Source organism: Parapedobacter lycopersici (assembly GCF_040395035.1).
Lineage (GTDB): Bacteria > Bacteroidota > Bacteroidia > Sphingobacteriales > Sphingobacteriaceae > Parapedobacter > Parapedobacter lycopersici_A.
Window position 1 is genome coordinate 1 of the sequence record NZ_JBEBRB010000010.1, and the last position, 55,220, is coordinate 55,220.

A 55,220-nucleotide genomic window follows, 5' to 3' on the forward strand; every position below is an offset into this window, starting at 1 on the left:
TTCTCATCGTGATGTTTGTGCTGTTGATGCTATTTTTGTTCAAATATATTGACGACCTGATCGGTAAGGGATTTGAGTGGTATGTCATTCTGAAGCTGCTCGCCTATCAATCGGCTGTTCAGATTTCCATGGCAATGCCATTGTCGATGCTGCTCTCCTCCATCATGACATTTGGCAATCTGGGCGAAAGCTATGAATTAGTCGCCATAAAAGCGGCAGGTATATCGCTCCGGAAAGCGATGATGCCGCTGTTTATTCTGGTATCGCTTTTCAGCGGCGGCGCCTTTCTATTCAGTGATTACATTCTTCCCATTGTAAATCTTAAAATGGGCGCATTGCTTTATGATGTCCGCATTAAACAGGCCGACTTTCTGATTAAGCCAGGTATATTTAACAATACTATACCTGGTTATTCCATTCGCGCAAAAGGCAAAAGCCGGGATGGTAAAATGCTGTACGACCTCATGATTTACGATCATAACACCAGCAATACGGCAAATGCGGTACTCCTTGCGAAAGAAGGGTACATCTATAACTCGCCTGACAATAATACCATGATATTGAAACTCAGGGATGGTGTGCGCTATGAAGATAGCCGGGCACGCAATGCCCGTGTATATAATCCCCGCCAGCAATTTACCCGGTTTTACTTCGATGAAACCGAGCAAAAGTTTGACATGTCGGTCTTTCAAATGAAGCGTACAGACGAAAGCCTGTTTAAAAGTCATCATGCCATGCTCAATCTCAAGCAGCTCCGGTATTATACAGATTCAAATGCCATGCAAATGGATAGCCTGCGTACAACGATACTGCCCGAAATCCAGTCACATTACTATTATTTCAGCACCTATTACAATAATGCGGACAATACGGGAACAATGAGGCCGGTCAGCTATCGCCAGCAATTTCTGGAAGCCATACCGGAAGAAAACCGTAACATGGCGATAAGCAGTGCCCAAAGCCAGATTCGGTATATTAAAGATATTCTCAACGTCAAAACCAACGAAGACGCATTCTATAGGGATAAAGACATACGGTATAACATTGAATATCAACGCAAATTTACGTTGGCCGTATCGTGTCTCCTGCTTTTTTGCATTGGTGCTCCATTGGGTGCGATCATACGAAAAGGAGGACTTGGCCTGCCGGTCGTTATGGCGATTATCTTCTTCCTTATCTATCATATTATCGCGACGGTAAGTGAAAAATCAGCTAAAGAAGGCAGTATTGATCCCTTTTGGGGAATGTGGATGGCTATTTTCATCTTATCGCCACTTGCTATTTTTCTGGCCTATAAGGCGGCGACAGACTCCGCCCTGTTCGACGTTGAACAGTATCGGATAAAAGCGGAAAAGGCATGGGCATGGATGAAACTTCGGTTCAACAGGCGGTCGAAAGCGGCCGTTAACCCCCAAAATTCTTGACATAGTAATTATAGATTCTCAAACGAAGTAACGTATCTTTGTGTATTTTCAGGGCATCATAAATGGACATCAGATTAAACACGATTGAAGAAGCAATCGAAGAAATAAAACGCGGGAAAGTAGTAATTGTCGTGGATGACGAAGACCGCGAAAACGAAGGCGATTTTATCACCGCCGCACATAATGCCACTCCCGAGGTGGTTAATTTTATGGCTACGCACGGGCGGGGGCTGGTATGTGTACCACTGACCGAGGAACGCTGTAAAGAATTGGATCTGGACTTAATGGTGGGTCGGAACACGGCAGTTTACGAAACCAATTTTACGGTATCTGTCGATCTACAAGGTTACGGCTGCACTACCGGAATATCTGCTTCGGATCGCTCAAAGACAATCCGGGCGTTAATTAATCCGGCGATAAAACCCGAAGAATTCGGCCGCCCGGGACATATTTTCCCCCTTATTGCGAAAGATGGTGGCGTACTCCGCCGTTCAGGGCACACGGAAGCAGCAATCGACCTTGCCCGTCTTGCCGGCTTTGAACCAGCTGGTGTATTGGTGGAGATACTCAAGGATGATGGCGAAATGGCTAGGTTACCGGACCTCATGCACGTTGCGAAACATTTTAACCTGAAGATCATTTCGATTAAAGACCTTATCGAATACCGACTCACCAAGGACTCCCTGATTACGCGGGAAGTTTCTGTGAATTTACCCACGACTTGGGGACAGTTTAATCTCATGGCCTATACCCAGAAAAATACAGGCGAACAGCACATTGCCATTTACAAAGGTAAATGGGAACCAGAAGAACCCATTCTGGTTCGGGTGCACAGTTCCTGTCTTACCGGTGATATTTTCGGCTCCTGCCGATGCGACTGCGGACCGCAGCTCCACCGTGCCCTGCAAATGATAGAGGCTGAGGGCAAAGGTGTAGTGGTATACATGAATCAGGAAGGCCGGGGTATCGGGCTCATTAATAAACTCCATGCCTATAATCTGCAGGAAAGTGGTCTAGATACTGTAGATGCCAATGTCCAGTTAGGTTTCAAACCCGACCATCGCGATTACGGTGTAGGTGCCCAGATCCTTCGCGATCTTGGCGTTACCAAAATGCGCTTGATGAGCAATAACCCAACGAAAAGAGCGGGTCTTATTGGATATGGATTGGAGATTATTGAGAATGTACCAATCGAGATTGAGTCGAATCCCTATAACGAAAAATACCTTCGCGCAAAGCGAGATCGCATGGGCCACACCATTATGAAGGAAAATCTTTAGGTTATTGTATATAGAAGAACTGCGGCCAGTAGGCGTAACATTGCTTACGCTTCCATGATCCGCCGATACAGGAATTTTCCCAACAATCCTAATCCGATAAAGACCCCACCGAGGAAACCGCCAAGAATAATACCCTTGGCTTTTCCTATCTTGTCATTTTTCAGTGGCAGAATGGGTTGGTCCAATGTTTGGATAATTGGCTTTTCATTACGTAATGTGATTTTCGCCAACTCTTGATTGGCTACCAACTCCTTCAATATTTCTGTATTGGCTTGCACATCTACCGTCCGTAGCTGGGAAGCCACACGTAAACTCTGAAATGCACGGTTGGGGTTGGGGTTCGCATCAGTGGCGGCTGCGACTCCGCGAATTGCCGAATTCAGTTCCTGTCGAACCGAATCCACCTGAAAAGTCAGCACATCAAGATTTTCCTGGGCACGTTTAGTACGCGTCCGGATATAAAAATCAGACGCATTGGCAATCAATTTCTCTACAAAGACCTTCGAGAACAGTTCGTCCGGACTTTCCAAACTTACCTCAATAATGTTTAATCTTTTATCCGGCTTTCTAACATTAAGGTGATCCTTGGTAATCGTTTTGTAGAACATCGCCATTAGGCTATCTTGTAGGTAAATACCGGTTGTATCCTGGAATTGGATGCCTGCAATCCGATTATTGCTTTTCCATTTCTTTCTTAGCCCCTTAAAATCAACATAACGATCAACCAATCGCTCTGATTTCCCATTGATGATTGCCATCGATAATAAAGTCTCATCGATCATGGAACGCGATTTCAGAAACTCGATGATATTGTCATCCTGGAAAAATCCGGCCGATTGACCCATTGCTCCCAAATTGATCCCAAATTGTGCCGCTATGCTTGCTGCTGCCCCCATTGATCCGCCCCCCGATTGTTCTTCCAGTACAAAGCTTAATGACGCGGTATACTGAGTCCGTTTAAACAATGCTACTCCCAAGCCAAGGAGGGCACCGATGATCACAAAAGTCAGAACCAGCCGCCATTTTTTCAATGAATAAAACAAAAAGGCATTAAAATTCAATAGCAATACCTTTAGGCTCACTTCCTGGTCATTTCCTTTTCCAATGTGCTTATCGTTGTCTGGCATGTTCAGGCATGTTGTTTTCTTGTATATGATCGGATTACCTTACAATTGTTACGATAATCGCCACCAGCGATGCCAAGCCCGTACTGAAACCCAGCCATTGCTGCGGCCCCATTCGTAAACGCTCTGGCGCCTGGGGTACAAATATCTCTGCTCCGGGTTTTACCGGTGGATAATTGTTAAAAAACAAGAATCGGTTTGTGCTTTTTACCGAGCCATTGGCATAAATGATATATGCGTTTTTCCGCAGTGCGCGCTGCGAAAACCCACCTGCCTGATTGATATATTGTTTAAATCCTTTGTTCGGTGCATAAATTGCCGTAGAAGGAGCCAATACTTCTCCCGAGACTTCCACTGTTTGAAGCTCTTTGGGTACACGGATGACGTCTCCGTCCTCCAAGATGAGATCACCTCTCGTTCCGGGCTTCTGGATAATCCGTTCCAAGTTGATTCCCACAAAATCATTGTTTAGATTACGGCTGAGATGAAGTTCATTAATGCTATTTGTATTTTGCTGGAGGTAACGTAACGCTACCATGCGCTCATATTCATCCTGTTGTTTCAATGTTTTTTCACTGCGCTCCCGTTCTGTTTCAGCCATTTTCTGTGTGATATTTCCCGCTCTTTTCAGTGAAGCCCCTTCAATATATGCAAACGGCGTAAAACCGCCAGCACGTTTGACAAGGTCCGAAATACGTTCATTCTTTTTTGTGATCGTATAACGCCCAGGATATAGCACCTCTCCCTCGATCTGTACGGTCTTTTGTGTTTCATACCCCGCTTCTGTACGGACGACGACGATATCAAATGGCATGAGTTCAAAATTCGCCTCGTCATCAAGCGTTCTATTAATATTGACCTGGAATATTTCTGCCGTTTGCGCAGCGATAGACAGTGCATCTGCATTCTTCATACGCCGGGATACTTCTATCCGTTTCGTAGAGGCGCTTTCCCGGAATCCACCGGCCTGCATAATAAGGTCTTGCAATGTCATTCCCGCTGCGTAATCAAAGATTCCCGGATTCCGTACCTCGCCGTCGATCCGTACCGAAAATTCTTCTTTCAGATCAAAGATCGACGAAATACGGATGACGTCCTCCCTTTTAAGTTCGACATCAGGTTCGGTGCCCGCTAAAATTGCTGCCACATTAAAAGCGATTTGTTCTGTCTGCAGGTCGTCCTGCAACCGGAGAATGTACCCCCGGTTTAGAAAAGCATCCTCTTTTACCCCTTCCGCTTTTTTAATCAACATTGACAATGTTAGACCGCTGCTCAATTCATACACACCCGGACGAAAAACAGCACCATTTATTGTTACCCGGTTGGCATAACGATCGAGGATTCTTCCCACAATGTATTGATCACCTGATTGAGGCTCAAATTGTCCCATTTGACTGGCCAGCAGATCCTCAATACGTTTTTCAGTTGCTGTATTGCGTGTTACCTTCACCCGTTCACGGTACGCTTCCTCGGTAAATCCACCAGCGTATCGCAAAAGGTCTTCAAACGTTTCAGTTGGTTTTAGCTCAAAGATGGCTGGCCGTTTCACCTCTCCCCGCAACTCAACCCGGCGCTGATACGGCGGCACCATCAGAATATCCTGGTCACGCAATCCCACGTTATCAGCGAACGCGCCGTTCATCAGTACATCATAGATATCAAGTGTGGCTATTTCTTTTCCCCCCCGTATCAAGCGGATATCCCTGAACGAACCCCGTGCTGTGGGGCCGCCGGAAAGGTACAGCGCATTGAAGACTGTTGCTACGGAAGGTAACGAGTAGGTTCCGGGGGTTTTCACTTCACCGGTAATCACAATTTTAATAGTCCTGACATTTCCTAAACTCACTAATATACGGGTATCGCCCGTTTTGATCGCCGGATATACCATGGCCATACGTTGTTCAATACGCGCTGCTGCTGCCTCCATAGTTAGGCCATTTACAGCGACTACTCCTACATAAGGAATAACAATATTGCCTTCGGGGGTCACCGTCAGGTTATGAAACGCTTCCGATTTTCCATAAATATCAATCAAGACCTGGTCATCCGGACCGATAACATAGTTGCTTGGTGTTGCCATGCGTAGGTTCGGCTCAAACCGCGCCGTCTGGCCCTCAAATAGACTGCTTCCGAATATCTCCAGTGAACCAGCGGAGATGGAATCGTCAGGTAGCGAATCAGTTGCAACTTTATTTGTTAACGACGACGAATCACTCACTTCCCGGTTCACCACCGGACGGTCAATGGGTGCAGGAGGTTGGTTAGAAGTAGAACCTTGTCCGCCCTGGATACGCTCAATACGTTTACGCAGTTTTTCTACTTCTTCAACAGGCATACCCCGCTGTAACGCCATTTGCTCCATTTCAGCCTCCGACAGTCCAGAGGCCTGAGCCTGCTGTAAGTACGTCTGGATTTGCGCATCGGATAACTCGTCGACACGCACAGTGGAAAGATCATCAGGATTAATGGTCTGTGCCCACACGGACGGCAAACCGAGCCCCACGACAAATACCACAATCAATCCAATAAAACGCAGCCCCATAGTTGAAAACATTAGATGATGCACCTGTTTTTAAACATCATTGATTTAGCAGGTGTAAAAGTAGTGTGTTTTTCCGTTTTATCCGGTTAAGATAGTAGAAAAACATTAAAAACGATACATGACCCCTAATTTCATTAAAAAGTTAGACTTATCCTGCGGCGTGAATCCCCAATACCCAACGGTGTTCTGGAAGTCAAATCCGTATTGATAATTGTAGGCATGGATATATTGTACAGCCAGGCTCCCGAGCCAACGCTGGTAATCCCAAACCGCGTAGCCTTCAAAACTGAGATCTACCCAATTGCGTCGAAAGTCAGGTCGATTAATATAAAAATTCGCAAAATCCTCATCATGTGTAAACCGTTCTACCCGTAGCCCCGCCTGTTTCATTCCTTTGACCCAGCCAAGGTCAAGCGATTGCAGGTTACTTCCAGGACCAATACCGGCACCCAGCACCTGTCCACGGTGTGTATAGCCATGATGACCATGTACATACCACGGTCCCGCAGCACGTATCCGACGGGTGTTTGTCACCCCCATTTGGGTAATTTCAGCAGCAATCTGCAAGTAGGTCTCTCGCACCTCATTCAATGGGACGAGCTTTCGCAATCCGAAAATATAAGCCCTGGTATGATCCAGTTGTACAATACCATCCCGACCATCCCAGGCATGGTCATTACGTCCGTATTCGCCATATAACTCAAAATGGGCCGCAGGTAATGCCCATCGGACGAACAGCGAAATTACCTGATCGCTGGGTAGATCTTCACTACCGTCGTTATTGGTGACACTATTTTTAGACACCCCGCCAAAAATAGGGAAATAGGCGCCAAAGGAATTATTCATATCGTCGCGGTAAATGGTAAATGCTCTCGCAAAACCCAGGCTGAAGCCGGGTACCCACTTCGGTTGGTAGCTAAGCACCATCCCTGAAAAATACCGCCAGTCGCCCCTGCGTTCACGCTGGTAAGCCGAATGGATGCTCGTATCACCCAGCAGGGATGCCGGATAACCCGATGCTTCCAGTCGCCCCCCTACGATTTGCCCCTCAAATGAACCAATTATTGTGTTTATGGGTTTGGTTGTGTTCAATGTTACATGACGGAACCCCGGCGCGTTGTTGCTCATGATAATGGCATTGCGCCGGCCCGGTCCCCACCAGATATTCTCCGTGGAAAAGCCCAGCGACGCTCCCTTATAGGTCAGTCGGACACTGCTTTGGCCCGGATATACTTTTGAATAACTACCGTTACCAAACAATTCCGGCGCATCAAATCGATTTCCTATCCTACTATACCAATTGCGATCCGGTCCTGCCGCCCCGCCATATCCCTCGTACCGGCGGTTCTGTGCATAAACAAATTCCGGGTTCAGTTGTACGCTGATGAATTTATACTGTGCGAAAATGCCGGCGCTGGCATACATCTGATAGCCTCTTGCAGGAATCGTTGCACCATCGTTCCAACCATAGGGATACGCAGATACCAGCTGGTGCCTCATCGTTACGGGCAACGGCTTTACGATAAAGCCGGCCGGGGACCGGTATCCTGTGGCAGACATCGCAGGACTATTACCATCATCTTTTCCATCGGCATATTCCACATCACCCAATGGCTGCACATTAAATGAGATGGTAGAGTCTAATGCACCAAGTAACTGGCGACGCCGATAATAATCTGTTAATTCGGGGAGATTCAATGGAACGGTCTGCGCTATTCCCCCGAGAGCGAATAACATCATTCCAACTACCATACCTACTGTTCCCGTATATTTGGTTCTCATAATTGTTGTTTACTGCCTGTCTAATTTTCGTTGTGAAGTCTATTTAAACCGATAGGATATACCCAGCTGCATCATGAAGTTTCCTCTATCTTCCCTTCCAAAATTCCAGAAATCATTCTGCGGAACAGGCTGGCTGAATTCATACCGGTAGTTATGTGCATAAGAATAGCCCATATTACCGTAAAACAACAGATTCTTATAATTCCAATTGGCATATCCAGAAAACGTCAGATCTACCCATGAGCGCCGCAGATCATAAACATAGGTATAAAAAAAGTCTTCATTCCGTACCAGTCGTTCCACTTTTAGGCCGACCTGCTTAATATCTCTGATCCAGGAAAAATCAAAACTCTGTACGTTACTCCCTGGTCCGATACCCGCCCCCAATACTTGACCGCGGTGCGTATATCCATCCCGGACAATTGGGTGGGTATACCACGTTTGGCTGTTTCTTAAAAAATGTGCAGGAGGCCTTGATAGCTCTGTGGCCTCAAATGCTAGCTGGAAATAGTCGCCCGGCGAAAACGACAAGGGAACCAGTTTTCGGAACCCCAGGACAAAAGCCCTTGACTGATTGGGTCTTACCACCAAATCCCGGAAGTTTGCTGCACTGTTGTTCCGGCCATATTCACCGTATACTTCGATGTGAGCGGCCGGCATTACCCAGCGAAAAAAAGCAGAATGGTATCGATCACGGGTTGTCCGGGTCTTCCGCTCTTTTCCCAGATCGTCCAGGTAGGTTATCGTTTTAGGGGTCGACTTTAAAAAGGGAAGGTAGTCATTAAGCCCAGATAAATGGTCCATATTAGCGATAAACGTACCGATATATCCTAATGAGAGACCTGGGATCCACTTAGGCTGATAGCTTACGATCATGCCTGAAAAATACCGATCGTCTTTTGGCTTTTCTATATAATATTGTTCAAAATGCTGCAGCTCCTTATCGCTAGACGGAGGAAAGCCTGACTGTTTTAGTTTGCCACCAACCAACTGGGCCTCGAACAAGCCTACCGGAGTAGCCACTGGTTTGGTAGTGTTAATCGTAAAATGCAGAAATCCGGGTGCCGTGTTACTCAACAGCAGGGCGTTTTCCCGACCCGGTCCCCACCACAGATTTTCTGTGGAGACCCCAATTGAAATCGGATCAAAATTAAATCGAAGGCTACTCTGTCCGAGGTATGCCCGTGCGTATCCATTCCTCCCGAAATACTCCGGCATGTCAATTTTATTGCCGACTGCACGATACCATTCGAGGCCATAACCTCGCAAGTTTCCCATACCATCATAAAATCCTGTACTTGCTGCCATCAACTCGGGTTGCAGCTGTAATGTAATAAATTTATACTGTGCAAAAATGCCTCCGGTTAAAAACGCCTGCATTCCTTTTGAGGGAACCAACGGTCCGTCGTTCCAACCATAGGGGTGCGAACTATTCAACTGGTATTGAAATCGGGCGGGAAGCAATTGTACTGCGAGGCCGCCTTGGTCAGGGTGTTCATAAATATAAGGTGCCGACTGAGCGTCTCCCAGGGGATCGAATAAGTTGGTCCGGCCAAGCGCCGCCGCCGTTAAGGGTCTGATCACAAAAGAAATCGAAGAGTCTACCAATCCCAGCAACTGATCCCTACGATACTTATCTTCCAATACCGGCGTGCCTACCGGCAATACCTGGGAAAATACAAATTGGCTCCCCAACAACAGTAAAAACAGTGAGAGTAAGTCCTTTTTCCAGCTCATAAACACAAATTAGTCAGTAAATTAAGTAATGTAATCACAAATATCATACCTCAACCGATTTATTTTCCAGCATTGCGCCAATGCTGCGCAGGTAAATTGAAATCACCTTGTCTTCTCCAAAAGCCTCATGAACCTTTTCCCGGCCCAATTGCCCCATTTTTATTTTTTCCTGCGTGGTCAAATTCAAAAACTGTTTCATTCGCTCCGCGAGGGACAATTCACTTTTAGGTGCCGCAATCAAGCCTGTTTTTCCATGCTCAACAACATCCCGGCAACCGACATTATCAGTAGTGATAATCGGCATTTCCATGCTCGCAGCTTCCAACAGGCTTTTTGGTACGCCTTCACTATAATAGGACGGGAAAACAAAACAATTTGCCTTTTCCAGATACGGTAATACGTTATCTGTACTGCCGAGGTAGGTAATGAGTCCATCCTTTTCCCATTGTATTAATTTTTCACGGGGTATAGCCGACGGGTTTTCAATATCAAGAAACCCGAGTAGCAGACACGTAAAGGAATGCCCCTCTTCCAGGAGTCGCCTTACAGATGAGACCAATACCTCCACCCCCTTCTCATAAAGCATTCTTCCGGTAAATAGAAAAACTGTTTCCGTAAAATCTAGGGGTACCCGACGTTCAAATATCGAAGTATTTATACCTTCCCCCGGTAGGAGTTGCATTTTTTCCTGAGACAGGCCGATATGTTTACGGAAACTGGCCTGGTCCTCCCGGTTCAGAAACCATACCGCATCCGCCTTCGGAAGTGCATACCGGTAAAGCCACCTGCCTGCCAATGATACCAGGTTCCGATTGTTAAACACATAACCCAACCCGGTGGTTACTGCAATGGTTGGTATACCCAGTTTTTTTGCAGCCAGCACGCCATAAATATTAGGTTTAATGGTATAATGAAAGATGAGATCAGGTTTGTAATGTTTGTATACCGACAGCAATTCACGATAAAACGCCCACTCATCAATTGGGTTCTTGCCACTCGCCCGTAGTTTTTCCAGCCGGATTACGTCAATAGCTGCTTCCATCATTTTATCCGAATAAGCGTCGTACGGTGCTGCCACGGAAACACGGAATCCTAAGTCGCGTAATGTTTTCATTAACCCCAACCGGAAATTGTACATACTCCATGCGGTATTCGCCACGAATAAAATACGTTTACCTTTCATGCATTATTTACTAATTTTTGGGTCATTGAATTCCTGCAATGCGGCTAACAGCGACGTAGTAAAATCAGGTCTGTCCGCAAAGTAACGTCGACCGTTCTCTGCGATTTTTTGGCATAGAGCAGCATTGGTCACGACGTGTTTCATCCGCATCAGAGACATTTCCCATTGCTTCTCATTGCTGTTATCTATCAGTATACCGGTATGCTGGTCCAGAACATATGCTGGGATCTCTCCCACCGGTGTAACGAAACATACTAGTCCGTGTTGCATGGCTTCGATAACGGACATTGCCATTCCCTCATTACTGCTTAACTGCAGGTAAAAATTATATTGTGAAAAAATGGCACTTCGTTCAGCAGGTGCAAATTCACCCTTCCAACACACGTATGCTTCTAATTGGTTCGCCTGAATAGCCGCATCTACCGCCTGTTTGTCGCCGTCGTCCCTACCATACAAATCTAATCGCGCGTCAACGCCTTCGCTACGCAACCAGCCGATAGCTTCCACAGCTTGCGGCACATTTTTCATTTTATGCAACCGCCCTACAAAACAGAACTTTTTTTCGGAATAAACGGGTGTTATGCTGTTTTCGGATGCTTTCCGTGTGAGGAAAGAAAGCACTTTTGCACGATCGCCTTGGGGTAAATGTAATTCCGCAAAATACCGGGTGGCCTCACTATCAACATACAATGCATCGGCCATCCGGGCTGCCTGCTTGGTAAAAACCCGATCGGCTGCGTGAAAAAATTTGTTGATGTGTACCATAGCTACATAGCGGACTTGGGGGTTTGCCCACTTATACCATGTCGCCGGTACTGCCGCCCGCCAAAGGGAGCTAACCACAATGTCAGGAGAAAACCGACGGATGGAATGCAGCACAGCCGGCAGTCGAAAACACAATCCCAACAGCGAAAAATCATATAATTCTAGTCGCGATTTCACGGAACCGGGAATGTCCTTTAACAGTTCCGGATCTGATTTTCCCAGCAATATTGCCTTGAAGTCATATGCAGCTACCAATCCACCTAATGCAGAAAGAAAAGCAATTTCTGCTCCACCTGTACGGATGCCGTGAATAATATATAATAGCTTTTGTTTTTTCATCGAGTTGGCGTAGGCAAAGATAGTGGATCTCCCAAAATCTACAATATCCGGTACGGTTGCAGGATATCTGGATGAATCATCATGAAGCCATAATACATTGCAAGCAGACAAAAGATCAGGCGGACGACAGTTGTTGCCAGCTGTTCTTCCAGTTTGATCCGCGACTCCACTGCCTTAAACAAATATGGTAGCGCAAACAGCACCATACCAAACAAAAGTGAGGAGAGCCGCTGCATAATCGAAAAAGAAATAAAGAGTAAATTGATGAATGATCCCAGGGAAAGTGCTATAAATAAGCCCTCAACCAGACGTTTGGGATAATAAGCTAACAGCGATTTCCAGCACAGCAAAAATCCAAGCATTACCAATTGGGCAATAGCCGAAATAGCATATCCACCCCGGCCAAACTCATTGTCCAACACATACCGTGTCAATGTATCTGGTAAACCAATTAAATTAAAAATCAATACGATTGGATCGAAAAAACCGCCTACCAACCCCACAATAGGAAGTAAAAAATAGACAAACCGATTACGGAATACTGCAAATGCCAGCATAAAAGGTAATACGATCAGTACAGAACTATGAATAAAGGCAAACACAATGACTAATAAGAACGAACGCCCGTAATGTTGTTGCAAAAACAGGAATATCGCCCACATCCCGACACCGGCCGCTAACGCATAGCGAATTTGCGTGAAGTCCCGGTAAAAAAAAAAGAACCCCACATAGATCAATAGTGAAGTAAATGGGAAAGGGCTTTTTTTGAAAATGAGTGTATAGTTCACAAGGCCGGTCATAACCGCCATCACCATAAAGACCACGTGGATACTCATTCCCGCCGAGTTAACCAGCTTATTCAACAGCATATATCCCCGCTCAATAGAGGAAGTATAATCACCCTGCCATAATTCTTCCCATGATAATCCCCCGGCTTGCTGGAACGCTCCCCAGTAATTCAGGCTGTCATTATCTACGCCTACGGCCCGAAGCCCTGCGAATAACGTGAGCGCCAAGCATTGCAACACAAAAAAAATCAGCTGTATATGACGATCCTTCACGAAGTCGAACACGACCATGGCGGCAGAAAAGAAAACGAGGATATAATAATAGACCATCCCGAATTATCGTTCAGTTATCGTTTTTCTCAACAGTGTCTTCACCAACAGTATCGCCTGATTACCTCCCAAACTAAACCGGTTACGCCGGACGATCCGGAGTCGCTCAGGCAAACCTGCGCTCATTACAAATTTAAAATATTCTTTGAATACATGCCGTTGGCTATCATCCAGTTGATCTTTATAATGTTGATAAAAAGCATACACGGCATCGAAATGACGGCGATCTACAACACCTTCATCGGTAAAAAACCACCTTTTTGCCTGCTTCCAACGATTTACATGGTGCGCAGTTACATTGTCTCCATGTTGCCGGTACAGCATCAATACCTTATCAATATACCGAAGCTGACCGAAACATAATGCACCCAATGTAATCAGGTGGTCATGCATCACAACAGTCGCCGGCGGCCTCCCAAGTATATTTATCAACGCTCGATTCATCATCATTGAGCAACCCTGGATACCCGAATTTAGAAACAGGAAATTGTCGAGCATAGTCGGATGCAACCGCGTTACCTGGCGCTTGATAACCCGTCCGTTATTCAGGTAGTAGGCATTCGAGTACACCAACGCGGGGCCATCCATTGTCATTAACGCTGACAGCATGATCTCAATCTTATCCGGCAACCAGCTATCGTCCTGGTCGCACAGCATGACAATGTCAGCGTCTGTATGTGCCAAAAGGTGTAAAAAGTTATGTGCTGCTCCAACACCATTTACATTGTCCGATAGCATTCGGATTCGGTCATCCTGTTTAGAAAAACCGGCTACGATATCAGTTGTTGTATCTGTGGAACCGTCATCGTGGATTAACAACCGCCAATGAGGGAATGTCTGGGCTTGCAAAGACCGAATCTGTTCCTCAATATAGGCTGCACCGTTATAGGTGGCCATGAGTATTTCCACTGCCGGTTGTTTCATTTACTTGCCGGTTAAAATCGTTTTAATGTCTATCTGTCGATGCTGTTCAATCATTCCCCGAGCGACAGCCTGATTTACTGCACTTTTCCTTGCCGTGACCTGCGAAGAAAATGATTCATATGCTAGGTATTCGTAACCCATTGCGGCAAAGTCACCAATATGTACACTTTTCACAATGGGGATCATGCCATAATATAAGTATTCCACCAATTTGGTTGGACAGGCAACCCGGTTGACCGGAATATCGTCGCGTAATACGATTCCATAATGGGCTGCCCGGTAATAATCTCCTAGCTCCGACGGGGTTACTGTCTGCACATGCACATTATGCAGGGCAACGCCTTCCGCTGCTAACCTTTTTTTCATCACTATCGGTTCACCGGTAAGGATATCATACCGGATGCGATTGTCCTGGTTTGTCTTAATCAATTGGATCATGAGATCAATATTTTGCCACGACTGCAAATTCCCACTGTAAATAACCCTTACTAACCCATCATCGGTAATACTTTCACCTGGGGTCAGCGGCATTGAAGGGTCCAGGTGTGCTGGAAAAATCCCATAACGTACATACGTCGGTGACGACTGCGGATATTTCTTCCGAAGGTACGTCTCCATGGCTTCAGTGACGACCAATACTAGATTTACTCGGATAATGGCCATCCGCTCCACCAGCGCGTACAGGAAACTTTTAAATCGCCGCCCTGCAAGCTGTTGTTCTTCAGGTACTACGCCATGAGCATCTAATATGACAAATGTCTTTTTCCTGAGAAAAGGGAAAAGTGGTAAAATTGGAAGCAGGTTAATTACGGAATGGATATAAATAGTCTGTGCACTTCGCAGCTGCTTGAGGATTAAAAAAAAATGGCGAAAAAGATTATATCGATACTGGATAGCCCGCTCGCCAACAGGCTCGGCTTCGCTTTGAAAAAAACGCCGGTGCGATACAAATAGGTATTGGCGATCAACAGGCTGTATCTGCTGATCTATTGCCAGTATGCGCTGAGCCATTCCTTCATGCCGGTTTTTTTCATTCGGAAAATCAGCCAATATCAATACCATATCTTTTCCGTTTATTGTCCATTGTTCAGCAGCGTTTCGGCAATGCGCTGAGCACTCTTACCATCGCCATATGGATTTGTGGCCTGAGACATGATGGCGTAAACAGCAGGATCCTGGATTAATCTTTCTGTTTCCTGAATAATGCATGTCTTATCGGTGCCTACTAATTTGACTACGCCTGCATTTACTGCTTCCGGTCGTTCCGTCACATTACGCATAACCAGCACTGGTTTTCCCAGCCCTGGAGCTTCTTCCTGTATCCCTCCACTATCTGTAATGATAATGTACGATCGGATCATAAGCCACGTAAACGCAGGATACCCTAGCGGTGAAAGCAATTTTATATTTGGAACACCGCTCAATCGGTCGTATACCGGGCCTTGTACACTGGGATTCAAATGTACTGGAAAAACTATTTCTACCTCATTTCTGCTAGCGATTTCATGGAGCGCATCGCAGATATTTGCCATGCCTTCGCCCTGATTTTCTCGACGATGAGCAGTTACCAGAATCAGCTTCTTTTGTAGATTTACCGTTGATTGTAGGGTACGAATCTCTTCATCTGAATAATGATTCAGGCGCTCCCTGGCCCAATATAATGCATCGATCACCGTATTGCCTGTCACATGGATAGCTGATTCAGGAACACGTTCGTTCAATAAATTATGCTTTGCAAAATCTGTAGGAGCAAAATGTAGGTTTGCTATCCGTCCGGTCAACTGTCGGTTTACTTCTTCCGGAAACGGCTCATACAGGTCGTATGTGCGTAATCCGGCTTCTATGTGGGCGACCGGAATCTTCGCATAGTACGCCGCCAACGCAGTGACGGAAGAAGTGGAAGTATCACCGTGCACCAGCACCATATCGGGGGCAAACCGCTGCAATACTCCTTTTAACCCCAGCAAGATATCCGAAGTCAATTCATACAAATCCTGATTATAGCGCATCAAGTCAAGGTCAAAATCAGGAACAAGCTCAAAAAAACGGAGCACTTGATCCAACATTTCCCGATGCTGTGCTGTTACGCACACCTTTAGGTCAATCCGTTCCGGATAGCGTTGCAGCGCTTTAACTACCGGGGCCATTTTTACTGCTTCAGGTCTGGTGCCAAATACTATTAAAAATTTTTTCATCCGAAAATCACTTGTCTTTTATGGGTGTTTATTAAGCCCATATTTTCATCATTTTTACACAAGGTGCAAACAGAATAGATTCGCTGCAAGATGTCTTTTGGTAATTTCGCTTATCCATTGTCACTTCCTGCAAGATGTGTCGCCCGTACAAAATTGTCCTTCAGGCTTTGGCTATGCGATACATTAATCTGAAATATTGCTTGTCCCAGCGACGCAAGCCCGCCAAAAATAGACGTAATAGCAGCAATATCCGCACAAAAAAAACAGTAATCTGGCTTTTATGCTTCTTAAAAAACAAAAATTTCCCTTTGGTGAAACGCGCCAGTTTGATAAAGTACTTTGCTGCCGATTGGGATCCCCCTTCCAGATGCACCACCCGCACCTCGGGAAGCAATATGGTTCTCCATCCAAGCCGCTGTGCCCGGAAGGCAAAATCTGTTTCTTCAAAATAAAGAAAATAATCTTCATCCAGTCCATTTAGCTGACGATATATCTCCGCCCGGACAAACATGGAAGCACCGGAAACAAAGTCGACTACTTGCGATGTATTGAAATGGCATACAACCCCCTGCGACAGGTGTGTAGCATAATACCCCCTAAATACACGGTCCATTCCAAACTGAAAAAGCAACTCAGAAACAGAGGGAAAATTCCCGTACGATGCCTGTTTATTACCCGCTGCATCTAGTAAATCCGTGCCGCAAATCGCAACGTCAGCATGCTTTTCATCTTCCATGTAATCAACAAGTATCGAGGTCGCATCATCTAACAAGTAGGTATCCGAATTCAATAGGTAGAGATATTTACCTATTGCCACGGCTGCACCTCGATTATTTGCTCCAGCAAAACCAATATTAGCATCATTTTGCAACAATCGGATACCCGTGCATGATGATAGTACCGCAATAGAATGATCCTGTGAATGATTATCAACAACGATTATCTCATGCGGTAGCGTAATGCAATATTGTCGGATAGACTGGATACACTGGAGTACCAATTCGGGGGTTCGATAGTTAACGATAATGAAAGAAACCGTTACATCTTCAGAAAATCGCTTATTTTCGTCCATATCGCATCACATTTCTCCAGCCTTTCTTCAAGTATACCAGTTCTTCCGCACGGAAAATTAACATGAGGAGCAATAAAACCAGCCCAATAACGGCTAAGTGACAAACGATCGCAAAAATAGGATGTTGCGACTGCATTCCCAATTGGGTTATTGCCAATTTAGAAAATACCACCAATAAAACAAGCATTCCCAGATACCGGATAGCAGGCATAATCAATCTACGATTGTCACCCGGAAATTTCAGGAACATAATAACAGCCGACAAAATATGGCTCAGTAGTAAAGAAATCGGAAATACATACACACCCCAATCCCGATAAAAAAGGAAATTCAGCGCAATCATTAGAAGCTGTGGGATTACGCCCAATACAGCATATATCCAGCCTTGATTAGCGGATAGCAGCGCTAATCCAAAAATAAGGTACGTAAAAATTACGAGCGAGGACCACGCATAATATACGGACAGCTCGCTGATCAGGGTTACCGCATCCGGCGTGATCAGGTCCCCGTGATCTAAGATCAGCGTAATCAGTTCACGAGCCGAGGAAGAAAAAAAAGTAATAATAAATGCGACAACCAATAATCCGAGTTGGAATACCTGCCTAAACTCCTGCAAAAAACCCGTCCGGTCCTTCTTTGCAAACCGGGAAGACAGTACGGGAACCAGCAGTGTCAGCATGACGCTCGACATTACCTGCATGGGGATATCGATAAATTTACGCGAATAGTCCATTACTGATACCGTTCCTTCCCCCAGCAAATTACCTAGCGATTTTTCAATAACCAGGTTCAGTTGAACAAAAAAGTAAGGTACGAAAAAAGGTAGGGCATATAAAAAAAAAGGCATAAAATCGCTCATCCGGATCTGGTTAAATCCACTGAAAATCGCGATCTTTTTTCGTCTCAACTGGCGGATAACCAGGATAAGCATCAGGATAAGCCCGAAATAATACGCGACAAGCAATGAAAAAATGCCCATATAGGGCGCCAAAAAGAGCAGGGACACGATATTGACGAGTGCGGCTACCGAACTCGTAATTTCCGGCAGGAAATAAGACTCATAGGCATTAAGTACACTAATGCCAATATGACTGAATTGGTTGAACAGTAACGACGGTGTTAGCACCAGCAGCATGAGCGAAAGAAATTGGAGTTGTTCTTCCTCAAACCCGGGAGCCAGCATTTTCGCGATGGGAACGCGTAGCAGTATAACCATACCAACCAAAACCATGGATAACAGGGCGGTCAGCAGCAGCAATGATTTCGTTTTGTTAAGCACTGCCTGTTCACCCAGTTCCTCCTTAAGTAGTACAAACTTAGCACGGAAGGTTTCATTGACGGGGCCCCATACCATGGCTTCAGCCACCACAATGAAATTTAAGGCCAGCAGCCAGACATCCCGCTCCAGTGAAATCCCGAAATAGCGGGCTGCCAGCGAAAGGCCAAACACCGACAACCCCATCCGCACAAACCGCAACAAGAATAATATGGTGGTATTTTTGATCAACTTTCCTAAATTTATGGAATGAAAAGCACCAATATGGCCGGCATCAATATGCTACGCATCAAAAATAGTAAAATAAACGAGCTGTGGATAGCCCCCCTGGAAATGACTACCACAGGCAGAACAAAACCGTTGAGTATGTCGGTTGTTTGTATATCATCAACAAACATTATATTTTATTAAATATGCAAGACCATCTCATTACCAACAAAGCCTATATTAACGGAAAATTCCTCCGCGGGAAAAAACAGTTTGACGTCATTAATCCCGCCGACGGGTCGACTATCGGTTCGGTACCTGACCTGGATATTACTGCCTGTAAAAAGGCTATAGATCAGGCATACGATGCCTGGCCGGCATGGCGCGACACTCCCGTTGCCGCACGCAGCGCGGTTGTATATCAATGGTATGTCTTAATTACCCAGCATAAAGAGGCACTTGCCCGGATCATGACCCTGGAAAGCGGAAAGCCCCTTGCTGAAAGCCTTACCGAGGTGAACTATGGCGCCTCTTTTGTAGAATGGTTTGCCGAAGAAGCCAAGCGGGCGTATGGCGAAACCATCCCTGCGCCCAAAGCCGATCAGCGGCTCGTCACTATTCGCCAACCCGTGGGCGTAGTTTCCGCCATTACGCCGTGGAACTTCCCGTTGGCCATGATTACCCGGAAAGTTGCACCTGCATTGGCCAGCGGCTGTACCGCCGTGTTGCGGCCGGCATCTGAAACACCGCTGACCGCACTGGCGCTGGCGGTACTTGCGGATCAGGCTGGTTTCCCTCCCGGGGTATTCAATGTGATTACTGGCAAAGACAGCAGTGGCATGGGAAAGGAATTAACCACCAACGAAAAGGTCCGGAAAATCTCCTTCACCGGCTCTACAGCCGTAGGCCGCCAGTTGATGGAACAGGCCGCCGGCACCATCAAAAAAGTATCGCTGGAACTCGGCGGCAATGCACCTTTTCTCGTTTTTGACGATGCCGATGTCGATGCTGCGGTGAGTGGCGCGATTGCCGGTAAATTCCGTAATTCCGGCCAGACCTGCGTATCCGTAAATCGGTTCCTGGTACAAGACGGTATATTTGATGCCTTTGCCAAAAAACTGACCGCCGCTGTTAAAAAACTCCGGGTAGGGAACGGCCTGGAAGAAGGTGTTCAGGTAGGCCCGCTTATCAATCAAAAGGGCCTGGAAAAGGTAAAGGCACATGTATCAGACGCGCTCACAAAGGGTGCCATGCTACTGACGGGGGGAAAAGCAAAAAAAGGCCTCTTTTTCCAACCCACGGTGCTTGCCGACGTACCAGCGGATGCATACATCGCTCGTGAAGAGACTTTTGGGCCTGTATGCGCATTATTCCGATTTAAAACGGAAGAACAGGGCATTGCATTGGCCAATAACACCGAATTTGGATTAGCAGCTTATTTTTACAGTCGTGATGTAAACCGTTGCTGGCGGGTATCCGAAGCGCTGGAAGCAGGCATGGTGGGGGTGAATACCGGATTACTTTCTAATGCAGTAGCTCCCTTTGGCGGCATTAAACAATCCGGAATCGGCCGCGAAGGTTCCAGGCATGGACTCGACGAGTATACGGAACTAAAGTATCTTTGTTTCGGATAACGGATGAGCTTCCCACCCTTTACCGCCTTTGGCAGAAACCAAATGGATTCGTATTTTTACGGCAGATCGGCTGAAACCACCACTACGTTTTAGCCCACTTATTAGAAGATAATATTGCTTTTATTGCGGAGATTTCATGAGCGACGAAACGAATTCCATACCCGAAGAAAACCAACATCCCAAAGACACACAACTGGGCAACAGCCAAACCGTCCCGCTGTCGGGTCTATACGAAAACTGGTTTCTGGACTATGCTTCCTATGTGATTCTTGACCGGGCCGTGCCGCATATCAACGACGGATTTAAGCCTGTTCAACGTCGCATTATGCATTCCTTAAAGGAAATGGATGACGGGCGGTATAATAAGGCCGCCAACGTTATCGGCAATACCATGAAATATCATCCGCATGGCGATGCGTCGATCGGCGACGCCATGGTACAGATTGGTCAGAAAAACCTACTTATCGATTGTCAGGGTAACTGGGGTGATCCAGTGACCGGCGATTCGGCTGCAGCATCGCGGTACATCGAGGGACGTCTGTCCAAATTTGCAAATGATGTGGTCTTCAACCCGGACACTACCGATTGGCAACTCAGCTACGATGGGCGCAACAAGGAACCGGTAACACTTCCGGTCAAATTCCCGCTGCTGCTTGCACAAGGTGCCGAAGGCATTGCCGTCGGTTTGGCCACCAAGATCATGCCGCACAATTTCATTGAGCTAATCGATGCTTCAATCGAAGTATTACAGGGCGGAAAACCCAACTTATTGCCCGATTTCCCAACCGGTGGTATGGCCGACTGCTCGGCGTACAATGAAGGGCAGCGTGGTGGAAAAATACGGGTTAGGGCAAAGATCGAGGAACGCGATAAAAAGACGTTAGCCATCACCGAGATCCCGTTTGGCACGACAACCGGCGGACTAATCGACAGCATCGTGGCGGCAAATGAAAAAGGCAAGATCAAGATCAAAAAGATCGAGGACAACACCGCCCAGGAAGTGGAAATCATCGTCCATCTTGCTCCGGGTATTTCTCCCGACGTGACGATTGATGCCCTGTATGCATTTACCTCCTGCGAGGTATCCATTTCGCCGAATACCTGCGTAATCCGTAAGGAAAAGCCGCAGTTCATGAGCGTGAACGACATACTGATCGAGAATACCAAGCAGACCAAGAGCCTGCTGAAGCAGGAACTGGAAATCCGGCTCAATGAATTGCAGGAAAAGATCTTTTTCAGCAGCCTCCTCAAGCTGTTTATTCAGGAAGGAATGTACAAGCATCAGGACTATGAAAATTCCGGCGATTTTGAAACGGTAGTGCAGGTACTCACCCGGTTATTTACACCATTCTTTCCTCAGTTCTATCGCGAGATTCTACCAGATGACTATAAGAAGCTAATCGAAAAGCCAATGAGCAGTATTACGCGCTTCGATGTTAAAAAAGCCGATGAGCAAATGGCTGCGCTGGAGGAGGAAATCAAAAAGGTACGCCATCATTTACGGCACCTGACAGAATACGCTATTGCCTGGTTCGAAAAACTCCGCGAAAAATACGGTAAGGGCCGGGAACGAAAAACTGAACTACGGGCATTCGATCGCGTGGAAGCCGCACAGGTAGCCCTTGCCAATGCCAAGCTTTATGTTAACCGGGAAGACGGATTTATCGGCACCGGTATGCGCAAAGATGAATACGTTGGCGATTGTTCCGATCTGGATGACATCATTGTGTTCCGGGGCGACGGTCAGTGCCTAGTTACGAAAATACAGGATAAGGTCTTCGTAGGCAAAGACATCATCCACGTAGCGGTGTTCAAAAAAGGAGACGACCGGACCGTGTATAACCTGATCTACCGCGACGCCAAATCCGGAGTATCTTATATTAAGCGTTTCTCCATTATGGGGGTAACACGCGATAAAGAATATGACCTAACCAAAGGAAATAAAGGTTCCCGGGTACTCTATTTTACCGCCAACCCGAATGGGGAAGCCGAAGTGGTAAATGTACAATTAAAACCACACTCAAAACTCCGCAAGCTGCAATTCGACGTTGATTTTTCGCAAATCGCCATCAAGGGCCGGAGTTCCCAAGGAAATATCATTACGAAATACCCGGTAAAAAAGGTTATTTTGAAAAGCAGGGGTGTTTCTACATTGTCTGGACGGAAAATATGGTTCGATGACGTGCTCAAACGACTCAACGTGGATGGCCGCGGCCAGTACCTTGGTGAATTCGACGGCGAGGACAAACTGTTGACTGTCATGACCGATGGCACCTATGCATTGAGCAGTTTCGATCTGAGCAATCATTTTGATGACCATATGATCCGTATTGAACAGTATAACGGACAGCAGGTTTACAGTGCGATACATCGTGATGGCAAGTCCGGTCTGTACTACGTAAAACGGTTCGTATTTGATGAGGCACCTATAGGAAAACGAATATCCATTATCAACGAGGAGCCTGGCTCACGACTGATCCTCATTACTGCTGCTGCTGCACCGTTGGTGCGTATAGACATTCTGAAAGGAAAATCACAAACACCAGACACTATCGAACAAAACCTGGCAGATATTGTAGATGTGAAAGGAATGCGGGCGCAGGGCAACCGACTGACTCCCCATGAAGTTAAGCATGTTTCCTTACTGAGTGTGGAAGAAAATGTGACAGCCCCTGAAAATCAGCCAACCAACGTAGTTGATAAAACGACAGGAACAGCTGCAGATACCACTGGCCCCGAAAGCAAAGACGGTGATGCACCCGCCATACATAACGAAAGTTCTGCAACGGAAACTTCCAATCCAACGGGATTCGAAACCAAACAAAAAACGGTAACAGCACCTGACGCCGGAACTATCGAAACTGAAAAGGGAAAAACCGAAACATCAACGAAAACTGAGGCTAGGGACGCTAGGGCTACCACGGATGAAAAATCGGAAACCGGAAACGAAACGGAAGCCAAAAAGCCTTCCGATGTCGATTTTGAAATCACCAACCCGGACGACATTCAGATCGACGGTAACGGGCAGATCGGATTGTTTTAGCGTATTAGGCCGGTGCGCCAATATACAGTCCGGCCACCCCTACCCGCCGTATCAAATATCCGGAAGGCCACTGTTTCAGATGCATTCACCGGTTGTTCATATACAGGGCTTTGTGCGTTAGGCTCGCTGCCATCCGTGGTATACCGAATGGTAAACCCAGGGAATTGCACGTTGGCATGAAGCTCCCCGTCGCGTTCCATAACGCCTGCCGTCGGAATACGGTACTGGAAGCCCCCTGCATAATGCGCAATTCTCGGCAATTCCCGCTTTCCCAGCATGTTCAGAAATACCGACCAGGCATGTTGGTAGGCCGCATCGGTCTTCGACCCATCGCCCGTATTGGCCCACTGCGGATCCGCCGCCCAAGCCCGTTCAGCCAGTCCGAAAAACTTCGGCAGCAACAGGTATTCCATCCGCTCGACCGTCGTGATCTTCTCACTCCAGAGGGGTGCTTGAATACCGACAATATTGGCCTTGCCTGCCGGTGTCAGCCGTTCCATACCCGTGAAGCGCGACGGGTCAACTAGCTCTCCCGTGCCGTCGTCAAACTGACTGCGATAATAGTTGAACGGGATGAAACGGAAAGGTTTTTCCAAATTAACATAACCGCCCCAGTATTGTCCCGGTTCATAGAAACTGGTGTTATAAGCCAGGTCAAAATAAAAATTAGTTACATTAGTGAGCACAACCTTGTAACCTGTATTCGCCAGCCGATACGCCAGGTCCATATTACCGCCCAGGTTATTCCAAACATCCACATGAAAATTCTCCCCGGCAAACCTCGGCTCCACGACCATTCGCGACCGGCCGTTGACTATCGCCTTCTTCATGCCGATTTCCTCCCAGCCTGAGAGATAGAGGCCACGCGACTTAAGCATGCGATTGATACGTCCAAAATAGTAATGCCAGAGCTCATCTACGTTTTTTACTTCCGACCCTGCAATCAGCTGGCGGGCTGCCGGTGACTTTTCCCATACGCCCGCCGGCACTTCATCTCCGCCAAAATGTACGGTCTGAAGCGGCGCACCTGCTTCAGTATACATAGCCATCAGTTCATCGGTTACCTTTTCAAGGAAGGCGTAAGTAGAGGGCAGTGCCACGTTAATGACATTATCGTTCCAGTGCTGCACCGACCGGTATTCGGAACGGTCATCCAGGTCACGTAACAGGTATTGTTTTGCCGCCGCAGTATCACCTTTTTCCATGTACCGGGTGTATCGGGCATTCATAGATTTGATTGCAGCACGGGCATGGCCCGGTGTTTCGATTTCCGGAATGACGCGAATATGCCTTGCTGTGGCGTAGCGTAAAATGTCAATAAATTCCGATCGGCTGTAAAAACCGCTTCCTGCTGCATTGGTGGTGCCTGGGCCCGACCCATAAGATGGCATCAGGTGTTGAGCGTCATCCAGTGTATGACCACGTTGGCTGCCTACTTCCGTCAGTTCGGGCAATCCCGGAATTTCCAGTCGCCACGCTTCATCTTCATTAAGATGGAAGTGCATCACATTCACTTTATAAGCCGACAATAAGTCCAGTATTTTCAACACTTGTTCTTTCGACTGAAAGTTACGCGCCACATCGAGCATTACGGCACGGTGTCCGAAACGCGGAGCGTCACTAATATGTACTCCAGGGAGTGATATGACAGATTGCTTCGCTTTCCATAATTGTGGCGGAATCAGCTGTTTTAAAGATTGGATACCATAAAACGCACCCACAGCCGTTGCCGCTTCGATCCGGACCCCGGAAGCATCGATGGTTAATTCATATCCCTCCTGCTCGGGCATTTCTTTTTGGCGAATATGGATGGCACCCCCCTCCCCAGCCTTCTCCCCCAAGCCGGGAGCGGTAGTCAGTACCTTGGCCAATTCCGCCTGCAGGTATCCCGCTTCCTGCCCGAAACCGGCGTCCGGGATGATGATTGCGGATGCACCCAGTTTAAACGTGTCGGAAGTAAGCGTATAATCCAGCGGCGTAGGGAGTACAGGTGGCAGCTCCTCCTCCGGCAGATTTATAATACGTTCGTTTTGTATAAATGTTCGTTTCGCCAGTTCCATTTCCAGGCTGTCCGCGTGTGGATATGGTTTCATCGAAAAAGGCAAATCAACTCCTTCGGGATAACGATCTGAAACCAGATAAAAACCGGTCGGGACATCAGTCATGTTCCGCAATATGCGAGTCAGGACATGGAGCTGTATCGCAGAGTCGGGTGGCAAAGACCGCCAGCCGGCCAGTGGCTGTAGTGTAAAGAAATCACCGTTAACCCGTTCAATTTTCGCCATGGTACTATCCGGACCGAAAACCTGTCCACCAAAGCCATTGAAATAAATCGCCCAACCGGCAGCATGCAACGTGTCGGTTGAGGTATTCTTAATCGTCAGCAATGACAATGTTTCATTGCTGCCTGCATGGCGGACCTCAGCAACTTCCCATTCAATTGCCAAGGCATTACGATTGTCAGTTTCACTTTGGGAAGCGCAGCTGCTTAATAAAAGTACAGCACTTAACAGGCTAAAGAAGAAACGGTGTACCATCATTTTGATTCAGTTAGGTACACAAAGTTAATCGAATATCCGAGATTACCTTTATCTGCAGGCAATTTCTTTTTCCTTTCTGTATGCCCAGTAAAACAGCTGGGGAAGTACGGTGAATGAAAGTATCATGCATACCTGAAGCCCACCTACGATCATAATGGCCAACGGTTTTTGGATTTCTGACCCCATTCCGGTCGACATCGCCGCAGGCAATAAACCCATGGATCCCATCAGGGCGATCATAACGATAGGTCGTATACGGCTGCTCACGCCTTTATTGATTGCTTGTGCTAAAGGCATTTTTTTCCTAAGATTTTCCTTCATCACGGCAATGAGAATAATGGCATTAATGGTATTGACACCAAAAAGTATAATAAAGCCAATGCCGGCGGAAATGCCAAACGCCGTTCCGGTGGCCCAAAGCGAAATAAATCCGCCAATAAAGGCAAAAGGAATCGTGCAGACGGCCACTAAGGTATCCCGGTAATTGCCAAAATTAAAATATAGCAAGAAGAGAATAAGGACCAGCACCACGGGCACAACGAATGCCAGCTGTCGCGTCGCGCGTTCCTTACTTTCAAATTCGCCGGACCATTCCACCCGATTCGCCTTCGGTAGGTTTATCGCTTGACTCACTTTAGCCTTTGCTTCAGCAATGGTACTGCCCATGTCCCGCCCGGCAATGCTGAATCCTACTCCAATGTAGCGACTGTTTCCCTCACGGTAAATAAACGCCGGACCTGTATGGAATCCGATAGTAGCTATTTCACGCAGCGGCACGTTCTTGCCTTCCATAGTGGGTATCAAGATGTTTCCAATCTTTTCTTCATCGTTGCGATAGGCCTGCTGAAAGCGCAGCCGAACGTCGAATATACGTTCATCTTCATAAAACTGCGTGGCAGACTGACCTCCGATCGCCATTGCCACCACTGCCTGTACATCTGCGGTATTTACGGCGTATCGCGCCATTTTGTGGTCATGCAATTGGATACGCAGTTCGGGCAAACCAATGTTCTTATACACATTAAGGTCCTCGATGCCGTTAACCCCCTCCAACACCTTTTTGACCTGCCCTGCGTAGTTTTCCAGTTCATACAGGTCGTCCCCGAAAATCTTGACTACCAATGAACTCTTTACCCCGGCTACGTATTCCTCCACATTATCCTGGATCGGCTGGCTGAACCCAAAGTTAATGCCGGGATAGGTCTCCAGCGCAGCCCGCATCCGGCTTAGCAGCTCGGCTTTACTGATGTCTTCCGGCCATTCAGATTCCGGGTATAACTGGATATGAAATTCAATATTAAAAAAGCCTGTGGGGTCGGTACCATCGTTCGGCCTTCCCGCTTGGCTCATTACAAACTTAACCTCTTTAAAATCGCGCAGTTGTTGACGCATTTCCTGTGCCAGGCGAACCGATTCATCCAGGTGGACGCTATTCGGCAGGGTCGCCCGCACATAAATTGCTCCCTCATTTAGGCTGGGGATAAATTCCGAACCATAAAACAGGAATCGGGCAATGCAAAGCACAAACAGGGCGCAAAATCCATAGCTTACTGTCCGCTTATGCCGGTGTCCCCAATTAAACAAGCCCCTTGCCATCCGGATAAACAGTCCGGCTACCCAGTTCTCCTTTTCCCGGATATTGCGCTGCAACAAAACCTTACACATAGCCGGCACATAGGTAAGACTCAGAACAAGCGACCCCAACAGCGCATACCCCAGGGTAAAAGCAAGCGGAGCAAACATTTTACCTTCTACCTTCTGGAAAGAAAAAATGGGCAATAGAGCAACGATCAGGATTAATTGGGCGAAAAAAACATAGGTCGCCACACTGGCTACGCTTTGCTTAATAACTCCCAGTTTCAACGATTGATTAAAACGCTCCATTCCCATCCGTGCTGCACGTTTCCGCATGCCCACAAACACTGCTTCCACGATCACAAGCGTACCTTCCAGCAACAGCCCGAAATCCAGTGCGCCCATCGAAATCAGATTCGCCGGAAGCCCTTGGATACGCAGCATGGTTACGGCAAAAAGAAACGACAACGGGATCACCGAAGCCACAATCACTGTCGTGCGCCAGTTAAAAAGAAAGACAAACACAATTGCCGAAACCAGCACAATACCTTCCACGAGGTTTCGGCTTACCGTACTCACCGTGGCATCTACCAACTCCGTACGGTCGATAAATGGTTCAATCCGAATATTTACCGGTAGTACGCGTTCATTCAGTTCGGTAATTTTTTCTTTCAGTCTGGTAATAACTTCCCCCGGGTTTTCGCCACGCAGCATAATTACGACACCTTCTACCAGATCATTATCATCCTGCAGTCCTACCTGCCCCAGCCGGGGCTTAGCACCAATCACCACCTCGGCTACGTGCTTCACCAAAATCGGAGTGCTGCCCTTCACCGTAATCAGGATATTTCGGATGTCTTCCACCTTATCAAGCAGGCCAATGCCACGAACGACATATGCCTGATCTCCCCGTTGGATGACATCTCCACCGACATTGATATTGCTCCGACTGACCGCTTCGTATACATCCAACGGCGACAGGTCATAATTGACCAGTTCCGTCGGATTAATTTTAATTTCATAAATCTTTTCTTCGCCTCCAAAACTCACCACATCTGCTACGCCCGGCACGGACAGTAGTTCACGCTCGATCACCCAATCCTGTATCGCGGTTATTTCACGAATGGGTAGCTCACCCTTTACTACATATCGGAAAATTTCACCTGTAGCACCCGATGGAGGTTCAATGGAGGCAGCGGCGCCTTCGGGGAGATCAATGCCCTGCAGTCGGTTAGCCGTGTATTGCTGTGCAAAAAAATCATCCACGCCATCTTCAAAAATCACCGTAACTACGGAAAGGCCAAATAGAGAAATGGAACGTACCTCCGCCTTGCGTGGTATCGTGTTTACTTCTTTGGAGATGGGCAGCGTGATGAATTTCTCCACCTCCTCAGCACTCCGGCCCGGCCATTGTGTGATAATCCGCGCGCGCGTATTTGTAACATCAGGAAAAGCCTCGATAGGCGTATGTATTAGCGAATAAACACCCACACCTAATAAAAGCGCGGTAAAGAAAAATACAATAAATGTATTTTGCAGCGAAAAGGAAACCAGCTGCTGAACAAGTTTTTTCATCGTTATGGCAGTGCTTTAATTTTCTCGTATACAAGCAGGTGATTTTTTGTCACCACCTGGTCTCCCGCGTTAATTCCCCCGCCAACAAAATACATGTCCCCGTCTTTGGCCAGAATGGAAATACGTTTGGCCTGCAGTTTACAATCGCCCGCATAGGCAACGGCGAAATACTGATTGTCATCGAAAACAACCGCCCCTACGGGTATAGCCACTGCCTGCGCTCCAGTGCGGCGTTCAACCGCAATATCGGCGGACATCCCGGGTTTAAGGCGCAATCCGGGATTCTCCAACACCACCCGGGCTTTTAGCACCCGTTCATTGCTGTCAAAAACCGGCGATAAAGTCGAAATCCGACCGTGAAAGGTTTCCCCAGGATATGCCAATGTTTGGATGCCAACTTCCATTCCCGGCTTTACGAACTGCATATCTGTTGCGTACACGTTTACCATCACCCAGATCTCGTTCAGGTCAGATAGGGTAAACAGGTTATCGCCGCTGTTAAACGGCGCGCCTGAATTCAACTGTTTATCAACAATATAGCCGCTTTTAGGTGCCAAAATCTCAAAGGTTCCTTTAGCTTCATTGGGATGGAATAATGCCAAGGTTGATTCGATATTAGCCAGTTGGATGGTTAAACGCTCTTTTTCCGATCGGGCTTCCAGCAGGTCGCGCGCAGCAACGAGTTTATCCTCATACATGCGTGCGGCAGCCAACAATTCACGGTCTACCAGCTGGGCGCGGGCCCTGAGGCTCTGTCGTTCCGCCAGCAACGTACTTAATTCCGGACTTTTTATGGCAGCCAACACCGCTCCTTCCTTCACGAAATCACCAAGTGAAAAATGCGCTTCCGCGGTTATTCCTTCCACAAGTGAAACAAAACGGACCACCCCATCGGGGCTATAGGTAATTTCACCGGTCAGGTTAACATGCTGGGTAACCGGCTGCTCGTATACCGAGTCTACCCGAATACGTTCCCGCAATTCATCGTTAAGGCAAAAATCTGTTAACGATTCCTGGATCATCACCTCCCGCGGGCTGCAGGAGGCAGCTATTATTCCGACACAGCCGAAATAAAGTATGATTTGTTGCTTCATATCGTTTAATTGTTGATAATAAGAAAGATATAGGCTATTTCGCCGGTATAGCTGCTACCTGACGACCGATCGCATAGTTCAGTGCTTCGTACCGCTGTTGCACCTGCTTTTTGGTTTCCATTGTGGCCACTTTATTGGAAAGGTATGTTTCCAAAAAGTCCAGGTATTCCAGCAGGCCAATATCGTCGTTCGCGAAACCGCGGTGGTATGCCGTCAGCATCGCGTCAAGCCGTTCCTCAAATCCACCAGCTATTTTTTCATAGTAGTCCAGTGTAATCAGTAGCTCTTGCCACGCCTGTACAATGCTGTTGGCCATTTCATTCCGTTTCTGTTGCAGGTTTATCTCGCCCTGCTCCTGTGCTATCCGGGCGACTTTAATATGTCCCTGATTCCGATTAAAAAACGGAAGTTCCATGGATACGTTCAATCCCACAAAATCACGCATAATGTTTCCTCCGCGGTCGTAATTTATCGCTACGGCCACATCGGGCACACGCCGGGCCTGTTCAGCGGCTAGCCACTTATCGGCATACATCCGTTCCAATTCAGCTGCCTTGAGTTCGGGATGGCTCTCCTGGGCCAAGCCGATAAGCGTGCCTATGTCCAGGTTCCGCAGTGAATCTGCTGGAAACGGAAGCATCGACGGTTCGTCAATAAGCCTCAGCTCGTAGGGTACTGCGATCCCCATGAGCTCTTTCATCGCGCGCTGAGCATGCAGGTTCTGTTCCTTAACCATGTTGATGGATTGCAACAGTTCGATTTCAAACGCCTGCAATCGTAGATAGGAACCCGGACTTGCGTGCCCCGCTTCTACTCCGTGCCCATAGGCATGTAGCAGTTGCTGGAAATGATGGAGCTCGCGTTGGTAAATCTGTAATTGTTGTTGGGTAAATTCAAGCTCACTGAGCCGGTTCCGGAATTCCAGCTTCAAGTCCCGCAATACATTTTCAAAATTCGTTCGGGCCTGCGCCACACCTACCTGTTCTTTCTCCAGCTCTTTACGACGTTTAGCCGCCGTACGAATCAGCTGTTCCACTTCTACGGCCACCTGGGCAGTATTACCCCACTGCCCGGTAAGTGAGCCTAGCTCTTCGGCGCCCGCGTTTGTCCAAAGATTAACTTCACCGACTGATAATGTAGGATTCGGCCATAGCCTGGCCTGGATAACCTGTGCTTCTGCGCGGCCTATATCCAGCCTCGCAGCAAGTAACCGCAGGTTCTGCTGCAAAAACAGCGTCTCCGCGTGTTGCCTTGAAAAGTATACGGTATCCAGGACCGGCTGGCCTCGCAAACCAACAGTCGATAAACTGCATAACAGTAAAAAAAGTCCCTTGCGTATGTGCATTACTTATTCGCTACATCCTGCTCCCGGGGAACTTCTTCTTGCTGTGGTGTATTTTCCGACTGGGGCTCCTCCTGCTGACCGCGCTTAAACTCCCGTATCCCATTGCCCAGTCCCCGCATCATTTCTGGAATTTTCTTTCCGCCAAACAACAATAATGCAGCAAATACAATAAGGATTAACTCTTGACTGCCTATACCCATAATACCTAATATCATAACGGTTGCCTAATCTGTTTTCAGTTGGCAAAGTTATCCGCCCAAGATTAGAAAGGGATTAAAAACCGATTAGAGTTCACTAATGGGCCAGGTTAGGGTAACACAGGTTCCGCGACCTTCGTCTGAATGAATGGAAAAAGCGATCTCGAGCTGCTTACAGATAAGGATCGCCAGTGACAGCCCGATTCCGCTCCCTGCCGTGTTTCCTACATTACGACCGCGATAAAATGGCTGGTGGATTAACGGGACTTCCTCGGACGGGATTCCTTTCCCTTTATCCTGTATCGTCAAACGAATATGGCCATCCGGCATCTCCGCCAGCAAAACGGTTACGGGATTCCCGTCTGAATATTTAACCGCATTATCGATTAAATTAAATAAGGCAATTTCCAATTGTCCGCTATTGCCATTCGCCAGCAACTTTTCAGCGTCTTGTACATCCAAGGTGGTGTAAATGAGCGACTTTTCTATGAGCCAGCGAAGGTAAATGCGATCCAGAACTGACCAAAGTATTTCATCGATGCGATAGGCGGTCTGCTGGGGTGGAGCCGGGTGCAGTCCGGCAAGCAGCCTCAGGTTGTCCATAAGCTGCTCAATATAGGCGACATGGCCAAGTAACGTTCCCGCCAAATCACGGTATTCTGCCGGGGTGCGGTTTTTCTGCGCAAAAACCTCTATGTTGCCCGTAATAGCGGCAAGAGGTGTGTTAAACTCGTGCGAAACGTAATTGATAAAATTTTTCTGAATAACAAACGTTTCCGACAACCGGCGCAGCAGTCCATTAAATGTATGCAGCAATTCATATAATTCATCCTTCGTATCCGGAAGCGGCAATGGTTGATGCAAGGTATCCGCGTTCAGCAAATTGACACTTTTAATAATACGGGCGATGGGTTTATATGCCCGTCTGGACAACCAGAAACTCATTAAAAAAATAATCAATAAGCCTGCCACCAGCGCAACGGCCATCACGAGCAGCAATTGATTGCTTTGTGATATAAAAAATGCGTTATTGGTAGCCACGATCACAACAAATTTTCCCTGATTATCGGAGTACAGGATGCCGTAGTAATAATATCCCGCTGCTTTAAAGTGCAATTGTTCCAACCTACGGATCTGATCCAGCACTTCCGGCGTTACCTGCGCATCCAGCTGCCCATTACCGTATGTAAGCTGGTTATCCGCATCGTACACTTTGACATCCGTGTTTGAGATGCTTTCCACAAACTGGCGACGTATCCGTGCGTGGTCGCCCGCCGGAAGCTCATCCTCCTCCAAGTAAAACATGGCGGAAAGTGCGCTGGTTTTTTGCAGCTCACTAAAAATGATGCGTTCGGACATGCGGTAAAACACCACGTATACCAGAATAGCAGCCAGGATAAAAATCACACCAAACGTGAGCGACAACACCAAAGTAAGTCGATTCCGGATGGTCATGTTTGTTTATTGAGGTTGTTTTAGCATGTATCCGATCCCTTTTATGGTATGGATAAACTTCTGACCCGTGTACTCGATTTTCGAGCGGAGGTAGGAAATATACACGTCCACAATGTTTGTGTTATGGTCATAGTCGATGCCCCAGACCGCATTGACAAGCTGCACACGCGAACGTACTTTGTTCTGATGTTCAAGCAGGTATACCAATAGTTTATATTCCTTTGGAGAAAGTTCCAGCCGTTTGTCCTCAAGCTGAACCGTATGTTCCTCCACACGGACAACAAGTGCGCCGCACCGGTAGACCTGCGTTGGGCTGAGGTGGCCAAACTTTGTGCGGCGGACCAGCGCGTTCATCCGGGAAAGCAATTCCTTGAAATGAAACGGTTTCACAAGATAGTCATCGGCCCCGGCATCAAGCGCCAGCACCTTATCGTCCGTTTCCCCCAATGCACTCAGCATCAAAATCGGTGTTGTATTATGCTTATATCGAACCAGTTTGGTTAATTGAACACCGTCTATCCCGGGCAACATGATATCCATTAGGATAATATCCCATTCAGCAGCCATAATCAGTTCCCTGGCAATCTCGCCTGAGCACGCCAGCGTCGCGGTATGGCCCTGCTCTTCCAAGCCCTTGATCACGAACTCGCTGATCCGGCTATCGTCTTCAACAACTAAGATGTTCATTACTGCCAATAAACATACTATTTTTTCCCCAAGTTCCCGGTAAGATTCAACTTATTACCTTCATGAGCTCGAAGGAAGTCACGAATTTAGTTGAACAGGGCCAGCCTTGGCTATCCAGTGGCAACAAGTGTCCTTCGCATCCCAGGGAATTCCGCACGATCAACTGTTCAGTTGAAAATGACGAAAGTTGTATGGGTATATATACGCCGGTTTTCTCGACTTTTGCAATCATGAACAGACCATTAATCTTGGCATATGCAGCGCTTGCCACCGTGTGTATTGTGTGGGGAACGACTTATTTTGCGATGCGTGTTGGGGTAACCACTTTCCCTGCATTTTTATTTTCGGGCGTCCGGCAAACGATTGCCGGTGGAATACTATTGCTCATCTTGCGGCTCGTGCGCAAAAACAGGGCTTTTCCCATGCGGGAGATGCTTCGCCAAGCCGTTCCGGGCTTCCTGATGATCACCCTCGGAAACGGGGTAGTCGGATGGAGTGAAAAATACATTCCCAGCGGACTGGCAGCGCTTATTGTCTCCATCATGCCGGTATATGTAGTGATCGTGACGTTTATCAGCGGGGCCGACCGCAACGTACTAAACATCAAAGTAGCTGTCGGATTGCTGCTGGGATGTTTGGGTATTTTATTGATGTTCAGTGATAACATCAGTGATTTGGCCAATCCCGATTATTTTGCCGGGATGGTGGTCGCGTTCCTCGCCGCCTTGGCTTTTGCTGCAGGCAGCGTGTACACCAAGTACCGGCCGTCAAAGACAGATGCCCTTACCAATGCCGCCCTGCAAATGTTTTTCGGCGGTGTTGTACTTTTAATATTTTCAATATTTCTGGATGATTTCAGCACCATACCATCCATCTCGGCAAACAGCCTTTGGGCATTACTTTACCTGATCATCATCGGGTCGCTGCTATCTTATCCCTGCTTTGTATACGCATTGGAAAAATTACCCATTGGTCTGGCGTCTATATATGCCTATATTAACCCGTTTATTGCACTTTTTCTCGGTTATTTCTTTCTTGATGAAAAACTTACCTGGATTACCGGATTGGCATTGCTGGCGGCTATGGGAGGCATTTATTTTATCAAAAAGGGACAACGGATAACGGTAAAACCGTGATTGATATCAATTTAATTTTTAACTTCATCGAATGAATATGGATATCAACATAGACTGGCGACATGCGGCATTGCTGATTATTGACATGCAGCATGATTTCGCCGCACCGGACGGAAGTGCTTACATAGATGGAACTGCTGAAATCGTTCCCGTAGTATCCCATATTGCCCAGGCATTCCGAAACGCTCAACGCCCCGTCATCCACATCGTCCGGTTATACCTTCCCGATGGCACAAACGCCGATATCTGCCGCCGTGAGCGCATTGCTTCCGGTATGTCCGTAGTTGCACCTTATACTTCCGGAGCTGCTATTTTACCTGTGTTGCTACCCGATGTTGCGGAGCAACCCGACCACAGAAACCTGCTTGCCGGAAAAGTGGAACGGCTTGGTGATCTGGACTATGCCGTTTACAAACCCCGATGGGGAGCCTTTTACCGGACGCCACTTATGGATTTTTTAATGGAACAGGGCATCCGTTCACTCGTAGTCGTTGGCTGTAATTTTCCAAACTGCCCCCGCACTACAGTTTACGAAGCAAGCGAGCGTGACTTCAGTCTCGGTATTGTGCCGGAGGCCCTTTCGGGAATTTATCCTAAAGGACTGGAGGAATTAACCAATATTGGCGTTAACGTGATTGCCGGGGATGCCTTATTTGCTTTTTGACGCTCAGGTAGTTCAACCGCCATCCCTGCCCGCTAAAAATTTACGCAGCTTGGGTGCAATCACCACCGAACAATAGGGGTTTTCCGGATGGTGGTTAAAATAGTTATGATGGTAAAGTTCCGCAGCATAAAACGGCTTTGCTGGTGATATTTCCGTTACGATGGGGTCATTATACACCTCATTTTCCTCCAGTTGGCGCACAAAGGCCATTGCCGCTGCGCGCTGCGCATCGTCGTGATAAAAAATAACCGATCGGTATTGAGTCCCGATATCGTGGCCCTGCCGGTTAAGCGTTGTGGGGTCGTGGGTTTTAAAGAATACCGCCAGCAACTCTTCATAAGGCAGCACCTCTTCATCATATTCCAATTGAATTACTTCGGCATGTCCAGTTGCCCCTGAACATACCTGTTCGTAGGTTGGATTCTCCCGTTGGCCGCCCATGTAACCGGGTAATACCTCCCTTACGCCATCCAGTTGCTGGAAGATGGCTTCCGTACACCAAAAACACCCGCCTCCAAACGTTGCTGTCATTTATGTTATTTTTACTACTAATCGGTATACCCGCAGTGATCATACAGATACATGTAGTCTGCATCTCACCGGCTGAAACTGCTCTTACCGGCACCTAAAATATGCTCTTCCCCTTTACTAACAAATCTTGGCGGTTTTGGTTGCAGACGGCGTAAGAAAAACCGGATTGCAGGGCATACGCACCGTGCTCACCCTGTTTATTCAGCGCCAGAAAACCAACCTGTATGATTTTTGCTGTTTCCGGCTTTTTACGGATAATCCGGTTTACGGCTTCGCGGCATGCGTCCTCCGGCGAATAGCCCTGCCGCATGAGTTCGACTACCAGAAAGCTGCCCACGGTGCGGATCACCTCCTCCCCGACCCCGGTGGCCGTAGCCGCACCAATTTCATTATCTACATATAGCCCGGCACCGATAATTGGACTGTCACCCACCCGGCCATGCATTTTAAATGCCAGGCCACTGGTGGTACACGCCCCTGAAAGCCGGCCAGCTGCGTCGCGCGCCAACATTCCGATCGTATCGTGATTATACTGATTTCCCGGCAATTTCTCGGTGGTAAACGACCGGTTCTCAATGTTGATAACGGGCTGATATTTTTTTTGCTGTAACCATTTCCTCCATGTCGCCGCCGCTTCCGGCGTAAGCAGGTCTTCTTTTTCAAATCCGCTTTCGAGCGCAAATTGCAGTGCGCCTTCTCCTACGAGCAGCACATGGGGGGTTGCTTCCATCACTTTTCGGGCGACCGAAACTGGATGCGCAATGTGTTCGAGCGCCGCCACGGCACCACAATTACCACGATCATCCATAATACATGCATCCAGGGTGACATATCCATCCCGATCGGGGTACCCGCCTTTGCCCACAGTATGATTGTTCAGGTCGCCTTCGGCAATCCGCACCCCCGCCTCCACCGCATCCAGTGCATGCCCTTCTTTTTCAAGTATCGCCCAAGCCGCCCGGTTGGCAGCTACGCCAAAATCCCATGTGGAGATAACAATGGGTCCATCAACGGAAATCCGCCCGCCGCTACTGCCCAGCAGCTCGTTAACAGCCAGCATGGTGCCAGCCGCCGTGCCGGCTTTAATAAATGTCCTGCGATCAATCATGATAGGATTGAATTAAGTGAGCTAATAAGTACGTTTTCTTGCCGGATGTTTACGGTTTCAATAAGGTTAATTGCAAAAAATTAGCTAAAAATACAATTATTTCATAACTTAGTGGAAACTATCCCAATATGAAAATTCGGCCATGCATCTTCCTTTTCGTGTTTTCTGCGTTTTTACCTTACGCAAGCTATAGCCAGGCAAACCTGCATGATTCTGCACAATATAAAAAAATCATGCAAATTGCAGAACAGACCCGTAAGCAATATGCACCCGATCAACGTACCGCCTTGTTCGAAATCCAGTTGGACACAACCACACACGTCCCACAGTATCATATTACCACCACGGATGAAAATGCGAAAGCCGCCTTTACGGACCAGCTGGTAAAAAGTGGCATCCCTACAACGGGTACGATCACGCTACTTCCCGACAGCTCAGTCGCAGAAACGACCAAGGGTATTATCAACCTTTCCGTGGCGAACCTCCGTACCGCTCCGCGTAACCAGGCCGAGTTGGCCACACAGGCACTGTTGGGCACCGTTGTAGACTTACTACAGGAAAGGGATGGTTATTACCGTGTGCGGACTCCGGACGGCTATATTGCTTGGGTCAGTAGCTCGTCGGTTGCGCCGAAGACGAATGAAACGCTAGCTTCGTGGAATATGCACGATAAAGTCATATTCATATCGGACTTTGGACATTCCTATGAAGCAGCGGATGAGTCATCGCTACGGGTTTCCGACCTCGTAATGGGTGATCTGCTGCTGACCACAGGAACATACGGCGATTATGTGCAAGTGATTTATCCCGATGGGCGTAATGCCTTTATAAGAAGTAGCCAGGTGCAGGCATTCGGAAGCTGGCAGCAGGCACTCAACCCCACGGCACAACATGTATTGGATATCGCAAAAACCATGATGGGCGTACCCTATCTTTGGGGAGGGACTTCAGTAAAAGGCGTGGATTGCAGTGGCTTTACCAAGACAGCTTATTACATGAATGGCCTGGTTGTTCCACGGGACGCTTCGCAGCAAGTGCTGGCCGGACTCGCATTGGACGTGCTTACCGAAGACGACTTGGATACGGCAAAGCTGCTCCGCAACCTACAGCCTGCCGATTTGCTGTTCTTTGCTGCTGCAAAAGGAAAAACACCCCATCCCCGCGTTACGCATGTGGCGTTGTATATGGGCAATGGACTATTTATCCACGCTTCGGGAACGGTCCGCATTAACAGCTTGCTGAAAAGCGCACCAAATTACGATGCTGACCGGGCAAATACCCTCGTTGCTGCCCGCCGTTACCTTGGTCAGCAGGATCCGGCGCTGCAATTCCTGACAGCGCATCCGGCGTATAATACCCAAGCAGCCCGCCTACCACAAACCAATTAACCAATGAACACCAATAGCCATACAGTCAATCCGTTATTTTCAACTCCCGACACGATAACCCGTAAGATGGGCAAATTTACCCTTCGTTACCGCCCTTATACACTTACACTTAAACACGTATTTACCATAGCAGCCGGATCGCGTAGCACAACGCCTGTTGTGCTGGTGGCACTGGAATATGATGGAGTTGCAGGATATGGCGAGGCGTCTATGCCTCCTTACCTTGGGGAAAGCCATGAATCGGTAGTTGCCTTTTTGAATCGGGTAGACCTCACCACTTTTTCCGACCCTTTCCTTACAGCAGATATCCTAACGTATATCGACAGCCTCGCAATGAAGAATACGGCGGCGAAGGCATCGATTGACATCGCATTGCATGACTTGCTCGGGAAACTAATGGGGCAGCCCCTGCACCGGATATGGGGGTATAACCCGAAAGCCACACCGGACACCACCCTTACCATTGGCATTGATACACCTGAAATCGTACGGCAAAAGGTCCGGGAAGCCGACTCTTTTAATATTCTGAAGGTAAAATTGGGCTTGGACACGGATAAACTGATGATTGAAACGATCCGCGAAGTAACAGATAAGCCCCTCTGCGTCGACGCGAATCAGGGTTGGAAAAAAAGAGAGGAGGCGCTGGAAATGGCACATTGGCTGGCCGAGCGGGGTGTTATTTTCCTGGAACAGCCAATGCCCAGAGAACAGGTGGATGATAATGCGTGGCTTACGGCACACAGCCCAATTCCAACCGTAGGCGATGAAGCTGTCCAGCGGTTAAGCGATGTCCGTAGCGCCCATGGGGTATACAGCGGTATCAACATCAAACTGATGAAATGCACGGGGTTAAGGGAAGCACATAAGATGGCTGAACTGGCTCGGGCACTGGACATGAAAGTGATGCTGGGCTGCATGACGGAAACATCGTGTGCGATATCCGCCGCAGCACAACTGTCACCCGTGGTCGACTGGGCTGACCTGGACGGTGCATTGCTGATCAGCAACGACGTGTATCAAGGCATGACGGTTGAACGGGGAAAAGTGGTTTTACCCGACAGGCCGGGCATCGGTATCGCATTTTGCTAACGACGAGATATAACTAACCAAAATTAAAACCATTATGAACAAGCGATTATTTTTCTTCGCTTGGGCGCTGCTGTGTACATGGGTGTATGTGGCGGAAGCCCGGCAAATGGCTGTAACCGGAAGGGTTACAGACGCGATGGACGGATCGCCGTTATCGGGGGTTACGGTTGTGATCAAAGGCTCCAGCATGGCCACCGCTACCGGCAGCGATGGCCGTTACCGCATCGATATTCCGGATGGCAATGCCGTATTATCCTTTTCGGCAGTTGGCTACGCGCTACAAGAAATACGCGTAGGCAATAATACCGTAGTGGACGCGCAGCTTACGGCTTCGAACCGTGCACTTGACGAGGTCATGGTCGTCGCCTACGGGACAGCAACAAGGGATACCTATACTGGTTCCGCCGCAGTAATCCGGCAGGAAGAAATCCAGGACGTTCCCACCGTTTCTTTTGAGGGTGCACTCTCGGGCCGGGTACCGGGAATACAGATCACCGCTTCTTCAGGGCAGGCCGGATCGGCCCCCAGTATACGAATCCGCGGGATCGGCTCCATGAATGCCTCCAACGAGCCGCTATACGTCATTGATGGCGTTCCCGTGGTATCGGGCAGTGGCGGCCAATTCGGCGATTACCTTTATACCTCCAATAACATCCTGAATTCCCTGAACCCATCCGACATTGAGTCGATTACTGTACTGAAAGATGCAGCCGCATCTTCCCTGTACGGCTCAAGGGCAGCAAATGGGGTGGTCGTGATTACAACCAAAAAGGGCCAGCTTGGAAAGCCGGTCATCAACATCCGTTCCTCCGTAGGCTTTACACCAAGCTGGGCCACAGATAACTATGAGCCGGCAGGTGTACAGCAACAGGTAAATATGCTGTACCAGGTTTTTCACGACCTCGGCACGTCCAATGGCTCCACTGAAGCAGAGGCCAATGAAACGGCGCTCAATATGCTGAACAGCCGGTTTAACCGGCATGGCTATTATTTTGAAACGGCCGGCGCCGGTGTCTTGGAAAATGTGGCCATCAGAGGACTGACCGATGGCCTCGTAAATCGTGAGGGTACTTATTTTGATTGGGAAGACCGGTTGTTTCGGACCGGAATATACCAAACCAACGACCTGTCGGTGAGCGGTGGTACGGAGAGCACCCGATATTATTCCTCCCTTTCCTATACGAAAGACAAGAACCGGATTGTAATTAATGATTATGACCGGATAGCGGGCCGGATCAATTTATCGCAGAACATCGGAAAACACGTCGAATTTATATCAAATATCAGCGTTTCAAACAATAAACAGCAGGGATTTAATGATACCCGTAACCTGGGTGGAAATTATTATCTGCAGACACGCAATCTGTTATGGCCGCTATACTGGCCAACCGACTACAAAACGGGCGAACCCTGGGTAAACCGGTACGGTAGCTATGCATATAACGCGGAATATTATGAAAATGAATGGGAAAATAGCGCGAATACACTTCGGATTGCCGCTAACGAAACACTGAACATCCAGTTGCTTCCCGAACTGAACGTAAAATCGGTGTTCTCTTATGAAAATAACGCAGTGAAAGAACACCTTTACTACAGCGCAAATCACTACGACGGCGCAACCTCAAACGGTGAGGTCAACGAGATTAATACAACGTATAGGAAGTTGGTATCTTCTACCACGGCGAATTACAACAAACAGTTCGGCATGCATGGATTGGACCTGCTCGCAGGTTTTGAAGCAGAGAAGAACAATACCGATTTTCAACGTGCCACTGGAACGGATCTCCCCTCCAGTGCATTGCATTCCGTGGCCACCGCAGGGGAGCTGGACGCCAGTGCCTATTCCTGGGGTTATAACATGCTTTCGGTATTGTCCCGCGTGGCTTACAACTACGGCAGTAAATACAACCTGTCAGCATCGTACCGCCGCGACGGTTCGTCACGGCTGAGTCCGGAAAACCGCTGGGGTAATTTCTGGTCGGTCGGCGGCGCATGGACGATCAGTGAGGAATCCTTTATGGACCGTGCAACCTTTCTCAGCAACCTGCGCTTACGCGCTTCTTATGGAACAAATGGCACACAGCCCACGGATAATTTCGGGTGGCGGACGTTGACCGGTTATACCAGTCGCTACATGGGAAGTGCCGGTGGCGCAATCAATACAATTGGCAATGAAGCGCTGACATGGGAAACCAGTTATTCCACAAATGTAGCGTTGGAAATCGGCTTGTTTGAAGATCGGCTTTACGGCGTAGTGGAATACTTCAATCGCGATTCCAGGAACCTATTACAGGACGTGCCCATTTCAACGGTAACGGGATTCGGCTCCATTCTCCGGAATATCGGTGAGGTGAATAACCGTGGCCTGGAAATCGAATTGGGGTACGACATCCTCCGGGAGGGTGATTGGAAGTGGAGCGCAAACGTCAACGGATCCTTTATCGATTCCAAGGTGACCAAACTGTATAAAAATGAGGGCGACCCTAAGGGGCAGGATATTATCTGGGACGACCCAACGGGTGGAGATGACAGAGCTGAGTTTATTTATCGTGAAGGGGAATCCATGTTGAGTTTCTATGGATTCGAATGGGCTGGCGTAGACCCGGAAAATGGCCGGAACATGTGGTATGTCAACCATCCCGATGGCAACGATGTCGGTGATTTTATGCACAACGGCAAGGGAGCCACTTATAATTGGTCGGATGCGAATCGTGTGATTCTTGGATCGGCGATTCCCACAGTATACGGTGGCCTGAACACCAACATCAGCTACAAGGGGCTTAGTCTTGGCCTTAACTTCAGTTACAAAATAGGCGGTTATCTTTATGACGGGGCCTTCAAGGATGTGGCAGACGACGGGTATTACTGGGAACGGATCCGCGCGCAGTATTACGATGAGAACAGGTGGACTGTGGAACGTCCCGGTGGTTCGCTGCCCAAACTCGACGGCAACGACCTGACCGATGCCATGCAATACAGCAGCCGCCAGATGCACAACGCCAGCTTCCTCCGCCTGAAGAACATTAACCTGACGTATACGATACCCACACAGGTGATTAGCAAGATCGGTGTTTCCGGCGCCCGGATATATTTCAATGGAACGAACCTGTTAACCTTCTCCCGGTATAAAATCGCCGATCCGGAGGTTAACCAGTTTGGCACGCGCGGCTGGGAGACGCCATATGGCAAAACCTATACATTCGGTGTTGAATTCAGTTTTTAACGATTTAAAGATTTGTACAATGAAAACGATAACTATACTGTGGGTAGGGGTATCAATTGCAGCATGCCTTTCATGCTCCGACTTCCTGGATGTGAAACCGACTAACTCGGGCGATTCCCAAAGCTCCATACAAACGGCTGCCGATGCACAGGTGATGATCAACGGGCTGATGCGCTCCATGACCAGCTCGGATTATTATGGACGGAATTTTATCATGTATGGCGATGCAAAGGGTGGAGACCTGACCATTGCATCCCAGGGCCGCGGACTGGATCCGCTGTACACGTTCAATCATACGGTAACTGCCAATAGTTATTCCGGTTTCTGGACCCAGCTGTATGAAAGCATTTTACAGGTAAATAACCTGCTGGAAAACATAGACAGGCTGGAGCAGGAAGGGACAACGGACGACTTCAGTACGTACAAGGGGCAGGCGCTCACTGCCCGGGCCCTGATTTACTTTGATTTGGTTCGCCTATACGGTAAAGCATATACCGATGACCCGGCGTCATACGGCGTTCCCAATATAACGGCCACACTCGAAGCATCCGCTCAGCCGCTCCGGGCGACGGTTGCGGAAAACTACACCCAGATATTGGCTGACCTGACTGCTGCGGCACCATTGCTTCCCAAAACCCCAACCAATGGCTATTTAAACTATTACGCTAACAAAGCGTTGCAGGCACGGGTAAACCTGTATATGGGTGACCACGCAGCAGCATTAAGTGCTGCGGAGGAAATCATCAACGACAAGATATATACGCTATATGAAAACGGGACGTGGACAGACTCATGGAAGACGCCATTTGGCACCGAATCCATATTTGAATTAGGTATGTTCCCGAACGAGGGCGATTTAGGCAGCGCATCGCTGGGCTTTTATTTGCGGCGCCTGGCACACGGCGCACCCACGGCTGCTGGCTGGTTCATGGCCAGCGATTACTTTCTTGAACGCCTGGGAGAAGATCAGGACGATGTGCGCTGGGGAGTAATGGACCAGGATGAATCGGAAGCCCCGCGTTTGGGTTCATGTTATAAATATAGTGGCAGTGTTGCATTGGAGGGCGATGGGAAGTCGACCAACACCGCAGTAAACATCAAAGTCATCCGGCTCTCAGAAATATACCTCATCGCGGCTGAGGCCGCCCTGCCCACCGATCCGGGGCTTGCGGCCAGTTACCTCAACGCCATCCGGAAGCGGTCACCGAACCTGCCACCGGCTACCGCGGCAACGATCACCCTGGATATGATTCTCGACGAACGGAGTAAAGAGCTGTTTGCCGAAGGCCACCGGTTTTTTGACATGATCCGGTTAAACCGGTCGATCACATTCAACGATGATTTTGGCGGGATTACGGTCCCTCACCGGGAAAAAACGATTGACAGAAGTTTTTACAAGACGGTTTTACCTATTTCGCAGGACGAAATCAACGCCAACCCGGGGATTGAAGCGCAGCAGAATCCCGGGTATTCGGCCCAATAATAAAAAGCTAATGGCGCTGGGCAGTCGAGCATGGTTTCAAGACTGCTGACTGCTTAGCGCCAAGGTATTGTTTAGCACCTTCGGCGCAAACGACGCCCTATTCAGGACCTGTGGTTTCCGCCACTTCAAGTGCCTTGGTAGTCACGTAGTATTTGGCCAGCATGTTGGGCACCTCCCAGTCAGGCAAGGTACCTGATCCCAAAAAGGACAGGTATTTTTCGGTGACCTGTGCAAAATGCTCCTCATGGGAGGTCACCAGCGCGGAATCAACTCCAATGCGATATAGGCCATCAGGCAAACGCTCGAATGTCAGTCCCGGATAGGTAGCACCGAGTCGATTCATCGCATCACCGAGTGCCGACTCGAAAGAGGCTACGTCCCGTTCTTCAGTAGGCTGGACGTAGAGCACCGGCTTATATGACTCTGCTTTCCCCTGCTTGATGATCAAGTTAGCATATCGCCCACGCATAATGGAATAATGGGTATCACCGGCGCCTTCGGGGGCTTCAAAATTCCATACAACTGATACCCGGGCATGGATACCCCGGATCCTGTAATTAATTTCACCGTTGGCAAAAACGGCGAGGTTGCCATTGCTGTCCAGGGCATCACGCAGGTATTCCGGGAAGTCGGGGGTTTGCGTTGATTGGGTAAACTGCGCTGGCGTAACAATAGCCGGCCACCGTTTGGCATTAATTACCTCGATATCCCGATCATAATGGATTACTTCCTCCGGAAAACTCTCCCATTGCACCAGGTCGACCAAATGCGTGGTAATATCCACGAGCCCCTCCCCTTGTTGCCGGGTATCGTAAAACCACGCCGGCCGGATCAGCGGTTTGCCCGACACTTCCTTGAAAAAATGATGTACACTTTCCTTGGTGATTGCGGGGTGCTCGGCATCTCCAGTAACAAGTCCCCCAAAGAATTCAGGCAGCTGCGAAAGCTCTTTTTGCAGTATGGTATTAATTTCATACCGTTCGGTCATGATGTCGTATAACACCACGTGATTTTCCAGCGCCTGCGCAAATGCAGCTTCCAGCCGGGGGAAATCGACATGGCGGATAATCATCGGCTTATCTGCCAGTACATGTAAGCCCGCCGCCACAGCCTGGCCGATGTAATCCATCTTGTGCTGGTTATTGCCCGACAGAACCACTACGTTCCCCTTTCGTTCATCCAGCATCTTCTCCATGAAATCTGCCCCGGAATACACGACCTCTTTCCAGTGTGTAGGGTGATCGGGCCGGGAGTTGTATTGTGTTATCAGTGCCAGGTGAGCCTTCAGTTCAGGTCCATCCGGAGCGTACACATACGCGGTGTCACTCACACCGGGGTACGCCGACTTTTGCACCAGCGATGCGTGGAAATGCCCCGGAGCAACCGTCACCAGTTTAATCGTTTCCTGTGTTTGACCCGCATGCTGCTTGTTGCCGCAGGCGGCGAGACCCATAATCAGGATCATGCAAATTGGCGTATTTGTTTTCATAAACAAGGTATCAGTGGTTAATTTCAATAACGAAATATCACGTCCCGTAACCAGTAGCCAGCAGGATGGTTACCAGACGTAATTCTTAAATTGTTCCCCCGGTATTGCGGATAGGTCAATTAAATAACCATTAATAACCGCATACGCGGGGACATTGTCCCTGGCGAGGAAGAAATTAGCTGTTGCTCCCAGGTTAGGACCCGATGGAACAGGTGTCCGCGTGTTGAAAACAATCAGTGGTAGGCTGTGGTGGCGGTCTTCCGGCAAATTCGTCACCCGGACCGCATAGTATCCCTGCCGCAGCAGGTCCATCGCCTGCGCCATCGACACTTGTTCGATGCTGTTAAATGCCGTTGGATAAACCTTACCTGGCATAAAGTGATAGCCTTCGGCATCCAGTTCGGCATAACCGAATTGTTCTTTCAGGTCGCCCACATCCGTTATCCGGGATTGCACATGGTACGTGCGGTAATCGCCGGGATCCGTTACCTCATTCCGCACGATGGACAGGTCTACCCGGTAATTCAGGGAATCGTGGGCAGCACCCACATTCCGGATCAGCAGATCGGAAAGCTGCGAGGCACTGAAAGGCAGAGTTTCATATTCGGCTCTATCGTATTGCGTATAACTTTCCTGGGCGATCTCCATCAACGCATTCAGGATAACAATAAAATTAAGCTTCCGGATAAACTGTTTTTCGGGGTCACCCGGATAACCTCCTGATTCGATCAGGACGGTACTTGCACCCCAGGCCTGGAAATTATCACCGAAAGCGCGGGGCGAATAGGTATCGTCATATTTGGCCACGCCATTCGGAATATAGCCCTGCAGAATCCGGTTAATGCTTGCCGCAACTTTCATGGCATTGCCGCGGACATCATTCACCTCCCGTTCCTCGTTATACGCGGGTGCTAACAGGGCGACCGTTACCGGATTGGATGTTCCCGGCACGTTATAGTAGATATTCATGTCGTGCAGGTTGAAGCCGAAATCGGGCTTGACAGTTTTGGCCGCTTCGATCAGAATTCTTCCTTCTACCGTTTCACCGGCCCTCGCGTCACGGTTGATATCCACATCCATTGCATTTCGCCGGGTATACACGTCCGCACCATCCGGATTGAGCATGGGGATGAAATAAATGCTGGTCTGTTCGCGCAATAATGTACGAATGCTATCCAAACCATCATTTTCTGCCTCCAAAAAATTAAACAAATCCATCAATGCCATGGTTGCCGTAGGTTCATTGCCGTGCATCTGCGACCACAGCATGATCTTTTTCGGACCACTTCCGTATGTTAGCTGGTAAATTGGCTTTTTCAGCACAGAAACCCCCAGCTGGGTCACTTCAAATGTTTCCCCGCCCTGTCGCTTCAGGATTAACGGTTCGATATCGGCATGTTTAAACCGGCGATTGGTGATAGTGGGTTCGCGATACGTTTCAAAGGCATTGGCCAGCATCGTCGTATCAGGTACATAGCCGCCTTTTCCGGAGAACCAGTTGCCCTGGCAAGCGGAGGACAACAATACCATAGCGAATAAGTAAATGAATGGTTTCATATTTTAGGTATTTAACGATCAGCATTCACACAACCAATTGGCACAACCGACGATTCATCCGTTTAGCCTGCTCGGGATTCCTGCAAGCCGCTTTCCTATCTTCAACGAAGAATATTTTCCAGTACCTGCAATGTCCCCCCGTCGGCATCCATGCGAACCCGCGCCCCGATTGGCAGGATAAACTGCTCGTCAATATGCCCGATCCGCGCTCCCTGAAACGCTGGTATCCCCAGCGGCTTAATATAATCAGTTAGCACCTGATTCAGGGTGAGGGAGTTTCTCGGATTCTTCGCTTCACACTCCGAACACTTACCAAAAATCAACCCTTTAATTTTGGATAACGCGCCCGTTAGTGCCAGCTGGCTGAACATCCGGTCGATCCGGTATGGTTCTTCACCGATATCCTCCAGAAAGAGCAGGCTATTCTCGAAATCAGGGAAATACCGGGAACCGGCAATACCGGCCAGCACCGTGAGATTCCCTCCCAGTAGCCGACCCTCAGCCGAGCCGGAAGAAATCGGCCGGAATTCCTTTTTGTCTGTTGCATAAACCGGCGGCTTACCTTCAAAAAACAGCTGCGTAAATTGGTTGTTGACCATGGATGTCCAAACACTATTAGCCACCGCCCCATGGAACGTAATCAGTCCCGTTTGCGTATAAATCGCCTGATGAAAAGCCGTAATATCGCTGTAGCCCATAAAAATTTTAGGATTCCGCGCAATCAAGCTATAATCGAGCCGACTGAGCAGTCGGGCCGCGCCTGATCCGCCACGGAGGCAAACGATGGCTTTGACTTCCGGGTCGCTGAACATGCGGTGTATGTCGGCTATCCGTTCTTCATCCGTACCGGCCAGGTACCCGTTTTTTTTACCTACATGCTCCCCCCATTTGATGCGAAGTCCGAGCGCAGCAAAATTAGCTTTGGCAATCGCGTAGCCCTTGTCGTCAACCAATGGCGATGACGGGGTAATGATCCCGACGGTATCTCCCTTTTTTATTCGTCTGGGATAAATGGCGGCCCGCTGTCCGGCAAGCGAATGCCTTCCAAAAGCCGGCAATGTATTTCCCAGAGCCATCGAGGCAATTCCCGTGCTACCTATTTTCAAGAATGTACGTTTGTCCATTACAGTCAGTATATCATCATCGGTTAAATAGCAGCCGTTTCCCGGAGCCTCTCTCAAACAATTCGCCGTCACGGTAAACCAAGTTCCCCGATACCAGCGTGTGCGTGATGGTTGATTTAAAGGTATGCCCCTCAAACGGCGACCATCCGCATTTAGAAAGGATGTTGGCTTTCGTGACCGTATATGGTTTATTTAAATCCACCAACACCAGGTCGGCCCAATATCCTTCTCTTACAAACCCACGGTTATCGACCTGAAAACAGATCGCCGTATTGTGTGCGGTTTTCTGTACCAGTTCTTCCAGTGTCAGTTCCCCGTTGTGGTGAAGGTCGAGCAATGCCTGCAGCGCATGCTGCACGAGCGGTCCGCCGGATGGCGCCTGCAGGTAAGGTTGCAGTTTTTCGTTAAGCGTATGCGGCGCATGATCCGTGGCGATAACATCAATATGGCCATCGCGTACCGCAGCAAGGATTCCGCGGCGGTCTGCTGCAGTTTTCACAGCCGGATTCCACTTAATGAAGTTACCCTTCCCAGCGTAGTCCGCATCGCTGAACCAAAGGTGGTGTACGCAGGCTTCGGCTGTAATGCGTTTCGCTTCCAACGGGATTTCGGCATCAAACAACTGCGCTTCCCGTGCCGTTGAAATATGCAGGATATGCAGGCGGGAGCCATGTTTCTTAGCCAGTTCAACCGCACGCGACGATGAGATAAAACACGCTTCCGATGAGCGGATTAATGGATGCATATCCGGTGTCAGTGCTTCGCCGTAAATTGCCTTGAACTTAGCGAGATTCTGCCGAATTGTCGCTTCATCTTCGCAGTGGGTGGCAATCAGCATAGGTGCCTGCGCAAATATCCGCTCCAGGGTATATTCGTCATCCACCAGCATATTACCGGTAGACGATCCCATGAACACCTTAATCCCGCACACCGTGCGTGGATCGGTACGGAGTACTTCGTCCAGGTTATCATTAGCGGCGCCCATGTAAAAGGAATAATTTGCAAGTGAGCGTTGGGCCGCAATATCAAATTTATCCTGCAACAGACGCTGTGTAAGCGCATTGGGAACAGTATTGGGCATTTCCATAAACGAGGTAGTCCCTCCCGCTACTGCCGCCCGGCTCTCGTGCCAGATATCGGCCTTATGCGTAAGACCAGGTTCACGGAAATGCACCTGGTCATCAATCAGACCGGGTAGCAGGTATTGCCCCTCCGCATCGATCTCGATTTCCGCCCGCTCGGTAAGCTGCGGTGCAATCTTTTGGATAATCCCGTCCCGGATGTATATGTCAGCAACGAAAATCTGTCCTTCATTGACAATAGTGGCGGCTTTAATAAGTATTGCAGGCATACCTTTTTACGTTTATCATGGTGCCGTATGTAGCATTTAGGATTAGTTCGGGACGGCAACAGCCCACCCGTAGGCAAAGATACATAAATCACATGCCATCTGTCAACATGGGGCAGCTAAACTTTCACTTGGCCACTGCAGCCCGAAACCTCCCGATTATCCGTTTGACGTACTGTCTACTGGAAAGTTATTGGACGTGCTGTCCACAGGCAGGCCAGTGCTGTCCACGGGCAATTCATGATCGGTACTGTCCACGGGTGATTCATGGTCCGTACTGTCTACGGGAAGCTCATGATCCGTTGAGTCTGAAGGCAATTCATTGCCCGGGCCCTCACCCTCTTCATAAATCAGCCGTGCCACACCGTCAACACATTTCACCCCAATCGGTTCCGGCACCGTGGCACAGTCTGAGTTATTATTCCCCCACTTATTGTTAAATTTGGTCTCCAGTTCCGTATACAGTGCTACCCTGCTTAAGAAGTGTTCCGTATCGATCTTATTGGAATATGCAATATAACCACTTGGCCCCCCGCAGGGTTTACGCCCGATTGCCGTATAGGCCCACTGGGTGGAATCCGTACAGGATTCCTTTTTGGAAAGCCCGTCGATTTCAGCATATAACTGCTTAAGTACCTTTGCATCGGCACCTTTTTCGTCATATTCAGGTGATTCGCAGGAAAAGCATACAAATAGCAGGGCCACTCCCGCCATATAATGTAACGTACTCATAAGTATAATTTTAACTGTAATTTGTTTGTATCTGTAAGCCCATATGCAAAATTCAGACCATAGGGGTTAAAATGGCAGTAAAAAATGCAATTCCACGGCAAGGGTAACAACAAGGCGCGCGGAAATTTCGGTTTCCGCGCGCCTCGTGATGTGATTAAAATGGAATTACATAGGCAAATTAGCCATAAACTGCACATTCACCGACCCCAGGTTAAGCCCAACCATAAACGAGGGCATGGCCTGTGCAAAAACCCACGCATTGTGCTGCCGGTAAACGTATCCCCGACGGTAGGGGTCGTAGTACGTGTGATAGGCGGGGAAATACACATACTCTGACCGATGATAAAATCGGGGGCCATAGTACCAGGCGTCGTGGTCACGGTAGCGTTTGCCCCGTTGCTTGACGTATTTCCGGTAAGCCTTATCGCGCTCCCGGTAATACTCACGGTATGAATTACCGCGACGGCCATCGTATTCGCGAACCCGGTAATGTCCACCGTTTGCATAATGGTGTCCACCCCGCTCATGCCGGTATTTCGGGTGTTCTTTTCCGTTACCCCGGCCATGCCCGCGCCCACGCTGCGCGTAAGCATCACTGAAACTCATTATTCCGAATACAATCGCAACAACATAAATGACTAACTTTTTCATGGCTCTGCGTTTTACGTTACTCCTAACTTATTCCTTGACTCCTTTTGCGAATTGGACTACTAAAAGCATGCCGAGGTTTAATGGAATAAATGTCCTATGGAATAATTGAGCTATCGCAGGGGAATATCGCCCGGATTAGTTCTTCAGCAATCGCTGTATCTCATCCAGTTTCATCAATGCCTCAACGGGGGTTAATGTATTGACATCGAGGTTATTGAGCATATCCCGTATTTTAACGAGAATAGGGTCGTCAATGGAGAACATCTGCAATTGATAGGCCTGCTTCTGGATTTTTTTCATGCTGTCCTTAATCTGCTCTCCTCCGGTACGTTCCTGCTCCAGACGCTTGAGGATATCTGTGGCACGTTGCAACAATTTGGGGGGCATTCCTGCCAGTTTAGCCACATGGATACCGAAACTATGTTCACTTCCCCCCGGAACCAGCTTGCGGAGAAAAATCACCTTGTTATTTACCTCCTTGACCGATACATTGAAATTTTTGATCCGGGAAAATGAATTGGTTAATTCATTCAGTTCGTGATAATGTGTGGCAAAGAGTGTCTTCGCCCGGGCTACAGGGTGATTATGCAGGAACTCCGCAATGGCCCAGGCGATGGAAATGCCGTCATACGTGCTGGTACCGCGTCCGATCTCATCGAGCAGGATCAGGCTCCGCGGCGAAAGGTTATTCATGATGCTTGCCGTCTCGTTCATTTCCACCATAAATGTGGACTCGCCCGACGAGAGATTATCGGATGCCCCCACCCGCGTGAATATCTTGTCGACCAGTCCAATCCGTGCCGCAGTTGCGGGAACAAAGCTTCCCATCTGGGCCATTAGTACGATAAGCGCGGTCTGCCGGAGAAGTGCCGATTTACCTGCCATGTTCGGACCGGTAATAATGATAATCTGCTGCGTCTCGGTGTCAAGAAACACGTCATTGGTAATATAATCTTCCCCGGCCGGGAGCTGTTGTTCAATTACCGGATGGCGGCCGCCTTTGATATCAATGGCATCACTTTCATTTATTTCCGGTTTGATGTAGTAATTTTTTTCGGCGATGACTGCAAAATTGAGCAATACATCGAGGCGGGCAACCAGCTGGGCGTCGCATTGCACGGGTTTTATGTAGGCCGCAACAGCCGTCAGTAACTCGGCATATAACCGGGTTTCAATCGCCTGGATTTTTTCTTCGGCCCCGAGAATCTGTTCCTCGTATTCCTTCAGCTCTTCGGTAATGTATCGTTCGGCATTGACCAGTGTCTGTTTCCGGATCCAACCGGCAGGTACTTTATCTTTGTGCGCGTTGGTTACTTCAAGGTAGTAACCAAACACGTTGTTGAAGGCAATTTTCAGCGAAGGAATACCCGTTGTTTCAGCTTCCCTTTTCTGGATTTCGAGCAGGTAATCTTTGCCTCCGTAGGCTACCTTACGCAACTTATCGAGGGTTTCATCAACGCCATCGGCAATTACATTTCCCTTATTTACCTGCACCGGTGGTTCGGGCTGCAGCTGTGCCTCGATCCGGTTGCGGATAGCCTGACAGGGATCCAGTTGTGCTGCAATGGCCTGCAGAGCCGGTGCCCCGGCCGTCGCGGTTAGTGCTTTCAGCTGCTCAACAGCATGCAACGCACGCTTAAGCTGGATGACTTCCCTCGGATTGGCCTTCAGCAGGCCAATCTTGCTGATCAATCGTTCCAGGTCGCCGATCTGCCTGATTTCACTCACCAGCGCCTCCCGGAGGTCTTTGTTACCGTATAAATAATCCACGACCTCCAGCCGTTCGCTGATGGCCTTCCTTTCTTTTAATGGCATTACCATCCAACGCTTGAGTAACCGGGCACCCATCGGCGAGGCAGTTTGGTCAAGCACATCGGACAACGTAATGGCACTTTCATTGGCCGAGCCCACCAATTCGAGGTTTCGTATGGTAAAGCGATCGAGCCACATGTAATGATCTTCCTCAATCCGGGAAATACTGGAAATATGCTGCAAATTCCGGTGTTCGGTTTCATTGAGGTAATGCAGGGCAACTCCCGCAGCCACGATACCCAGAGACAACCGGTCGATGCCGAATCCTTTCAGCGATTGCACTTCGAAATGCTTGTGCAGCGCTTCTTCAGCATAGCTGCCGGTATAGGGCCACTCGTCCAGGGTGTAGGTATAAAACTGGTTGCCGAAATGCTCGACAAAAAGCTGATGCTGCCGCTTACCCATAATAACCTCGGTCGGCTTCAACCCCTGCAGCAGCTTATCGATATAGGCTGCATTCCCCTGTGCTACCTGAAACTCACCGGTGGAAATATCAAGAAAAGAAATACCGATCAGGTTTTTTTCGAAGAAAATGGAGGCCAGGTAGTTATTAGCCTTTTGTTGTACAATATGATCACTGTAAGAAACCCCGGGGGTAACCAATTCCGTTACGCCACGTTTCACAATGGTTTTGGTTGCCTTAGGATCCTCCAATTGGTCGCATATGGCAACACGCTGCCCGGCGCGGACAAGCTTGGGCAGGTACGTTTCGAGGGAATGGTGCGGAAAACCGGCAAGTGCCGTTTCGGACTCGCTGCCATTACCCCGTTTGGTCAGCACAATACCGAGTATCCGTGCTGCTTTTATTGCGTCTTCGCCAAAAGTCTCGTAAAAATCGCCTACGCGAAACAACAGCAGGGCACCGGGATATTTCACCTTAATGCTGTTGTACTGCTGCATCAAAGGGGTTTCTTTTTTCTTTGCTGATTTTGCCAAAATAGACGTCGTTTTACTCCTGCGTGGCCGTAAAAATAGAACAATTGATGGGATTTGGCAATGGATAATTGTGAATCGGCCCGTTGCCTGCTGCCAACTATTCCGTATATTCGTTTTAATTATGGCAGCCAAACTAAGCCGAAAAAAGCGCGTTAAACGTCGAAGACTTCCATTTTCCGCCATCCGGAACAGGTACCTCCGATGGGGCCTGCGTATCGTGGCGGGGTTTTTCATGCTCTCCGTGGTCTGGGTGCTGGCCCTTCGTTTTGTTAACCCGCCCGTTACCTGGCTGATGGTGCAGCGAGGTTTCGAACGCCAGGGCGAGGGCAAAACATGGAAAATTACCAAGGAATGGCGGGCTTACGAAGTACTTTCGGACAACCTCAAACGAGCGGCGATGGCGGGCGAAGACGCCCGGTTTACGGAACATTGGGGATTCGATCGCGATGCTATCGTAGATGCCTACCAGCGCAATAAGACAGGCGGTAAGCTGCGGGGAGGCAGCACCATTAGCCAACAGACAGCAAAAAACGTCTTTCTCTGGCCAGGGCGCTCCTGGGTTCGAAAAGGATTCGAAACATACTTCACCGTGCTTATCGAGCTGCTGTGGAGTAAAAAACGGATCCTCGAAGTCTACCTCAATGTGGTGGAAACCGGCGACGGCCTGTACGGCGCGGAGGCGGCGGCACAATATTATTATGGAAAGTCGGCGAAAAGCCTGACAAAGCGCCAGGCTGCTTTATTGATTGCGGTTTTACCCAACCCCCGCCGCTGGTCACCCGTAAAACCCACGGCGTTCATCAACCGGAAAGCGAATACCATTGTCCGGTACATGG

40 protein-coding genes are annotated in these 55,220 nt (G+C 48.5%); 11 read left to right on the top strand and 29 right to left on the bottom strand.

What is annotated here, in order from left to right; genetic code table 11:
• Both ABWO75_RS04165 and ABWO75_RS04170 read left to right on the top strand, forming a co-directional pair.
• The coding region (locus tag ABWO75_RS04165) for an LptF/LptG family permease (RefSeq protein WP_353182864.1) at positions 1 to 1,424 on the top strand (1,424 nt) is incomplete at its 5' end.
• Positions 1,425 to 1,486: 62 nt separating this feature from the next.
• Positions 1,487 to 2,704 carry a bifunctional 3,4-dihydroxy-2-butanone-4-phosphate synthase/GTP cyclohydrolase II gene (locus tag ABWO75_RS04170; protein ID WP_353182866.1) on the top strand — a complete coding sequence of 406 codons (1,218 nt, stop codon included), beginning with the start codon at positions 1,487 to 1,489 and terminating at the stop codon, positions 2,702 to 2,704.
• 44 nt (positions 2,705 to 2,748) lie between these two features.
• On the opposite strand, the gene ABWO75_RS04175 is transcribed toward ABWO75_RS04170, so the two are convergent.
• From ABWO75_RS04175 to ABWO75_RS04230, 12 genes are all read right to left on the bottom strand, one after another.
• Positions 2,749 to 3,831: a GumC domain-containing protein gene (locus ABWO75_RS04175; protein WP_353182868.1), complete on the bottom strand. Its 1,083-nt coding sequence runs from the start codon at positions 3,829 to 3,831 to the stop codon at positions 2,749 to 2,751.
• A 34-nt stretch (positions 3,832 to 3,865) separates the two neighbouring features.
• Complete coding sequence (locus ABWO75_RS04180) at positions 3,866 to 6,382, bottom strand: SLBB domain-containing protein (RefSeq protein WP_353182870.1); 2,517 nt, start codon at positions 6,380 to 6,382, stop codon at positions 3,866 to 3,868.
• Between the two features lie 93 nt (positions 6,383 to 6,475).
• Positions 6,476 to 8,152: a capsule assembly Wzi family protein gene (locus ABWO75_RS04185; RefSeq protein ID WP_353182872.1), complete on the bottom strand. Its 1,677-nt coding sequence runs from the start codon at positions 8,150 to 8,152 to the stop codon at positions 6,476 to 6,478.
• Between the two features lie 39 nt (positions 8,153 to 8,191).
• A complete protein-coding gene (locus ABWO75_RS04190) occupies positions 8,192 to 9,889 on the bottom strand; it encodes a capsule assembly Wzi family protein (RefSeq protein ID WP_353182874.1) in 1,698 nt (565 codons plus the stop codon).
• Positions 9,890 to 9,932: 43 nt separating this feature from the next.
• Positions 9,933 to 11,072: a glycosyltransferase family 4 protein gene (locus ABWO75_RS04195; protein ID WP_353182876.1), complete on the bottom strand. Its 1,140-nt coding sequence runs from the start codon at positions 11,070 to 11,072 to the stop codon at positions 9,933 to 9,935.
• 3 nt (positions 11,073 to 11,075) lie between these two features.
• The gene (locus tag ABWO75_RS04200) at positions 11,076 to 12,176 is read right to left on the bottom strand and encodes a glycosyltransferase family 4 protein (protein WP_353182878.1); all 1,101 of its coding nucleotides are present in this window, start codon (positions 12,174 to 12,176) and stop codon (positions 11,076 to 11,078) included.
• A gap of 38 nt (positions 12,177 to 12,214) precedes the next feature.
• Entirely contained in the window at positions 12,215 to 13,294 is a 1,080-nt protein-coding gene (locus ABWO75_RS04205; protein WP_353182880.1) for an EpsG family protein, read from the bottom strand.
• 6 nt (positions 13,295 to 13,300) lie between these two features.
• Positions 13,301 to 14,218: a glycosyltransferase gene (locus tag ABWO75_RS04210; RefSeq protein WP_353182882.1), complete on the bottom strand. Its 918-nt coding sequence runs from the start codon at positions 14,216 to 14,218 to the stop codon at positions 13,301 to 13,303.
• A complete protein-coding gene (locus tag ABWO75_RS04215) occupies positions 14,219 to 15,280 on the bottom strand; it encodes a glycosyltransferase family protein (protein ID WP_353182884.1) in 1,062 nt (353 codons plus the stop codon).
• Between the two features lie 11 nt (positions 15,281 to 15,291).
• Entirely contained in the window at positions 15,292 to 16,413 is a 1,122-nt protein-coding gene (gene wecB / locus ABWO75_RS04220) for a non-hydrolyzing UDP-N-acetylglucosamine 2-epimerase (protein ID WP_353182886.1), read from the bottom strand.
• Between the two features lie 160 nt (positions 16,414 to 16,573).
• Positions 16,574 to 17,485: a glycosyltransferase family 2 protein gene (locus tag ABWO75_RS04225; RefSeq protein ID WP_353182888.1), complete on the bottom strand. Its 912-nt coding sequence runs from the start codon at positions 17,483 to 17,485 to the stop codon at positions 16,574 to 16,576.
• Positions 17,472 to 18,992: a lipid II flippase MurJ gene (locus ABWO75_RS04230; protein WP_353182890.1), complete on the bottom strand. Its 1,521-nt coding sequence runs from the start codon at positions 18,990 to 18,992 to the stop codon at positions 17,472 to 17,474. Before ABWO75_RS04230 ends, ABWO75_RS04225 begins: the two co-directional genes overlap by 14 nt.
• Positions 18,993 to 19,174: 182 nt before the next feature.
• Between ABWO75_RS04230 and ABWO75_RS04235 the strand changes: the two genes are divergently transcribed.
• Together ABWO75_RS04235 and ABWO75_RS04240 are read left to right on the top strand one after the other, a co-directional pair.
• Positions 19,175 to 20,602 (top strand): NAD-dependent succinate-semialdehyde dehydrogenase, encoded by a 1,428-nt coding sequence (locus tag ABWO75_RS04235; protein ID WP_353182892.1) that lies wholly within the window; start codon positions 19,175 to 19,177, stop codon positions 20,600 to 20,602.
• Between the two features lie 136 nt (positions 20,603 to 20,738).
• The gene (locus tag ABWO75_RS04240) at positions 20,739 to 23,645 is read left to right on the top strand and encodes a DNA gyrase/topoisomerase IV subunit A (RefSeq protein WP_353182894.1); all 2,907 of its coding nucleotides are present in this window, start codon (positions 20,739 to 20,741) and stop codon (positions 23,643 to 23,645) included.
• On the opposite strand, the gene ABWO75_RS04245 is transcribed toward ABWO75_RS04240, so the two are convergent.
• The 8 genes from ABWO75_RS04245 to ABWO75_RS04280 form a co-directional block, all read right to left on the bottom strand.
• A complete protein-coding gene (locus ABWO75_RS04245; RefSeq protein ID WP_353182896.1) occupies positions 23,642 to 26,185 on the bottom strand; it encodes a family 20 glycosylhydrolase in 2,544 nt (847 codons plus the stop codon). The genes ABWO75_RS04240 and ABWO75_RS04245 overlap by 4 nt on opposite strands.
• 48 nt (positions 26,186 to 26,233) lie before the next feature.
• Positions 26,234 to 29,335 carry an efflux RND transporter permease subunit gene (locus tag ABWO75_RS04250; RefSeq protein ID WP_353182898.1) on the bottom strand — a complete coding sequence of 1,034 codons (3,102 nt, stop codon included), beginning with the start codon at positions 29,333 to 29,335 and terminating at the stop codon, positions 26,234 to 26,236.
• A 2-nt stretch (positions 29,336 to 29,337) separates the two neighbouring features.
• Entirely contained in the window at positions 29,338 to 30,429 is a 1,092-nt protein-coding gene (locus tag ABWO75_RS04255) for an efflux RND transporter periplasmic adaptor subunit (RefSeq protein ID WP_353182900.1), read from the bottom strand.
• 34 nt (positions 30,430 to 30,463) lie between these two features.
• Positions 30,464 to 31,720, bottom strand: a complete 1,257-nt coding sequence (locus tag ABWO75_RS04260; protein WP_353182902.1) for a TolC family protein — start codon at positions 31,718 to 31,720, stop codon at positions 30,464 to 30,466.
• Positions 31,721 to 31,773: 53 nt separating this feature from the next.
• A complete protein-coding gene (locus tag ABWO75_RS04265) occupies positions 31,774 to 31,989 on the bottom strand; it encodes a Sec-independent protein translocase subunit TatA/TatB (protein WP_353182904.1) in 216 nt (71 codons plus the stop codon).
• Positions 31,990 to 32,058: 69 nt separating this feature from the next.
• Positions 32,059 to 33,426 carry a sensor histidine kinase gene (locus tag ABWO75_RS04270; RefSeq protein WP_353182906.1) on the bottom strand — a complete coding sequence of 456 codons (1,368 nt, stop codon included), beginning with the start codon at positions 33,424 to 33,426 and terminating at the stop codon, positions 32,059 to 32,061.
• A gap of 6 nt (positions 33,427 to 33,432) precedes the next feature.
• Positions 33,433 to 34,113 carry a response regulator transcription factor gene (locus ABWO75_RS04275; protein WP_353182908.1) on the bottom strand — a complete coding sequence of 227 codons (681 nt, stop codon included), beginning with the start codon at positions 34,111 to 34,113 and terminating at the stop codon, positions 33,433 to 33,435.
• Positions 34,114 to 34,159: 46 nt separating this feature from the next.
• Positions 34,160 to 34,345 (bottom strand): hypothetical protein, encoded by a 186-nt coding sequence (locus ABWO75_RS04280; protein WP_353182910.1) that lies wholly within the window; start codon positions 34,343 to 34,345, stop codon positions 34,160 to 34,162.
• Here ABWO75_RS04280 and ABWO75_RS04285 point away from each other — a divergent pair.
• Together ABWO75_RS04285 and ABWO75_RS04290 are read left to right on the top strand one after the other, a co-directional pair.
• A complete protein-coding gene (locus ABWO75_RS04285) occupies positions 34,344 to 35,249 on the top strand; it encodes an EamA family transporter (protein WP_353182912.1) in 906 nt (301 codons plus the stop codon). The genes ABWO75_RS04280 and ABWO75_RS04285 overlap by 2 nt on opposite strands.
• A 37-nt stretch (positions 35,250 to 35,286) precedes the next feature.
• The gene (locus ABWO75_RS04290; RefSeq protein ID WP_353182914.1) at positions 35,287 to 35,913 is read left to right on the top strand and encodes a cysteine hydrolase family protein; all 627 of its coding nucleotides are present in this window, start codon (positions 35,287 to 35,289) and stop codon (positions 35,911 to 35,913) included.
• 12 nt (positions 35,914 to 35,925) lie between these two features.
• Here the strand turns inward: ABWO75_RS04290 and msrA are convergent, their stop codons facing one another.
• Together msrA and ABWO75_RS04300 are read right to left on the bottom strand one after the other, a co-directional pair.
• On the bottom strand, positions 35,926 to 36,444 hold the full coding sequence (msrA, locus tag ABWO75_RS04295; protein ID WP_353182917.1) for a peptide-methionine (S)-S-oxide reductase MsrA: 519 nt from the start codon (positions 36,442 to 36,444) through the stop codon (positions 35,926 to 35,928).
• Between the two features lie 94 nt (positions 36,445 to 36,538).
• Complete coding sequence (locus ABWO75_RS04300) at positions 36,539 to 37,504, bottom strand: glycosylasparaginase (protein ID WP_502922390.1); 966 nt, start codon at positions 37,502 to 37,504, stop codon at positions 36,539 to 36,541.
• 281 nt (positions 37,505 to 37,785) lie between these two features.
• Between ABWO75_RS04300 and ABWO75_RS04305 the strand changes: the two genes are divergently transcribed.
• Genes ABWO75_RS04305 through ABWO75_RS04320 form a run of 4 tightly spaced genes read left to right on the top strand, consistent with a single transcriptional unit; the run spans position 37,786 to position 44,735 of the window.
• On the top strand, positions 37,786 to 38,940 hold the full coding sequence (locus ABWO75_RS04305; RefSeq protein ID WP_353182921.1) for a C40 family peptidase: 1,155 nt from the start codon (positions 37,786 to 37,788) through the stop codon (positions 38,938 to 38,940).
• Positions 38,941 to 38,943: 3 nt separating this feature from the next.
• Entirely contained in the window at positions 38,944 to 40,029 is a 1,086-nt protein-coding gene (locus tag ABWO75_RS04310) for a dipeptide epimerase (RefSeq protein WP_353182923.1), read from the top strand.
• Between the two features lie 34 nt (positions 40,030 to 40,063).
• Positions 40,064 to 43,252, top strand: a complete 3,189-nt coding sequence (locus ABWO75_RS04315) for a SusC/RagA family TonB-linked outer membrane protein (protein WP_353182925.1) — start codon at positions 40,064 to 40,066, stop codon at positions 43,250 to 43,252.
• 19 nt (positions 43,253 to 43,271) lie between these two features.
• Entirely contained in the window at positions 43,272 to 44,735 is a 1,464-nt protein-coding gene (locus ABWO75_RS04320; protein WP_353182927.1) for a RagB/SusD family nutrient uptake outer membrane protein, read from the top strand.
• Between the two features lie 97 nt (positions 44,736 to 44,832).
• On the opposite strand, the gene ABWO75_RS04325 is transcribed toward ABWO75_RS04320, so the two are convergent.
• From ABWO75_RS04325 to mutS, 7 genes are all read right to left on the bottom strand, one after another.
• Positions 44,833 to 46,224, bottom strand: coding sequence for a putative oxidoreductase C-terminal domain-containing protein (locus ABWO75_RS04325; RefSeq protein ID WP_353182929.1), 1,392 nt, complete (start codon positions 46,222 to 46,224; stop codon positions 44,833 to 44,835).
• Between the two features lie 69 nt (positions 46,225 to 46,293).
• Positions 46,294 to 47,781, bottom strand: coding sequence for a M14 family zinc carboxypeptidase (locus ABWO75_RS04330; RefSeq protein WP_353182931.1), 1,488 nt, complete (start codon positions 47,779 to 47,781; stop codon positions 46,294 to 46,296).
• A 101-nt stretch (positions 47,782 to 47,882) separates the two neighbouring features.
• Entirely contained in the window at positions 47,883 to 48,905 is a 1,023-nt protein-coding gene (locus tag ABWO75_RS04335; RefSeq protein ID WP_353182933.1) for a S66 peptidase family protein, read from the bottom strand.
• A 16-nt stretch (positions 48,906 to 48,921) separates the two neighbouring features.
• Positions 48,922 to 50,256 carry a dihydroorotase gene (locus tag ABWO75_RS04340; protein ID WP_353182935.1) on the bottom strand — a complete coding sequence of 445 codons (1,335 nt, stop codon included), beginning with the start codon at positions 50,254 to 50,256 and terminating at the stop codon, positions 48,922 to 48,924.
• Between the two features lie 156 nt (positions 50,257 to 50,412).
• A complete protein-coding gene (locus ABWO75_RS04345) occupies positions 50,413 to 50,985 on the bottom strand; it encodes a hypothetical protein (RefSeq protein WP_353182937.1) in 573 nt (190 codons plus the stop codon).
• 165 nt (positions 50,986 to 51,150) lie between these two features.
• Complete coding sequence (locus ABWO75_RS04350; RefSeq protein WP_353182939.1) at positions 51,151 to 51,636, bottom strand: hypothetical protein; 486 nt, start codon at positions 51,634 to 51,636, stop codon at positions 51,151 to 51,153.
• A gap of 135 nt (positions 51,637 to 51,771) precedes the next feature.
• The gene (gene mutS / locus ABWO75_RS04355; RefSeq protein ID WP_353182941.1) at positions 51,772 to 54,384 is read right to left on the bottom strand and encodes a DNA mismatch repair protein MutS; all 2,613 of its coding nucleotides are present in this window, start codon (positions 54,382 to 54,384) and stop codon (positions 51,772 to 51,774) included.
• Positions 54,385 to 54,505: 121 nt separating this feature from the next.
• Between mutS and mtgA the strand changes: the two genes are divergently transcribed.
• On the top strand, positions 54,506 to 55,220 hold a 715-nt coding region (mtgA, locus tag ABWO75_RS04360; RefSeq protein ID WP_353182943.1), incomplete at its 3' end, for a monofunctional biosynthetic peptidoglycan transglycosylase.

Excerpts from the sequence above, each read along its gene's own strand:
- ABWO75_RS04250 (WP_353182898.1), bottom strand. The coding sequence starts at position 29,335 with ATGAAAAAACTTGTTCAGCAGCTGGTTTCCTTTTCGCTGCAAAATACA.
- ABWO75_RS04300 (WP_502922390.1), bottom strand. The coding sequence starts at position 37,504 with ATGCTGGCTGTTAACGAGCTGCTGGGCAGTAGCGGCGGGCGGATTTCC.
- msrA (WP_353182917.1), bottom strand. The coding sequence starts at position 36,444 with ATGACAGCAACGTTTGGAGGCGGGTGTTTTTGGTGTACGGAAGCCATC.
- ABWO75_RS04335 (WP_353182933.1), bottom strand. The coding sequence starts at position 48,905 with ATGGACAAACGTACATTCTTGAAAATAGGTAGCACGGGAATTGCCTCG.
- ABWO75_RS04255 (WP_353182900.1), bottom strand. The coding sequence starts at position 30,429 with ATGAAGCAACAAATCATACTTTATTTCGGCTGTGTCGGAATAATAGCT.
- ABWO75_RS04240 (WP_353182894.1), top strand. The coding sequence starts at position 20,739 with ATGAGCGACGAAACGAATTCCATACCCGAAGAAAACCAACATCCCAAA.
- ABWO75_RS04280 (WP_353182910.1), bottom strand. The coding sequence starts at position 34,345 with ATGATTGCAAAAGTCGAGAAAACCGGCGTATATATACCCATACAACTT.
- ABWO75_RS04225 (WP_353182888.1), bottom strand. The coding sequence starts at position 17,485 with ATGGACGAAAATAAGCGATTTTCTGAAGATGTAACGGTTTCTTTCATT.
- ABWO75_RS04265 (WP_353182904.1), bottom strand. The coding sequence starts at position 31,989 with ATGATATTAGGTATTATGGGTATAGGCAGTCAAGAGTTAATCCTTATT.
- wecB (WP_353182886.1), bottom strand. The coding sequence starts at position 16,413 with ATGAAAAAATTTTTAATAGTATTTGGCACCAGACCTGAAGCAGTAAAA.
- ABWO75_RS04245 (WP_353182896.1), bottom strand. The coding sequence starts at position 26,185 with ATGATGGTACACCGTTTCTTCTTTAGCCTGTTAAGTGCTGTACTTTTA.
- ABWO75_RS04205 (WP_353182880.1), bottom strand. The coding sequence starts at position 13,294 with ATGGTCTATTATTATATCCTCGTTTTCTTTTCTGCCGCCATGGTCGTG.
- ABWO75_RS04200 (WP_353182878.1), bottom strand. The coding sequence starts at position 12,176 with ATGAAAAAACAAAAGCTATTATATATTATTCACGGCATCCGTACAGGT.
- ABWO75_RS04325 (WP_353182929.1), bottom strand. The coding sequence starts at position 46,224 with ATGAAAACAAATACGCCAATTTGCATGATCCTGATTATGGGTCTCGCC.
- ABWO75_RS04175 (WP_353182868.1), bottom strand. The coding sequence starts at position 3,831 with ATGCCAGACAACGATAAGCACATTGGAAAAGGAAATGACCAGGAAGTG.
- ABWO75_RS04195 (WP_353182876.1), bottom strand. The coding sequence starts at position 11,072 with ATGAAAGGTAAACGTATTTTATTCGTGGCGAATACCGCATGGAGTATG.
- ABWO75_RS04345 (WP_353182937.1), bottom strand. The coding sequence starts at position 50,985 with ATGAGTACGTTACATTATATGGCGGGAGTGGCCCTGCTATTTGTATGC.
- ABWO75_RS04270 (WP_353182906.1), bottom strand. The coding sequence starts at position 33,426 with ATGACCATCCGGAATCGACTTACTTTGGTGTTGTCGCTCACGTTTGGT.
- ABWO75_RS04215 (WP_353182884.1), bottom strand. The coding sequence starts at position 15,280 with ATGGTATTGATATTGGCTGATTTTCCGAATGAAAAAAACCGGCATGAA.
- ABWO75_RS04330 (WP_353182931.1), bottom strand. The coding sequence starts at position 47,781 with ATGAAACCATTCATTTACTTATTCGCTATGGTATTGTTGTCCTCCGCT.
- ABWO75_RS04320 (WP_353182927.1), top strand. The coding sequence starts at position 43,272 with ATGAAAACGATAACTATACTGTGGGTAGGGGTATCAATTGCAGCATGC.
- ABWO75_RS04340 (WP_353182935.1), bottom strand. The coding sequence starts at position 50,256 with ATGCCTGCAATACTTATTAAAGCCGCCACTATTGTCAATGAAGGACAG.
- ABWO75_RS04170 (WP_353182866.1), top strand. The coding sequence starts at position 1,487 with ATGGACATCAGATTAAACACGATTGAAGAAGCAATCGAAGAAATAAAA.
- ABWO75_RS04275 (WP_353182908.1), bottom strand. The coding sequence starts at position 34,113 with ATGAACATCTTAGTTGTTGAAGACGATAGCCGGATCAGCGAGTTCGTG.
- ABWO75_RS04190 (WP_353182874.1), bottom strand. The coding sequence starts at position 9,889 with ATGAGCTGGAAAAAGGACTTACTCTCACTGTTTTTACTGTTGTTGGGG.
- ABWO75_RS04305 (WP_353182921.1), top strand. The coding sequence starts at position 37,786 with ATGCAAATTGCAGAACAGACCCGTAAGCAATATGCACCCGATCAACGT.
- ABWO75_RS04285 (WP_353182912.1), top strand. The coding sequence starts at position 34,344 with ATGAACAGACCATTAATCTTGGCATATGCAGCGCTTGCCACCGTGTGT.
- ABWO75_RS04185 (WP_353182872.1), bottom strand. The coding sequence starts at position 8,152 with ATGAGAACCAAATATACGGGAACAGTAGGTATGGTAGTTGGAATGATG.
- ABWO75_RS04350 (WP_353182939.1), bottom strand. The coding sequence starts at position 51,636 with ATGAAAAAGTTAGTCATTTATGTTGTTGCGATTGTATTCGGAATAATG.
- ABWO75_RS04235 (WP_353182892.1), top strand. The coding sequence starts at position 19,175 with ATGCAAGACCATCTCATTACCAACAAAGCCTATATTAACGGAAAATTC.
- ABWO75_RS04210 (WP_353182882.1), bottom strand. The coding sequence starts at position 14,218 with ATGAAACAACCGGCAGTGGAAATACTCATGGCCACCTATAACGGTGCA.
- ABWO75_RS04290 (WP_353182914.1), top strand. The coding sequence starts at position 35,287 with ATGGATATCAACATAGACTGGCGACATGCGGCATTGCTGATTATTGAC.
- ABWO75_RS04180 (WP_353182870.1), bottom strand. The coding sequence starts at position 6,382 with ATGTTTTCAACTATGGGGCTGCGTTTTATTGGATTGATTGTGGTATTT.
- ABWO75_RS04315 (WP_353182925.1), top strand. The coding sequence starts at position 40,064 with ATGAACAAGCGATTATTTTTCTTCGCTTGGGCGCTGCTGTGTACATGG.
- ABWO75_RS04310 (WP_353182923.1), top strand. The coding sequence starts at position 38,944 with ATGAACACCAATAGCCATACAGTCAATCCGTTATTTTCAACTCCCGAC.